This is a genomic window from Planktothricoides sp. SR001, from assembly GCF_001276715.1.
Classification (GTDB): domain Bacteria; phylum Cyanobacteriota; class Cyanobacteriia; order Cyanobacteriales; family Laspinemataceae; genus Planktothricoides; species Planktothricoides raciborskii.
Window position 1 is genome coordinate 221,676 of record NZ_LIUQ01000003.1, and the last position, 49,705, is coordinate 271,380.

General features: G+C 43.2%; 46 protein-coding genes (1 of these 46 running past the window's edge). 20 read left to right on the forward strand and 26 right to left on the reverse strand.

Going from position 1 to position 49,705, the window contains the following annotated elements:
* Both AM228_RS03260 and cas6 read right to left on the reverse strand, forming a co-directional pair.
* On the reverse strand, positions 1-1,179 hold the beginning of the coding sequence (locus AM228_RS03260) for a CRISPR-associated helicase/endonuclease Cas3 (RefSeq protein ID WP_054464652.1). It extends 1,269 nt beyond the left edge of the window; 1,179 of the gene's 2,448 nt are visible here — the first part of the coding sequence; the start codon lies at positions 1,177-1,179; the stop codon falls past the left edge of the window.
* 305 nt (positions 1,180-1,484) lie between these two features.
* On the reverse strand, positions 1,485-2,138 hold the full coding sequence (gene cas6, locus AM228_RS03265; RefSeq protein WP_156331495.1) for a type I-MYXAN CRISPR-associated protein Cas6/Cmx6: 654 nt from the start codon (positions 2,136-2,138) through the stop codon (positions 1,485-1,487).
* A gap of 196 nt (positions 2,139-2,334) precedes the next feature.
* On the opposite strand from cas6, the gene AM228_RS03270 reads away from it, so the two are divergent.
* Positions 2,335-2,766 carry a hypothetical protein gene (locus AM228_RS03270; RefSeq protein ID WP_156331496.1) on the forward strand — a complete coding sequence of 144 codons (432 nt, stop codon included), beginning with the start codon at positions 2,335-2,337 and terminating at the stop codon, positions 2,764-2,766.
* Positions 2,767-2,931: 165 nt separating this feature from the next.
* Here AM228_RS03270 and AM228_RS34845 read toward each other — a convergent pair whose 3' ends face one another.
* Positions 2,932-3,081: a hypothetical protein gene (locus AM228_RS34845; protein ID WP_231636578.1), complete on the reverse strand. Its 150-nt coding sequence runs from the start codon at positions 3,079-3,081 to the stop codon at positions 2,932-2,934.
* On the opposite strand from AM228_RS34845, the gene AM228_RS31715 reads away from it, so the two are divergent.
* Positions 3,074-3,289: a hypothetical protein gene (locus tag AM228_RS31715; protein ID WP_156331497.1), complete on the forward strand. Its 216-nt coding sequence runs from the start codon at positions 3,074-3,076 to the stop codon at positions 3,287-3,289. The two genes, AM228_RS34845 and AM228_RS31715, sit on opposite strands and share 8 nt — an antisense overlap.
* Positions 3,290-3,464: 175 nt before the next feature.
* Positions 3,465-4,850, forward strand: a complete 1,386-nt coding sequence (locus tag AM228_RS03280; RefSeq protein WP_054464655.1) for a sensor histidine kinase — start codon at positions 3,465-3,467, stop codon at positions 4,848-4,850.
* Positions 4,851-5,110: 260 nt separating this feature from the next.
* On the opposite strand, the gene AM228_RS03285 is transcribed toward AM228_RS03280, so the two are convergent.
* Entirely contained in the window at positions 5,111-5,938 is an 828-nt protein-coding gene (locus AM228_RS03285) for a photosystem II manganese-stabilizing polypeptide (RefSeq protein ID WP_054464656.1), read from the reverse strand.
* Positions 5,939-6,762: 824 nt separating this feature from the next.
* On the opposite strand from AM228_RS03285, the gene AM228_RS03290 reads away from it, so the two are divergent.
* Positions 6,763-7,128: a hypothetical protein gene (locus AM228_RS03290; protein WP_054464657.1), complete on the forward strand. Its 366-nt coding sequence runs from the start codon at positions 6,763-6,765 to the stop codon at positions 7,126-7,128.
* A gap of 255 nt (positions 7,129-7,383) precedes the next feature.
* On the opposite strand, the gene AM228_RS03295 is transcribed toward AM228_RS03290, so the two are convergent.
* Complete coding sequence (locus AM228_RS03295) at positions 7,384-8,607, reverse strand: calcium-binding protein (protein WP_054464658.1); 1,224 nt, start codon at positions 8,605-8,607, stop codon at positions 7,384-7,386.
* 297 nt (positions 8,608-8,904) lie between these two features.
* Entirely contained in the window at positions 8,905-9,123 is a 219-nt protein-coding gene (locus tag AM228_RS03300) for a hypothetical protein (RefSeq protein ID WP_156331498.1), read from the reverse strand.
* A gap of 16 nt (positions 9,124-9,139) precedes the next feature.
* On the opposite strand from AM228_RS03300, the gene AM228_RS31720 reads away from it, so the two are divergent.
* Both AM228_RS31720 and AM228_RS03305 read left to right on the forward strand, forming a co-directional pair.
* Positions 9,140-9,367, forward strand: a complete 228-nt coding sequence (locus AM228_RS31720) for a hypothetical protein (RefSeq protein WP_190878346.1) — start codon at positions 9,140-9,142, stop codon at positions 9,365-9,367.
* Between the two features lie 342 nt (positions 9,368-9,709).
* Complete coding sequence (locus tag AM228_RS03305) at positions 9,710-10,897, forward strand: hypothetical protein (protein ID WP_156331500.1); 1,188 nt, start codon at positions 9,710-9,712, stop codon at positions 10,895-10,897.
* Between the two features lie 419 nt (positions 10,898-11,316).
* Here AM228_RS03305 and AM228_RS03310 read toward each other — a convergent pair whose 3' ends face one another.
* From AM228_RS03310 to AM228_RS35940, 3 genes are all read right to left on the reverse strand, one after another.
* The gene (locus AM228_RS03310) at positions 11,317-12,051 is read right to left on the reverse strand and encodes a response regulator transcription factor (RefSeq protein ID WP_054464717.1); all 735 of its coding nucleotides are present in this window, start codon (positions 12,049-12,051) and stop codon (positions 11,317-11,319) included.
* Positions 12,052-12,362: 311 nt separating this feature from the next.
* A complete protein-coding gene (locus tag AM228_RS03315) occupies positions 12,363-13,004 on the reverse strand; it encodes a molybdenum cofactor guanylyltransferase (protein ID WP_054464661.1) in 642 nt (213 codons plus the stop codon).
* Between the two features lie 168 nt (positions 13,005-13,172).
* Entirely contained in the window at positions 13,173-13,298 is a 126-nt protein-coding gene (locus AM228_RS35940; RefSeq protein ID WP_255353137.1) for a hypothetical protein, read from the reverse strand.
* 15 nt (positions 13,299-13,313) lie between these two features.
* Here AM228_RS35940 and AM228_RS03320 point away from each other — a divergent pair, with 15 nt between their 5' ends.
* Positions 13,314-14,150 carry a sulfurtransferase gene (locus tag AM228_RS03320; RefSeq protein WP_054464718.1) on the forward strand — a complete coding sequence of 279 codons (837 nt, stop codon included), beginning with the start codon at positions 13,314-13,316 and terminating at the stop codon, positions 14,148-14,150.
* Positions 14,151-14,329: 179 nt separating this feature from the next.
* Here AM228_RS03320 and AM228_RS03325 read toward each other — a convergent pair whose 3' ends face one another.
* Together AM228_RS03325 and AM228_RS31725 are read right to left on the reverse strand one after the other, a co-directional pair.
* A complete protein-coding gene (locus AM228_RS03325) occupies positions 14,330-14,656 on the reverse strand; it encodes a hypothetical protein (RefSeq protein WP_054464662.1) in 327 nt (108 codons plus the stop codon).
* Between the two features lie 45 nt (positions 14,657-14,701).
* Positions 14,702-14,872, reverse strand: coding sequence for a hypothetical protein (locus AM228_RS31725; protein ID WP_156331501.1), 171 nt, complete (start codon positions 14,870-14,872; stop codon positions 14,702-14,704).
* Positions 14,873-15,295: 423 nt separating this feature from the next.
* On the opposite strand from AM228_RS31725, the gene AM228_RS03330 reads away from it, so the two are divergent.
* Together AM228_RS03330 and AM228_RS03335 are read left to right on the forward strand one after the other, a co-directional pair.
* The gene (locus AM228_RS03330) at positions 15,296-20,338 is read left to right on the forward strand and encodes a PAS domain S-box protein (protein WP_054464663.1); all 5,043 of its coding nucleotides are present in this window, start codon (positions 15,296-15,298) and stop codon (positions 20,336-20,338) included.
* A 709-nt stretch (positions 20,339-21,047) separates the two neighbouring features.
* The gene (locus AM228_RS03335; protein ID WP_054464664.1) at positions 21,048-22,979 is read left to right on the forward strand and encodes an ATP-binding protein; all 1,932 of its coding nucleotides are present in this window, start codon (positions 21,048-21,050) and stop codon (positions 22,977-22,979) included.
* Between the two features lie 415 nt (positions 22,980-23,394).
* Here AM228_RS03335 and AM228_RS03340 read toward each other — a convergent pair whose 3' ends face one another.
* From AM228_RS03340 to AM228_RS03350, 3 genes are all read right to left on the reverse strand, one after another.
* A complete protein-coding gene (locus tag AM228_RS03340; protein WP_054464665.1) occupies positions 23,395-23,628 on the reverse strand; it encodes a hypothetical protein in 234 nt (77 codons plus the stop codon).
* A gap of 12 nt (positions 23,629-23,640) precedes the next feature.
* A complete protein-coding gene (locus AM228_RS03345) occupies positions 23,641-23,850 on the reverse strand; it encodes a hypothetical protein (protein ID WP_054464666.1) in 210 nt (69 codons plus the stop codon).
* Positions 23,851-24,037: 187 nt separating this feature from the next.
* Positions 24,038-24,319, reverse strand: a complete 282-nt coding sequence (locus tag AM228_RS03350; RefSeq protein WP_054464667.1) for a hypothetical protein — start codon at positions 24,317-24,319, stop codon at positions 24,038-24,040.
* Positions 24,320-24,377: 58 nt separating this feature from the next.
* Between AM228_RS03350 and AM228_RS03355 the strand changes: the two genes are divergently transcribed.
* On the forward strand, positions 24,378-24,731 hold the full coding sequence (locus AM228_RS03355) for a DUF433 domain-containing protein (protein ID WP_054464668.1): 354 nt from the start codon (positions 24,378-24,380) through the stop codon (positions 24,729-24,731).
* Entirely contained in the window at positions 24,706-25,071 is a 366-nt protein-coding gene (locus AM228_RS03360) for a DUF5615 family PIN-like protein (RefSeq protein ID WP_054464669.1), read from the forward strand. Before AM228_RS03355 ends, AM228_RS03360 begins: the two co-directional genes overlap by 26 nt.
* A 191-nt stretch (positions 25,072-25,262) precedes the next feature.
* Here the strand turns inward: AM228_RS03360 and AM228_RS03365 are convergent, their stop codons facing one another.
* From AM228_RS03365 to AM228_RS03395, 8 genes are all read right to left on the reverse strand, one after another.
* On the reverse strand, positions 25,263-25,691 hold the full coding sequence (locus tag AM228_RS03365; RefSeq protein ID WP_231636580.1) for a hypothetical protein: 429 nt from the start codon (positions 25,689-25,691) through the stop codon (positions 25,263-25,265).
* 893 nt (positions 25,692-26,584) lie between these two features.
* Positions 26,585-26,737, reverse strand: a complete 153-nt coding sequence (locus AM228_RS31730; protein WP_156331502.1) for a hypothetical protein — start codon at positions 26,735-26,737, stop codon at positions 26,585-26,587.
* 238 nt (positions 26,738-26,975) lie between these two features.
* Positions 26,976-30,779: an NACHT domain-containing protein gene (locus AM228_RS03375; protein WP_054464671.1), complete on the reverse strand. Its 3,804-nt coding sequence runs from the start codon at positions 30,777-30,779 to the stop codon at positions 26,976-26,978.
* A gap of 103 nt (positions 30,780-30,882) precedes the next feature.
* Positions 30,883-31,152 (reverse strand): hypothetical protein, encoded by a 270-nt coding sequence (locus AM228_RS31735; protein WP_156331503.1) that lies wholly within the window; start codon positions 31,150-31,152, stop codon positions 30,883-30,885.
* A gap of 4 nt (positions 31,153-31,156) precedes the next feature.
* On the reverse strand, positions 31,157-31,366 hold the full coding sequence (locus AM228_RS03380) for a CopG family antitoxin (protein ID WP_054464672.1): 210 nt from the start codon (positions 31,364-31,366) through the stop codon (positions 31,157-31,159).
* A 4-nt stretch (positions 31,367-31,370) separates the two neighbouring features.
* Positions 31,371-31,655 (reverse strand): BrnT family toxin, encoded by a 285-nt coding sequence (locus tag AM228_RS03385; protein ID WP_054464673.1) that lies wholly within the window; start codon positions 31,653-31,655, stop codon positions 31,371-31,373.
* A 71-nt stretch (positions 31,656-31,726) separates the two neighbouring features.
* A complete protein-coding gene (locus AM228_RS03390; protein WP_054464674.1) occupies positions 31,727-32,284 on the reverse strand; it encodes a DUF1822 family protein in 558 nt (185 codons plus the stop codon).
* Positions 32,277-32,831, reverse strand: coding sequence for a hypothetical protein (locus AM228_RS03395; RefSeq protein WP_156331504.1), 555 nt, complete (start codon positions 32,829-32,831; stop codon positions 32,277-32,279). Before AM228_RS03395 ends, AM228_RS03390 begins: the two co-directional genes overlap by 8 nt.
* A 371-nt stretch (positions 32,832-33,202) precedes the next feature.
* Between AM228_RS03395 and AM228_RS03400 the strand changes: the two genes are divergently transcribed.
* The 3 genes from AM228_RS03400 (at position 33,203) to AM228_RS03410 (ending at position 35,191) form a co-directional block, all read left to right on the forward strand.
* Positions 33,203-33,757 carry a hypothetical protein gene (locus AM228_RS03400; RefSeq protein WP_054464676.1) on the forward strand — a complete coding sequence of 185 codons (555 nt, stop codon included), beginning with the start codon at positions 33,203-33,205 and terminating at the stop codon, positions 33,755-33,757.
* A gap of 109 nt (positions 33,758-33,866) precedes the next feature.
* Positions 33,867-34,766: a hypothetical protein gene (locus tag AM228_RS03405; protein ID WP_054464677.1), complete on the forward strand. Its 900-nt coding sequence runs from the start codon at positions 33,867-33,869 to the stop codon at positions 34,764-34,766.
* A gap of 65 nt (positions 34,767-34,831) precedes the next feature.
* Entirely contained in the window at positions 34,832-35,191 is a 360-nt protein-coding gene (locus AM228_RS03410; protein WP_054464678.1) for a hypothetical protein, read from the forward strand.
* Between the two features lie 227 nt (positions 35,192-35,418).
* Here the strand turns inward: AM228_RS03410 and AM228_RS03415 are convergent, their stop codons facing one another.
* Positions 35,419-37,152, reverse strand: a complete 1,734-nt coding sequence (locus AM228_RS03415) for an ABC transporter substrate-binding protein (protein WP_082348728.1) — start codon at positions 37,150-37,152, stop codon at positions 35,419-35,421.
* 317 nt (positions 37,153-37,469) lie between these two features.
* Here AM228_RS03415 and AM228_RS03420 point away from each other — a divergent pair, with 317 nt between their 5' ends.
* The gene (locus AM228_RS03420) at positions 37,470-37,946 is read left to right on the forward strand and encodes a ubiquinol-cytochrome c reductase iron-sulfur subunit (RefSeq protein ID WP_054464679.1); all 477 of its coding nucleotides are present in this window, start codon (positions 37,470-37,472) and stop codon (positions 37,944-37,946) included.
* Between the two features lie 450 nt (positions 37,947-38,396).
* On the opposite strand, the gene cobA is transcribed toward AM228_RS03420, so the two are convergent.
* The gene (gene cobA / locus AM228_RS03425) at positions 38,397-39,170 is read right to left on the reverse strand and encodes a uroporphyrinogen-III C-methyltransferase (protein ID WP_054464680.1); all 774 of its coding nucleotides are present in this window, start codon (positions 39,168-39,170) and stop codon (positions 38,397-38,399) included.
* A 393-nt stretch (positions 39,171-39,563) separates the two neighbouring features.
* Between cobA and AM228_RS31740 the strand changes: the two genes are divergently transcribed.
* Complete coding sequence (locus tag AM228_RS31740) at positions 39,564-39,761, forward strand: hypothetical protein (protein ID WP_156331505.1); 198 nt, start codon at positions 39,564-39,566, stop codon at positions 39,759-39,761.
* 247 nt (positions 39,762-40,008) lie between these two features.
* On the opposite strand, the gene AM228_RS03430 is transcribed toward AM228_RS31740, so the two are convergent.
* Positions 40,009-41,724, reverse strand: coding sequence for an ABC-ATPase domain-containing protein (locus AM228_RS03430; RefSeq protein WP_054464681.1), 1,716 nt, complete (start codon positions 41,722-41,724; stop codon positions 40,009-40,011).
* A gap of 199 nt (positions 41,725-41,923) precedes the next feature.
* On the opposite strand from AM228_RS03430, the gene AM228_RS03435 reads away from it, so the two are divergent.
* Positions 41,924-42,838, forward strand: coding sequence for an alpha/beta fold hydrolase (locus AM228_RS03435; RefSeq protein ID WP_054464682.1), 915 nt, complete (start codon positions 41,924-41,926; stop codon positions 42,836-42,838).
* Positions 42,839-43,224: 386 nt separating this feature from the next.
* Here AM228_RS03435 and AM228_RS03440 read toward each other — a convergent pair whose 3' ends face one another.
* Entirely contained in the window at positions 43,225-43,962 is a 738-nt protein-coding gene (locus AM228_RS03440) for a Uma2 family endonuclease (RefSeq protein WP_054464683.1), read from the reverse strand.
* A 283-nt stretch (positions 43,963-44,245) separates the two neighbouring features.
* Here AM228_RS03440 and AM228_RS03445 point away from each other — a divergent pair, with 283 nt between their 5' ends.
* The 3 genes from AM228_RS03445 (at position 44,246) to AM228_RS03455 (ending at position 49,265) form a co-directional block, all read left to right on the forward strand.
* The gene (locus tag AM228_RS03445; RefSeq protein WP_054464684.1) at positions 44,246-45,541 is read left to right on the forward strand and encodes a protein kinase; all 1,296 of its coding nucleotides are present in this window, start codon (positions 44,246-44,248) and stop codon (positions 45,539-45,541) included.
* Between the two features lie 315 nt (positions 45,542-45,856).
* The gene (locus tag AM228_RS03450) at positions 45,857-46,414 is read left to right on the forward strand and encodes a COP23 domain-containing protein (RefSeq protein WP_054464685.1); all 558 of its coding nucleotides are present in this window, start codon (positions 45,857-45,859) and stop codon (positions 46,412-46,414) included.
* Positions 46,415-46,553: 139 nt separating this feature from the next.
* Positions 46,554-49,265 (forward strand): tetratricopeptide repeat protein, encoded by a 2,712-nt coding sequence (locus AM228_RS03455; protein WP_054464686.1) that lies wholly within the window; start codon positions 46,554-46,556, stop codon positions 49,263-49,265.
* Positions 49,266-49,705: the final 440 nt, after the last annotated feature.

Genomic DNA, 49,705 nt, shown 5'->3' on the forward strand with positions numbered 1-49,705 from the left:
TTCTAAATCAATTTCTGCACGAGAATGCATTAACTGGGCTTCGATTTCCGTTTCAGCGGCATAATCTAAATAACCCTGAGATGCGGTGCCCGTGGTGGGATAGCCAAAAAATAATTTTCGCCCTATTGCCCATTTTTTAGCCCAAGCATAAGCTGCCACAGTTTTACCCGTTCCACAGCCAGCTTTGACTAAAGTTACGCGGTTTTTGGTTGTGGCAATTTGTTGTTGAAAAGGACGCAGCATTTGTCCTTTTAGCCGTTGTTCTAATAACTGAGAAATCTCTTTTTCAGATAATACTAAGTCTAAAGCTTGTGCGATCCAGTCTTTAATCTCATATCCCTTGGCAGGTAATGCAGAACCGGCTAAGTCAGCCGCCATCACCGTGGCTTTTACTGCGGCAATAAATTTTTGTCTTTGCCAGTCTTTTTGCTCTTTTATAGATTCTTCAATATCAATAAATTCTCGCTTAAGTCTGGTTAGTTGTTCCTGAATTTGAGATTTTGTCCAAGTTTCCTCTGGCAATTTTGGTAACTCAGCAGGCAACCCTAACTGTTTACCCATTTTTAAAATAGTGCTAAAATCAGAATGGTGAGTATAAATTTCTAATTTTTCTCCTGTTCCCGGAATCAGTTCGGTAATACAGCCGTTTGGTTGCTTATATTTATTCAGACCAATTTTTAAATGATGTCCCATTGCTGCCCAAACCGCTGCAATTAAATCCGTATTGGGCGCTTTTTCTAACCATTGTCTAATGCTGGGAACGCCAAGGGCTAAAATTCCACTAATAATTTCATGGCGAATCATTTGGCGATCGATATGTTCTTTACTTGATTTCTCTATTTTCTTTCTATATTGACGATTTTTTTCATCCAGTAATTTCGGATCGAGAGATTTCAAATAAACCATTTCCTGAAAATGTTGATTGGCTTTGCCCCAGTCATGGAGATAAGCCCCCAACCGGACTGTATTGTGAAAATACTCTCGGTCTATCTCTGGTAAACCTAATTGATTCAGGATGGTTGCGCCTAACTTTTCTAATAATACATCAGCGGAATTCATCACCGCTTGAATATGTCCGGTATAAGTGGCGGCGCCTTTAGCCATTGGATGTAAATCTTCCTCTTTTTTTGATAGAGGCAGAGATTTGGCTAATAGTCTTTTAAAGTCTTTAGATTTCATTAGAGAATAGGGAACAGGGAATGGGGAACGGGGAAGAGGAAAGAGGAAAGAGGAAAGAGGAAAGAGGAAAGAGGAAATAGGAAATAGGAAAGAGGAAAGAGGAAAGAGGAAAGAGGAAATAGGAAAGAGGAAATAGGAAATAGGAAAGAGGAAATAGGAAATAGGAAAGAGGAAAGAGGAAAGAGGAAATAGGAAAGAGGAAAGAGGAAATAGGGAAAGAGGGAAAGAGGAAATAGGGAAAGAGGGAAAGAGGAAATAGGGAAAGAGGGAATATTTCCCATGTAGGGGTCAAAGGCTGTTGACCCCTACATATCAGAAGAGACAAAAATTCCTGCACCCATTTTTCGGCGACCCCCTAAACCGAATTGTTGCAATTTTAAAGAGTCTTCATTGCTTAAATTACTGATTTTGGTGGTAAAACCCACTATCTGATGCCGTTTAATTTTTATGGTTTTTCGACTAAATTTGCCGTCACGTTGTAAAGGGATAGAAACTTGACCGCTAATTTCCAAAGCATCAAGCTGACGTTGTGCAGCGGCTAAAAAAACATCGGGTTCACTATATCCTTTGAGCACCACGATTCGCGCTTTCAGGGTGGAGACGGGTCGCAAGAGGGAAACTGCCGGAATGCCAATGTCTACGGGATGAATGCCAATCCGAATTTTTTTACCTGCGATCGCATATACGAGGGGAATTTGACTCAGGGGGACTCGAATCCGCAAATGAGATTGCTGGGTCAGCAAAATTTTGCCTGCGCGATCGGGAATTCCTGGAATAGTCAGAATTTGAAGCTGTTCTTGTTCGTGAAAAGCCCCGCATTGGTGAACCAAGGCAGCATAGAGTCCATATCCATGATCCGCAGGAAGCGATCGCCCTCTCACCGGGAAACTCAGTTCCACGAAAGGCTCAATTTCGCATATTGCACTATAAAACATCGTATTTTTTGAAAAAAATGCCATATCTATATGTCTCCTAATGTTCATCTCAGCGCCGGACGGCATCAAAGTGGATTAACTCAGAGAAAGAATCAACATCCCAGAGGAGTGTTTAACGCCTGACGGCATCAGAGGTGATTAGGAGCAACCGAGGGCATGGTAAGCCTCAAGGCCGCAAAAACTTAAACTCGCTCCGAGTCTTGGTTATTGCACTTTAAAATTGCTCAACGCTTTGTTACTCAACGCTTTGTTGCTCAACACTTTGGTTTTAAAGCTTGCGGAATTAGAGATTAAAGCATCAGAGGTGATATATGTTCGGGATTATAACACACATTCCGGCAGTTGGCGAAAAAATTTACCGGAGTTGGACTTACCCACGGACTCTAAGGGTAAGGTGGGTAAAAGCCCACCCGCCCTACCTACTAAAAAAAAGGACTTGGCTGTTGCCTTGTCCTTTTTTTTATCAGATTTTTCCCCGCATATATGTATTGACAAGGTTTCTAATTGCCAATACATAGTCAGTAATCTGAGGATGTATTCCCCTATTTTAGCCTCAGAAACCAGAGAAACCGGGTTTCTTCAAGAAACTGGTTTCTTGGGTCTTCCCGTGGGGTGGCGAGAAACCGGGGCAAGAAACCGGGTTTCTCTGTAGGGGCGAATGGCCATTCGCCCCTACTTGGTTGGTGGCAAAGGTAGTCTAAAGAAACCCGGTTTCTGGGTGAGGTGGCAAAGGTTGACGAGAGAAACCCGGTTTCTGGGGTCTCTGGTTTCTTGGGTCTTCCCGTGGGGTGTAGGGGCGAAGCATTCGGGCGACAATTTATGGAATAAACAGAAAACTTTTAATCCGAATGCTTCGCCCTGATTGGTGGCAAAGGCTGACGAGAGAAACCCGGTTTCTGGAGTCTTGCCGTGGGGTGCGAGAAACCGGGGCAAGAAACCGGGTTTCTCTGTAGGGGCGAATGGCCATTCGCCCCTACTTGGTTGGTGGCAAAGGTAGTCTAAAGAAACCCGGTTTCTGGGTGGGGTGGCAAAGGTTGAGGAAAGAAACCCGGTTTCTGGGGTCTTGCCGTGGGGTGGCGCTCTGTCGATCGCGTGTTAAGCTAGATCAGATTTGTGCAAAACCATCCCGATCGCAGTCTCCCAATTCGGCAATTGAAATGCCATCGCCAAATTAGACCAGATTTTTCCCTGTGATTGGTCGTTTGATTGGTCGTTTTTTCCCACAGGGCTTAGGCATGACCTCGCCAAATGTCTGTTCTGAAGCCCTTAAACCTGAATTCCTCAAAAAAACCCTGAATTATTTTTAAGTAGCCTGTCTATGTCAATTTGTCCCCGCATCTGAGTTTTGTTGTGGCTAAAAAATCTGAGTCTGAATTATCACCACCGATTTTAAACGAGTTAGGCGATCGCGACTTAGGGATTGCTTCCATCCTCGGGGATTTGCCTTTATATTCGTTTCAGGTAGAAATCAATACCCTCTGTTATCAAATTACGGAGATATTTGAGAAACATCCCCTCCTGCCCGGAGCGATTTTAGTCGAAAATGGGGATTTTTTTGGCATGATTTCTCGCCAAAGATTATTAGAATATTTAATCCGACCGCGAGCGATCGATCTCTTTTTAAATGCCCCGGTGCAGTTAATCTACAGTTATGCCCGCACTGACTTATTAATTTTGAGCGATACAACCTCTATTTTATCCGCAGCGCGTTTAGCCTTGCGGCGATCGCCTCAACTATTATCAGAACCCATTGTCGTCAAAATGCAATCCGGTGCCTACAAGTTATTAAATATTAGTGAGTTAAATATTGCCTATTGGCAAATTCGCGGCATTGAAACGCAGTTACGGTTTGAAAACTTACAAACCCTTATGATTCAAACGGAGAAAATGGCCAGTTTAGGTCGTTTAGTAGATGGCGTTGCCCATGAAATATTAGATCCCGTAGGTTTTATTTGGGGAAATTTAACTTATGTCACCGACTATACTCAAAGTTTAATTGAGTTGATGGGGGCTTATGAGCAATTCCTGCCCAATGTACCAGAAGAAATTGCCGCCCTCCAGGAAGAAATTGAATTCAATTTTTTAAAGCAGGATTTACCCAGAGCCTTAGATAGTATCAAAAATGGCGCAGAACGTTTAAAAAATATAGCTAGTAGCTTACAAAATTTTTGCCATATGGATGAAGTTTATCCCAAACCGGCTGATTTGCACGCGGCCATTGATAGTGTGCTGTTACTACTGAAAAGTCGGTTAAGTGGAGAAGTAAAAATCGTCAAAAATTATGGTTACATACCTCCAGTTTCTTGCTATATCGGACAACTGAATCAAGTTTTTATCAATATTCTGGGTTATGCCATTGATGGACTGATTAATCAAGAGGTGAATCAGAAATTCGATCAAGAATTTAGCGAAACCGACTATTTAAACCCGGTGCAAACCTTATCCAAGTCTCAGATTTATATTACCACTACTATTATCTCTAGATCGGGGGAAATGCCGGATCGACTTGACGATCGCTGGGTGTCGATTAAAATTAAAGATAATGGAGCGGGGATGTCTTCCGAGAAGTTGGCGCAACTCTATGCTTCGTTTTCTGGCAATCATCGCCGCGTGGAAAAAGAAACCAGTTTATCCGTCTCTTATTGGATTATCACCGCCAAACATGGCGGGGAATTTCTGATGCGATCGCAGCCAGGAGAAGGCACGGAATTTGAAATTTTATTACGGGTTTATTAATTTCCTGTGGTTAATCCGTTCAAATTCGCCAATGTTTAGCCAATTTAATGACAATTGCAGGGAAGCTACAGATGCGATCGAAGGTCTCCAGGCATTTCTCGTTTTTCCATTCCGAGAAATACGCGGCCCCCATACATCCACAGCCCCCCTGCAATCTATAACAATGCCAATTGAATGGCAGTAAATTAGAAAAACATTTGATGCAGCAGGAAAGACAACCTATCTCCGGGTTTTTATCCCAGAAAGGTAGCCAAACTCAATTAAGCGTTGGGTTCAACCCGACCGTAAAACTGACCAATAATCTTCACTTTCACAGCATCTTTAGCGCCTAAGTCCGTATCAGAATCTTGTTCGCTGATAAAGATACCGGCAATTTCACCAGTGCGACCATCAACCTTGGCGATTTTCAAAGAAATTTCCCCACTACCACCCAGGGCACGCTTGATATTGCTGCGGGCAATTTCTTCTTTATCTGCGGCTGCCGGAATTGCGACTGCATTATCGTAGCCGGTAGCTTCACCGCGACCCTTGGGATCCAAAAAGGCCGAAGAGCGATAAGAAGGAACAGAGAATTTGCCTTCAAAGTCGGTAGAAGTGTTAATAGTGTCTATTCCAGGCTGGCTGGTGGCCACGAGTTTTTTAATCGTGAACAGGAAAGGAACTTCCTCACCGCCGGGAAGCACCACCGTGGTTGGCTGGAAATCGATCCCATCCTCTTCATAGAAGGTGAGGCTGCGATCTTCGTTGATGCTCAACGGGCCGCTGATTTGGGTCAGACTGGTGGTGTAGCGAGTCAACAATTTACTGGGGACAAATTCAGACTCTTGTTTGCGCTTATTCGTTTCTTCCTCAACGAAGAATTCTTTGGGCTGTAAACACAAATCGGTGAGGATATATGACTGGTTAGGATCAAGAAAAATGGAACCGCGAGCGGTTTCTGGTAACTCAGGACAATTATTGGCAAGTCCAGTATTGACAATATCTTCATAAGTCAGTTGATCCTTACTGACGGTCGGACCTTCACTACAAGCAGTTAACACACCTAAACACAGTGCTAGAAGTGCAGCAATTACAGCGCGATACCTCATGTTCAACCTCAATCTCAAAAATATAACAATCTTAACGGCACCCAGAAGGGCTTTTCAGAGAATTTTCCAGCTAAATGAACGCCCGCGAGCTATCCACAACCCTAGCGCCAGACAGAGAGCGCAGAGCCTTCCCGAATGGATGAATCATCGGCCACCTTGTAGGGACAATTGTCACCAGAAAAGATGTCCTGATTTTTCTCGGAGCAGCGATCCCAGTTGAAAAGCTGCCCGGTTGCCCAGAGTGACTTAACTTTTATCGCTTTCAAGATTCCCTACAGCATTTTACCGAAAAACCGGCAACATTCTATCTGATGGAGTATCTTGTCTATTTTGATTGTCTCAATTTACCACCGATCGTGAAAGTGATGAAATTTTAGAGACTGGGCAGTTTTCTCAAAGGCGATCGCGATTCCATTAATGCGCCGACGGCGATATACCCCGCTTAAGCTGTGTTATATTTGTTTGTGCTTTGTCTGATATATGTCACGACAATCGTAGGCATCTAGGAATCTAGGCATTTTTTTCCGGGATCAACCCGGATTGTGACGGAAAATTTTGTTGAAGCAGGGTTTTTCAGGCGATCGCAGCCTGACCTGGGGACAACGAAAATCCATCATCGGACTTTGAGGATAATGGCTCACCGAACCTAAATAGAACCTAAATATATTTGGAGAGAATATTTGTAGAAAATATTTGTAGAGATATTTTTACCAGATTTTTCTGTGACTTTACGGTTCATGTGAACTGATTGAAATTAGCTATTTAAAACTTAGTGGTAATAGCTGAATTTGACAAAAAAATCAAGCTATAGGAGGATTTATATTATGACTGATATGGAGAAACTGCACTGGGAAAAGTTTAACCATAAGTGGGATAAAGTGGCCACAAGAATCAGAAAATTAGCAAAAGAAAATGCCGGAGATATTGAAGCAATATTATCTCTTTTGCGCCTACTGGAAAATCTGCACAAAGAAATTAGAGATGGGGTTTTTCAAGAATGTTTACCGGAGAATCGTCAAGCTCTTTATAACTTATTAAGAGACATAGAGAATGCCGGTGGATGGCCATATATATATCGAGGCAGCTTACAATCTCTGCTGGCTAAATTCTCAAAAGAAGAAGCCAATGAATTATTATTGGAAGCTGGCCAAACGCCCTCTAATTTATTGGACAATAATGCGGAGAAATAGTATTTGAATTTTCTTAGAACTGGGGTGGTTTATCCTCCCGAACCTACCGATGATTATTACACCATCATGTTCTGAAAAAATTCAGTCTAATTTTCAGTCAATTAGAGACGTTCAGATTGAACGTCTCTAATTGAAAATGCCAATGGCTAACAATCAAAGGTAAATCTTAGGTCAATATTTAGGTAAATATTATTTACCCGATTATTTCCCGGTAATTTATCCGCTAATTAAATTGGGAAAATTGGGAGATATATTCTAAACCGTCAAAGTCAAATCATAAGTTGTATCCCCTTCGACTCGTAAAACTCGGACATAGTAAACTCCCGCTGTTAAAGGATCTTCAACTCTTTCGGCAAGGGTGCCAGTGTTCTCAGAAGATTTGCGAATATCAGCCTCTTCAATTATGCCATTACCGTCGTCTTGAATTAGTTGAATATCCGCATTGGCACTTAAGTTATTCATCACCGCTCTAAAAGTGGCATCGGATTCAAGTCTAAATCGATAGATATCGGCGATATTAGAATCACTCAGAGAACCATTGTCAATGGTTAGAGTTCCGTTGAGAGTCCCCAAATCCTCAGCTTCAGTTAAATCGTTGATATCTTCTTGCTGATTAGTATTCCCGGTGTTCGTTGGGGTTTGAGTGTTATTCGTGCCACTACCACTGCTGGTCACGGGTTGACCATTAATGGTGAGAAAATCATTAACATCAATTACCCTGGAGGAAACTCCTTCGAGGATGGCAATGACTTTTCCGGTGCTTTTTAAGGAGAAAACGGTACTTTCAACCAAGCTGTTATCTCGACTAATGGTGGTGGCAGATGCCCATGTGAGATCGTCAAAACTAATATCGTTTTCATCAATCACCAGAAAATCTTCGGTATCGTCGTAGTCTGTGATTAAGGTTCGTCCCAGTGATTGCAAGACAAAGCGATCGCTCCCAGTCCCCCCGGTTAAAGTATCGTTCCCTCTGTCCCCCCAAAGAAAGTCATCACCAAATCCACCAATCAAGATGTCATCCCCTTGACCTCCGCGCAAAGTATCTGAACCATCACCCCCAAGAATTTCATCATTCCCTTGGTTGCCATTGACAAAATCATCGCCAATATCCCCATATAGGGTGTCATCTCCTTCTCCCCCGGATAGATTATCACTGCCATTGCCACCCCGGAGGATGTCATCACCATCTAGACCAAACAGAAAATCGTCTCCCGCATTCCCTTGGAGTAAATCATTTCCTAAATCACCAAACAAGGTGTCATTTCCGTCGTCCCCAAATAAGGTGTCATCGTCTCTACCCCCGTAGAGGAGATCGTTTCCTTCGCCCCCAAACAGCAAATCATTGCCTCGGTTGCCATTAAGCAGATCATCCCCTAAGAGTCCTCTGAGGGTATCATTTCCATCCAGGCCCTGAATCGTATTCGCTAGGTTCGTGCCGATAATTTCGTTAGGGTCGAGATTACCAAGAATCGTTGTCATAGATCAAAAATTTCTCCAAATACTAATAATGACTTTTAGGTGACAGACTCAACCACAATCCTCCAGATCGGGTGAGTCTCGGTGTTTCACTCATCTTCTTACTCATCCTAGACCAAGATTCACAATCATTTATTTTTTGCCAGACTGAGGCATAATCCCCATATTTAGTGTCAAATTCAGGCTGATAGAATAAATAACCTGACAAATGGAGTGCCGGGAGTCATTCCTCAGTGCGGGGGTATAATTGATAAATTATAAAACGCCACTTGAAACAGCAGTGGCGTTTTATGGTTAATCCTAATCAGACAATTCCTTCAGCAATTCCGAGTAAATCATCGCAGCCACCTTTCGCATAGTTGCACCACGAGCGGCATAAAGTGCTTTTCCGTTGAGTTTTTGCAAGGATCCATCAGGCAGTAGCAGGTAAGCACGGTTCAGCCAATACTCAAGAATTCGGTGAACGGTTGGTGTTTCAACAAACTTTTTGTTGAATTTGCCATTCTCTTTGAGTGACATTTCAAACTTGTTATTGATGTACAGCCACATTATCGATCGCGCCATTCCTGACCCTTTTGCCTTGGACTTTGAATTGACAGTAGCGCCTCTTAGAAAATATTTAGAAAATATTTATGCTTTTGTTACTCCAAGTTTAAAAGTCCATCCCGTTGGTTCACGAGGAAACAAGGAATTGCGAATGACTCCGAATCCTGAAATGATTGAGCACGCAAATGCACTGGGAATTAGATACTTTGTTAGATAATTAATTGTCAGTAAACCAGAAAATAAGGGTTTTATGGGCGGACTTATAACACCCAATGAAATTGAATCAAATCTTTCCTCTAATCGTTTATACCATAATTATTTTACTGCTTCTACTGTACCTAAAAATTCTGATAAAAGATGGCAATTTAAAATCCCTAGAAAAATAATAGGGTGTCGGGGATTTGTTTTTTTAGTTGGATGTTCTATTAATTCCGCCCCAAACCATTGGCGTCTTGGTTGTACGGTCCAGTATGCCTCTTACTCAAGTCCAGACTCCACGAAAATTTTAGACCCTGATGCAATTAATTTAATTAGGGTTGAAGAGCGAAAACAATGCATATTGAATTCATACACCCTCTGTATTTGGCCAGACTTAAATGCTCAACAAACTTGTCTAATTATTGATTTTACTCATTGGTTGATGGACGCGACAATTGAGATTTTCTGGTACAACGTAGAGTATGAGACAAATTTTTTTAGCAAGCTCCGAGAATCCTTAACCGGAATTTTCGGAGATGCAGCCTACCTTGATAACAATTTGGGTGAATACATTAACTCAAGAGTTCAAATAAGCCTTGCAGATCATGTTGTCAACGAAAATGCCCACAATCAATATTTAAAGTCTGACGACGCATCGCAAATTTACTTAAAACTTTCAGACTTTGACGTGGCGATCGCTGACTCAAACGCTTTAAGCATTGCGCTAGACCCTTATTTGCTGAAATCTCAAGCTAACTTAACGTTTGTCCCGAAAGAGACTTTCGAGCAAGAAAGGACATTTACCGATGAGGCAGTTCAGGAAGCAAAAGACATAGCTGCCGCTGACCTTGCATCTCACGTGGCGGCAAGCAATCCCCATAATATTTCCCCAGAAGCGATCAGGGCTCTCGAAGAAGGGTTTAGAAGTCATAACCACGAGGAAAGGTACGCAGCCATAGAACACTCACACGATGAAATTAATCCGCAAGGGAATTTACAGGTCAATTCTCTAACTCTTAGTCAGCCTTTGGGGATTTTAGGTGGCGGCACTGGGGCGAGTACCGCTGCCGCCGCATCGCATACTCACACGGGCGCTCAAATTTCTGGGAATATCCCTGGAAATGCTGCCAATATTACTGGGATAGCTGCGATCGCGAATGGCGGCACCGGGGCAAGTACCGTATCAGCGGCACGAACTAATTTACAAGTAGGAATAAGTGAAATTTCTGTTACTTTTAATACAGGATGGGATAATTATAGTTCATCCTGGTTTTTACAAGTTAATAAGTTTTCGAGTTTAGTTGTTATAAGAGGATTAGTAATTAGAACTTCTGGAACTAATAATACTATTTTAGTATTACCCTCAAGTTGTCGTCCCAGCAGTAATATAATGTCAATGTGTTGGGGGTATTACGATTACACTTATTATCCCTGTCGAGTAGATTTTTACCCTAATGGCAATGTAGCCTTGATATATGCCACCGGAACAATTCCCTCATTAATTACCTGGATTCAAATTAACGCTACTTTTGTCACAGCTAATCCTTAAACCAAATGGATCCTATTTTTGTTGGTTAGGGATTCCTATCCCATTAAGGTTCCTTGCAATTTGGCGGCGGCCATTTCCGCTTGGCAAAGCGCTGCCCAACAGTTTGAGCCAGAGGGCGATATGCTGGTCGGGCGGCACTAAGTTTTCACTATATGTCCTTGGGGTATCAAGAACTAGGACAGCCGGATTCTACCGTTAAAGCCACAGGACTGTAACCACCGTCTCCTTGGCGATTAACCCAGGCGATTAACCCAGGCGATTAAACGATCAAGACAGCCCGGGCAACAAAACCCTTAGCTGTCTTGATGATTAACTGTATGGGTACTGCAAAATTTTTAGCTGACTGTTGAATTTTGATTAACCCGCAGTGGTCTGTTGAATCACTATCGATCTTCCTCGCTTGGAATTCTCGGATGCCCCTATCCAACTTGTGCATTTGGAGTCGCTGGATTGCTATTGGGTAGTTCCAAACAATAGCCAGCGCCGTACACAGTCTTAATATAGCGAGGATGGCGAGGATCTTTCTCCAGCTTGGTTCTCAAATGGCGGACATGAACCCGGATGGTTTCAATATCATCATCGGGGTCGTAGCCCCACACTTCTTTGAGAATTTCACTGGGAGAGACGGTTTGACCATGCCGTTGTAAGAGGCAATGTAGCAGTTCAAACTCCAAGTGAGTCAGCTTAACGGTTTTGCTAAACCAGATAGCTTCAAATCTTTCGGGAACTAAGGTTAATGGGCCGTAACTCAGGATTTCAGCGTGTTTGGCTGCTTCTGGGATGCGATCGGTTCTTCGCAACAGTGCCCGAACCCTGGCCAACAGTTCTTCTACTTCAAAGGGTTTAGTTAAGTAGTCATCAGCACCCGCATTGAAGCCTTCCACTTTATCCTGAGTTTGACCTAAAGCCGTCAACATTAACACGGGAATATTTCCTGTACGTTCATCTCGGCGGAGACGTTGACATACAGTAAATCCATCGACCCTAGGTAGCATCAGATCGAGAACGATCAAGTCTGGCATAATCTGGAGAGCTAACGCTTGTCCCTTGATGCCATCTTCCGCTTGATCGACTTCATATCCTGCCATCTCTAGGTTGACAGCCACTAATTCTGAGATTGCCTGGTCATCGTCGATGACAAGTATCCGAGCCATGATTAAACGGTTTTCACTCTTGTGTTTGTATTGGTTCATTAAGAACCTGTTGCAGAACCTAAAGATTCCTGTACAAATTATAAGCACGAATCCTTAAATGTTTCCAAAATTCTTGTCATGGATATTGTGATGGACTGCCTTTGTGTTGCTAAGTCCTGGAGTGATTTAGGTGGAGATTTTTTCCTTGTGTCTTGTCTTGGACAGAGAAATACTTGCGATTTTAGGATGGTTGGATGATTTATGTTCGCTGCCCTCTGCCGAAGCAATCCCGAATGGCTTCGGGGCGATCGCAATTCCATTAATTCAAGAAATCATAACTTTTGCCCGATGTTGTGGCGGAAATTTTCCGCGATATCGGTCTGGTCTTTGGCCAAGTCTTCCGGTTTATTACAATTTTTTAACATAAGGCGGGCGGCTCGATCTACGGGAATTGAACTGACGGGAATTTGTTTGAGCCAACCTTGAAGCGATCGCCCCCCAGCTTGAATAAATACCTCTAAGGCTTTCTCCGCTTCTTTGCGGTAAAATCCACACATCGGTTCCCATCTTTCTGCCGACTGGGGAACCAAAGCTAAAATTTCCGGCGGTAGAGTCGATAGTTTTTGACTCCACTGGTGCAGGATACCACTGTCTAATTGGGGCATATCGCAAGCCAGCAGCAAAATCCACTCCGCCTCGATTTGAGCAAATCCTTGGGATAAGGCAATTAACGGGCCATTGCCCGGACTAGATTCTAGCAGCCATTGAACATCTCCGGTAATTGAGCCTTGATAGAGATCGGGCCTGGGAGTGAGGATATAAACCGATGACAGTAAAGGCAACTGGCGAATCGCCCCGACAACCCGTTGTAACATTGGTTGACCATCCCACAGGATTAAGGCTTTGTCTCGTCCCATGCGAGAACTCTTGCCCCCAGCGAGGACAAGGGCGACCAGAAAAGGAGTAGTTGTCATTTTTTTGTTTCAGGAACAGTACACAGAAACCCGGTTTCTGATTCCCTCAAGTTAATTGCCAGCCTAACACACCCTACACCCTCAGTTTACTATTACGATGTATTTAAACTTAATTACTATTACGATGTATTTAAAACCAATAACTAATTAGCAATTGCCGAGCGATCGCTATCCAAAAATAAAATAACCCCCAATCCGTTGCCAAGCCCCATCCGTTGCCAATCCGTTGCCAAGCCCCATCCGTTGCCAATCCGTTGCCAAGCGCTCCTGGGATAAAATAAATGTTTGAATCAACCAAAGAATCATCTAATAATGGACAATAGTTTTATTGTTTCGGCGCAATGGCTTTCGGAGCATTTGGCAGATAGTGCCAAAGAAAATATTGAACTCGCGATCGCCGACTGTCGGTTTTCTCTGGCAGATCCCAACCTGGGGGAGCAACAATACCAAGCGGGTCATATTCCCGGCGCTCATTATCTCAGCCTCGATCGCGACTTAGCCTCAGCGGTACAGCAACATGGGGGACGGCATCCTCTACCCAATCCGGATCAACTCGCAGCCAAACTATCCAGCATAGGGGTGACATCCCAAAAAACCCTGGTAGTGGCCTATGATGATTCGCGATTTGCCTTTGCCTCTCGTTTGTGGTGGCTGTTGCGCTACATGGGACATGACCGGGTGGTGGTATTAGACGGCGGCTGGAAAGGCTGGCAAGCAGGGGGCTATCCCGTCAGTCAAGCAGTTCCGACAGTGACACCGGGCAACTTTATTCCCCAGCTAAAGCCGGAAATGGTGGTGGATATCGACACCGTAAAAGCCCGCAAAGATTTACCAGAAGTCGCCTTGGTGGATTCCCGGGAGCGCGATCGCTATCTAGGCAAAGTCGAACCCATCGATCCCATTGCCGGACATATTCCTGGTGCGGTCAACTACTGCTGGCAAGATGTCACCGACCCTGAAGCCAAAGCCAAACCCGCCTCGGAACAACGGCAACGCTGGACTGAAATCGAAGCCGCCAAAGAAATCATCGTCTACTGTGGTTCTGGGGTAACGGCTTGCGTCAACCTTTTATCTTTAGAAATGGCTGGCATTGCCGACGCTAAACTCTACGTCGGTAGCTGGAGTGATTGGTGCTCTTATTTATAGTCACTTGATAGTCACTTGATAGTCACTTGATAGTCACTTGATAGTCACTTGATAGTCACTTGATAGTCACTTGATAGTCACGACTTAAAACCCGTGGCTATCAGAAGTAAACCCGCGTAAATGCGGGTTTTTTAGCTCCCCTGCCTCCCACAAGAATACGAGAAGCCCCCCAAACCCCTCTAATTCTCCTGACTCGGATATTCACTCAGGAGACTGGCTAACAATTGGGTACTTTTATATTCACTGAGAAAAGATTGGGGAAAATTAGGAATTGCTCGGCGACACCGTTGAATAATTTGAGTAACCACCGTGCGATCGCCATTCCACTCTAACTTAGCTTTTGCGGCTAAAATATGCTTAATATCTGAAAATACTCTAACCAAACTAAAATAATCCTGACCCACCAAGACCGCAGGGTAACGTTCATCAGACCCAGGCAAACGAATATGGCAGGTTTGATACTTATTTCTAGATAATAAAATTTGGCTATTTTGAAATCTAGCCATCTCTGTATTTTTAGGAAACTGACCTGCCTCTGATAGAATTCGTGATTATGTACCCAAGGACTCAGAATAACCAGGAGAGAAATGGTTTGCTGTCACATTTTTTCCGGTTTTGTCTGATTGTTGTTTAGCTTGTTGTTCGAGTTGCTGGGCGATCCTTAATATTTCTCTCGCTTTTTGTCTGAGTTGTCGGGCTAAGTCAACGGAGTTGTCATACATCCCATTTGCGTTCCTTCTGGTTTATACCGTGAAAAAGAGGATTATTGTTAATTTTTGTAAAAAAATCAGCAATTGACTGAGAAAGTCTCAGGATAATATTGTAGGCCAAATTTTGCCAATCATCGGTTAATCGGCAAATACGGCATTCATTGGCTATTACCTAGGGTTTCCGGAGTTGAACCGATCTATTGTAGGATGAGGCGATCGCCAAAGCAATTTTTTGGCCGGACAACCACCGAGATTCAAACAACTTAACCACAAAATTTTCTGGAAATTGGTTGTTAACCAGATATTATAGATAATGAGTTCGGATTAACTCGTAGTCGCTGTTGATAGATTTCTTAAATCTACAATTTCAACTGCTGTTGAACATTTATTGAACCTTTGTTGAACCTTAAATAGTTTCTTATCGGTAAGCATATTATGGCTAATGACCAGAGCAACTATAAATATAAATCCGCGAAAAATCAGCCAAAAAAAGCGCATATGGGGAAAGAAATGGCCAACTTAGCCGCCTTAACAGCCGAATTTAATCAGCGATACGATCATCTGCCTTTTCCTTGCTTTCTCTTGGATCGATTTGGCAATATTATTGCCGTGAATTCGGCGGAAATTTATCAACTAGGCTACACGGTTGAAGAGTTAAAGCAGACGGATATTTTTTCTTTAACATATTGGCCTAACTTTTCTAAAAAAAATCAGTTAATTAATTGGCTAAATTATAATAAAAAACAACATAATATACAAGATATAATAGCAAAAAATTATGAATTAAACCAGTACGTAAAGCCAGATTGCTTAGGTCAAATTTGCTCAAAAAATAACCAGTGCTTCTGGTTTAAAATAATTCCCGTTGTTATCCAGTTGGGAGACAATGAATCTGAGAAAGAATCTTACAAATGTTTGATTTGCCAAGATGTGACTAACTTTCATCTAGAGCATCAATCTCATGCGATTTTTTTGGATGAATTGATGCAAATGACTCAAGATGTAATTTTATATTTGGATGCCGAAGGCAAGATTCGCCGATTTAGTCAGACATTTCTGGAATTATCCGGCTATGAAGCGAAGGATTTACAGGAAAAAAGTATCTTAACGGTCTTAGACACCGGGAATAATTTTCAGGAATTAGGGGATTGGCAATGGTATCAAAGTCTTTTTACCAAAGAGGAAACATTAGTTAATGGCACCACGGAGCATTCCACCGCTAAGTTTATTCACTCGATTATCTGTAAAAATGGCTCAAAAGTCGAGATATTTTGGACGATTCATGGTGTAAAAAATTCCGCTACAGTTCCTTGGGAGTGGATTTGGTTTGGTCAAACAGTTTTTAACTATATTCCAGAAGTATCCGCTACTCTCACCCAAGCCGATCAAAAAATATCAGTAAAACCTAGTTTAGAAAATTTCGCCGATGCGGTGGCGGTATTTGATAAAAACTACCGATATATTTATATCAACTCAGCGATGAAAGAAGCGCTAAATTTAGAGAATAAACAAGTAATCGGCAAAACCAATAAAGAGCTAAATATCCCCGAAAAATTGAAGAAGTTCTGGGAAGACAACTTAGCGGCAGTTGTGCAAACGGGGAAAACCGTTGAAGATAAATTCTTGTTTCCCCTGGAACAACCTAAGTCAGGAGAAGCTAGAAAATTACAGAAAAATAAATCACAGAAAAATAAATTTGTGCATCAATGGTATGAAGTTTGCTGGTTGCCTTTATGGGGTTCTACTAACTCAGTGGATTGGATTTTTACCATTGCTCGGAAAATTAGCCATCCGCTTGCCGATCGCCCGGTGGGGGAATTGGCGGAAAATTCCTTATCTGAATATGCTCAGAAAACCATTGAGTCACATATTCAGATATACTTTGAAAATCTCGATTGGTTAATCAGAAACGCCGAAGATGTGAATCTAGATATTTCCAAGAAAAATTTAATTATTTATTGGGAAATTTTAAATAAAGAAATCAAAAAAGAGGTGGCTAATAAACACCGCCTAGAGAAAGCATTGCAAGAGAACCAAGAACGATTAAATTTGATAATTAATACGAATGCTGATGGATTGATGATTTTAGATAAAGTGGGTAATATATTGTTTATTAATACAGCAGGAGCGGCGATTTTTGGGCGGCCTAAAAAAGATTTAATCGGCAAATGGTTAGGGCGACCAATCATTACCCATGAAATCACGGAGTTAGAAATTTTATTGCCGAATCTGCAAGTGGCGATCGCCCAAATGCAGGTGGTAGAAATTCCCTGGACTCAGGTGGAAACTTATACTCAAAATTGTTTAATCGAACCCATGACTGGGGAGGAAAAAAGTAGCTTAAAAGTTGGCCAAGAGCAAGACAAAAGAGATAGTATTGCCTATTTAAGTTCTTTGCGAGATGTCACCGAGCAAAAACAAGCATTCGATCGCCTATTGTGGATGCAACAAGCGATTGAAAGTGCTTCGGATGCGATCGCGATCGCGAACCGAACCGGAGAAGTGGTGTATCAAAATCCTGCCTTTGGTCAGCTATTTGAATATAAAGATTGCCAGGAAATTAATCAGTTAAATCCATCGCCAGATATTGAGGTATTTACCTCAAGCAATTATCCTAAATTTTTATCAAATCTTTTACGGCACAGTCCCTTAATTTCTCCCCTTTTTACTGACAAAAAGCTGGCGGAAGAAGTGCTGAAATGCGTGAGAAATGGTCAGTCTTGGCAAGGGGAAGTGACAATGCAGTCGCAGACCGGGAAAGTGATGCAGATTGCCCTGAAAGCGGATACTATTGAAAATTACCCCGGTCATATTATTGGCTTAATTTGTACTTATACGAATGTCACCGAACGCCGCAAAGCAGAAGAGATGTTGCGAATATCCTGGGCGCAAAATCAAGCGATGTTCGAGACTATTCCAGATATGTTATGTCGCATGAGTAAAGATGGAACTTATCTGGAATGTAGCGAAAATAGCGCCACGAAGTTTTATCATAATTTATCGGATTATATTGGCAAAAATTGCCAGGAAATTCTGCCTTATTTTTTAGCGAAAGAACAAATGGCAGCGATCGCTAAAGCCTTGGAAACTAAAAAAGTTCAAGTGTTTGAATATCAGCTAGTTTTGCCGGGAGAAAATGGCGAAAACCGTCTCTATGATTATGAATCTAGAGTGGCGGCAATTGACGACCATGAAGTCTTAACAATGGTAAGGGATGTCAGCGACAAAGCGGAAGTCCAGCGATCGCTCAAAGAGTCGGAAGAACGCTATCGCACTCTCACGGAAACATCCCAAGATATGATTTTTATTTTTAATCGGGATACATCGATTAATTATGTGAATACCTTTGCCGCTCATAAATTAGGCAGCGATCCAGAAAAATTAATCGGCAAATCGGTGCAAGAAATTTTTCCCCGTCCTTTAGCGGCGGAACTTGCCAATAAAATTTACCAAGTTTTGCGATCAAAAACCCAGATTACCTTAGAAGAAAAACTGGATCTTAAATGTCAACCCATATGGCTGCATTTTTCTTTAGTTCCCCTACGCAATGAGGCGGGAATTCTCACCGCAGTTTTGGCGGTGGCTCGCAATATTACAGAACGGATCCAAGGAGAAGCCGCCCTCAAAGAAAGCCAGGAAAAATTGCGCCAAAGCGAACAACAATTGATTCGGACTTTAGCCACAGCCCCCATTGGTATTGCCACCTGCGATCTCAATGGCGACTTTAAGAGCGTGAATCCGGCGTTATGTGAGATGTTGGGCTATTTTGCTTTGGATTTAAGAAAAATGTCGTTGGGGGATCTGGTTCCCGAGTGCGATCGCTCCCGGTTTCAAACTTGGATCAACATATTCTCAGAAAGCAATCTGTCTCAGTCGCAAAAAGAATATACTTTGATTCGCAAAGATGGCAGCGAAATCATCGCCACGATTCGAGTTGCCCTAGTTAGAGATCCACAGGAGAAAGCCCTTCAGTTGGTGGCGACTATTGAAGATATTACCGAACGCAAGCGATCGCAGGAACAGTTACTCCTTTTAAGTAAAGCGGTGGAAAGTGCCTCAGATGCGATCGCGATTACGGACTGTCATGGGCGATCCACTTATCACAATCCAGCATTTATCCAATTATTTGGCTTCTCTGCTGCGGAACTAGCCACCGTCGGTGGGCTGCCCATCCTCTATCGAGATCCGGATATCGCCCTGGAAGTCTTTAGTACCATCTTCCAAGAAGGTTCTTGGCAAGGGGAAGTAGAAATGTTGAGCTATCGGGGGATTGTCCGACAAATTTTTCTCCGCACCGATGCCATTCAAGATGCTACGGGAGAAATCATCGCCTTTTTGGGGATTTACCGGGATATCACCGATCGCAAACAGGCGATTGATGCTTTAGCGGAAAGCGAGGAACGCTTCCGCACTCTGGCGGATACTGCCCCGGTCTTGATTTGGTTAGCCGACCCTTATGGCAACTATACCTTTTTTAATCAGACTTGGTTGCAGTTCACCGGACGCACCCTCGAACAAGAACAAGGTCAAGGTTGGATGAACCAGATGCATCCAGAGGATTTTGACCATTGTTTACAGGAATATCTCAGGGCGATCGAGCAGGAGGAGGCCTTTCGACTCTTGTATCGCTTGCGCCGAAGTGATGGGGAATACCGATGGCTGCTGAATACGGGAGTGGCCCGGAAAACTCCCGCTGGAAATTTGGCCGGTTATATTGGTTGCTGCATTGATATCAGCGATCGCAAAGAATTAGAAGAAAAATTAGCCGAACGAGCGAAACAGCTAGAACAGTCCAACGCGGAACTCGAACAGTTTGCTTATGTCGCCTCTCACGATTTACAGGAACCCTTGCGGACGATCGCCAGCTATACTCAACTCTTGGCCAAACGCTATGAAGGAAAGTTAGACGAAAAAGCTGACAAGTATATTCATTATGTGGTTGATGGCGCTCAACGAATGCAGACTTTAATCGATGATTTGCTAAAATATTCGCGAGTCAGTACCCGGCGCCAAGAATTTCAGCCCGTCAACTGCCAAGAAATTTTTGAACAGGCGATCGCACATCTGAAAGTCGCTATTCGGCAAGCCTCGGCGGAAATATTTATCGACCCTAGCTGTCCATGTTTGCCCACAGTCTTAGGGGATGAAACCCAACTCATCCAACTATTTCAGAACTTAATCAGCAACGCCATTAAATACCGACAACCAGAAGTTAGACCCATAATTAAAATTGCGGCAAAGCCTTGGCAAAATCATTGGTTATTTGCGATCGAAGATAATGGAATTGGCATTGATCCCCAAAACAATGAGCGGATATTCTTAATTTTTCAGCGCTTACATACTCGCAATGAATATCCCGGAACTGGGATTGGTCTGGCGGTTTGTCACAAGATTGTGGAACGGCACCAAGGTCGCATTTGGGTTGAATCCCAACTCGGTCAAGGTTCCACATTTTATTTTACATTGCCTCAAATCTAGTCATTAGTCATTAAAATGATATAAATAAAGCTCCACTGATTTCCCAAGCTTAACCCAGGAAAATCTAACTTAATTTAATCTGGTTTACGCTCGGTTTTGCCATCTCTTGAACCCGATGATGGCTGATGCTGATATCCTTGAGTAATGTGATTGGCATAATATGATTGACAATTACATCAGTAGAAAAAACATGATTAATGGCAATCCACCAATCCAAAAAACTGTGGCGCCAAAGCCGCAAATTCTTAATAATATTTTAATTATTAGAGCGGCAGAAATTCCTCAAGAGTTATTTATTTGCCTGATAAATACTAAATGTCATGGTTTTTTGTCAAAAGTTAGTGGCTAGAATGAACATACCATAATGGGGTGGCGATCGCCACACTCTCCTTCATCGCTGATTAAAAGGGTCAGCCAAATCTTCGGTGACAACTAAAAAAATATTGGATATAATAAAATTATTCAAGTTATTCAAGTAAAATTGGCGAATACCAGGTGCTTCCAGTCTTTTTACTCAATTGGAGGATTTATAGAAAAATAACTTTTTATATAAATGGTCTAGATAAACATAGCTTATGATTTGATTGGAGATTCAAGCAACTGACAAAAATGTCTATTCATCCTTAATTAATTCAACAATAATTAGGAAATTGTCCAATAAGAAAAATCAAACCACTAAAAAAATTGAAAAATATTCATAAAATTGGCCATGAACAAAAAAATTATCAAAATTATCAATCTTTTATTAGTCGAAGATAACTTAGCGGATGCGGATCTGATTGAAGAACTCTTGGCAGATGCCCAGTTATCCAGATATAAAATTACCGCCGTTGAACGCTTATCTGAGGCGATCGCTCACCTAAAATCAGAACCGTTTGATGTCATTTTATTAGACTTATCATTACCGGATAGTCACGGTCTGGAAACCTTAGAAAAGGTCGTGTTAGCGGCGAAATCTTTGCCCGTGTTAGTGCTGACCGGATTAACCGATCGCGAACTAGCCGTACAAGCGGTGCGTGAAGGGGCACAAGATTATTTAGTTAAGGGTAAATTTGACTGTGATTTGCTGTCGCGAGCGATTAGCTATGCAGTAGAACGTAAGCAAACATTAGAAGAACTGCGTCGCAGTGAAGAACGCTATCATAAGTTGGCTTCTGAACTGGATTTGCAAGTGCAAGAACGTACCGCGCAATTGCAAAAATCCCTAGAAGTTGAAGCTATGCTAAAACGCATTACCGATAAAGTGCGGGATAGCTTAGATCCCAATCAAATTATCGAAACAGCGGTGCGAGAATTAGCCCAGGTGATTGGGGTAAACCTGACTCAAGTATCTCTTTATGATCCTAAAAGTCAAACTTTTAAGATTTCCTATCAGGCAACGGGTCAAGCCAGCGGAAAAAATCAAAATTTTTCGGCATATGTACCAGAAAAAGCCGAGTTATATCGTCAGTTTTTTCCCTTGAATTTCCAGTCTATGCCTCAACTTTACCAACAATTAATGAAGGGAGAATCTTTCCAATTTTCCGAGATCACCGAATATCCTAACCAAGAATCAGAAACGATTCTGGCTTGTCCCCTGCAAAATGTATTGACCAACCAAAAAAATTCTGAAAAGCGGGAAAATCAACCCAATATTTCCACAAAAAACTCTTTAAATCAACAGGATGAGAGAGTAATTTTAGGTTATCTTTGGTTAAGAAATGATGCGGATTATGAATTTAAGGATCTTGAGGTGAGACTGGTGCAGCAAGTGGCGGCACAATGCGCGATCGCCCTGCGGCAAGCCCAACTTTATCAAGCATCCCTAACCCAGGTGAAAGAACTGGAAAGATTGCATCAGCTTAAAGACGATTTTTTGAGTACGGTGTGTCACGAACTACGCACGCCAATGGCTAATATTAAAATGGCTTTGGATATGCTGGATATGTTCACTTCACAGCAAAATTCTTTGGCATTGTCTGGCAGCATTACGGGAAATTCTCTGAATAGGGAAGAGCGATCTTCCACCTTAACCAATATCAACACCGCCTCAGCATCAGAAAAAATTACCGCTTATTTACAAATGGCACAAGTAGAGTGCGATCGCGAAATCAAACTGATTAACGATCTATTAGATTTACAGCGTCTAGATGCAGAAATAGACACCCTCGATGGCATCCCCATTCAACTGCAAAATTGGCTGCCCCATGTTATTGAAGTATTTCAATACCGCATTGCGAAATCTGAACATATTCTAGAAGTCGCGATCGATCCAGAGTTACCCCCGTTAGTGACCGATCCCACTGCCTTGGGACGGATCATTTCCGAAATGCTAAATAATGCCTGCAAATACACTCCGGCAAATCCCGGTGAAGTGATTCGCCTCAGTGCCACTTGTAGGCAAAATAATCAGCAAAATAAATTTTATCTATCCGTCAGTAATTCCGGCGTAGAAATACCCGAATCAGAACTGGTGCATATCTTTGAAAAATTTTATCGAATTCCTTCTCCCGATCCTTGGAAACAAGGGGGAACGGGTTTAGGTTTAGCCCTAGTGAAAAAGCTAGTCTCTTATCTGGGCGGTTCAATTTCCGTCCATAGTGGCAATGGTCAAACCACCTTTACCCTAGAATTTTCACAGCATGATCAATGCGGGGAATAATAAAGAAATTTTTACAGTTTTTCTTAAATCAGAAACCGGGTTTCTTTTTTGCATCCCACAGATAACTCCTGATATTCACAAAAGAAACCCGGTTTCTTTGCCCCAACAGCAGAAACCGGGTTTCTTTCTCGCATTTCACAGATAACTCTTGATATTCACAACAGAAACCCGGTTTCTTTCTCCCAACAGCAAAAACCCCGTTTTTTTGCCCTGGTTTTTTTTATTTAAACGGATTAATAATCGTGAGTTGCCCAGAAACAATTAACCCATCCTGCATATCTTCAGAATACAGAGTATCTGCACCACCCGATAAAGCACTAGCAATAATCAGACTATCCCAAAACGAGAGATTATATTGCGTAAATCAGAAGCGGATTCCAGGATTTTTAAGTCAAATTCTACAACTTGACAGCGATTAGCGATTATAGAGAGATTGAATCACAGCTTTAATTTGAGGTTCATAAAACTGAGCTTTTTTGATTAAATTGACCGAAATTTCATTGATTACCTGGGTACTGATAAGTAGATTTGATTGATTTGTAATCAAAATAGCGATATTTCGCTTTTTTTCTCTTTCTTTGGGTTCTATGCGTTCGTCATCAAACAAGCGATAGAGCCAAATATTAGTGTCAATAAAGCTAAGTTGCATTTGACCTCATTATTAACCTTCATAAATCTCTTCGCGGGTGAGATAACCATTGACTTTAATCGGCTTTTCTGTTAAAGTATCAATGATATCTGGGGCTTTTGTGTTGACTTGAGAACTAGCTAAATTATCGAGTTCGTTTTTAGCTTGAAACGCTTCGATAATGGCTTGGATTTGGTTAATCTGTTCTGGTTTTAATCCACTGATCTTAATAGTTTTGCTCATAATTGATGGAGATGAATGGGATATGATAATTTTAACACATTTCCTCTAATCAAGCATCGCCCCTAACAAATTATCCTGACTGGGGGGAAACCCGCGCAGTAGGGGCGAAGCATGACCGCAGAAAATATAAGAGTAAAACCAATAACCTATATACGGTCATGCTTCGCCCTCTTTAAAGGAAGCATGACTAGAAACCGGGTTTCTTTTTCGCATCCCACAGATAACTCCTGATACCCACAGAAGAAACCCGGTTTCTTTGCCCCACCAGCCACCCCCAGGACCCCAGAAACCGGGTTTCTTTCTCGCTGCCACAGATAACTCCTGATACCCACCCCAGAAACCCGGTTTCTTTGCCCCAACAGCCACCCCCAGAACCCCAGAAAGCGGGTTTCTTTCTCGCTTCCCACAGATAACTCCGGATACCAACAGCAGAAACCCGGTTTCTTTGCCCCAACAATTCTTTTTCCATGATATAATATCAATTACCCAGTCAACTTACACCAACTTTAAAATAGGAGTATTCACCGATGCAACTGGAAGACTATTTTGATTTTCAGCGATCGGATGATATTCGGGTCAAAGGAACGCGAATCGGCATAGAAACTATCCTATATGATTTCATTCATCGCGCTCGCACTCCCGAACAAATTGCCCAAACTTATCCATCTCTAAACTTGGAACAAGTTTATGCTACTATCCTTTATTATCTGCATAATAAAGAAGCCGTTAGTAACTACATTGCTGACTGGTTAGAGTGGAGTCATCAGCAACTTAAAGCCCAACAACTTAATCCTCCACCTGGTATTGCTAGACTGCAAAAATTGAGAGCGGAACAAAAAGCTAAACAAATCAAAAATGAGTCTGAATTATCTGTTGGATGAAAATGTCGATCCTAGCTATAAAGCTGAAATGCTGACAAGCAATCCCGATTTGATAATTTGGTGCGTGGGCGAACCCGAAGCACCGAGTCGGGGAACTTTAGATCCAGAAATTCTTAAATGGTGTGAGGAATATAACTTTATCTTGGTGACGAATAATCGTAAATCGATGCCCTTGCATTTGGCAGATCATTTAGCCGAAGGTCGTCATATACCAGGGATTTTTCTCCTCAATGCCAAATTAAGTATCGGACAAAATATTCGGCAATTAATTTTTATTGCTGAGGCATCTTTTGATGATGAATATCAGGATCAAATAGTTCATTTGCGAGAGATTGTTTGAAACCCCCAGAACCCCAGAAACCGGTTTTTTTTTTCGCTGCCACAGATAACTCCTGATACCCACCCCAGAAACCCGGTTTCTTTCATACTTGGGTGGGAAAGTGGATCGCCCCTTAAGTTAGCCAATAATAGACCTCTTGCAAAATTCCTAAAAGCCCCCCTTAAAAAGGGGGGTTGGGGGGGTCGAAATATTTATTTTGCAAGAGGTCTAATCAAAGGAGAATCCATATTAATCTGCCAATTTTCATCCATAAATTGCAGATTCTCATCATAAATAATCGTCAGTTCACCGAAATCTTTTATGGCATTATCATTCAACGAATCTTCAGCCGCGCTGCCTTCAGCTTTCAGAGCGAATTTCAGTTTAATCCAGCGTTTTTTACCAGTAACACCAATGGAACTGCTAACTAACTCAGGAGACAGGGAACGAGGTAAAGTAATTTCCTCATAAAATTTATCTTGTTCATCCCAGTATCCAGATATTTTATACTCGCATAATTCCAAATGTTCTGTCACCAGTGCGTTAGCATCTAGATTTGCTAATACCTCTGTTAAATCTTGCCAAACTGGGTGAGTTTTTAATTGTAGTGTCATGGTTGGTTGCTGATTGGTAATTTTCATTCTAAACCAATTCCTCTAACCAACTTTGCATCGCCCCTAACAAATTATCCTGACTGGGGAAAAACCCGCGCTGTAGGGGCGAAGCATGACCGCAGAAAATATAAGAGTAAAACCAATAACCTATATACGGTCATGCTTCGCCCTCTTTAAAGGAAGCATGACTAGAAACCGGGTTTCTTTCTCGCATTTCACAGATATAGTCATTTCAATTGTGATTGATACAATGCTTTGGGGGCGCAAGCATTGCGCCCCTACAATATATATTGAGTTCCTGTAGGGGCGCAATGCTTGCGGTTAGGGGTCGATGGGGAAATCGCTCTCCCCACCTCCCATTCAGAACCGGACGTGCGACTTTCACCGCATCCGGCTCCTGGCGGCGCTTGCTTTTAACTTGCTCCTAATCAGGCGACTCACGTCATCCTTTTTGGCATAGTCTCACTGCCTTTTCGTCTCCTTGGTGACTTGCACTTATCCTATACCTAACCTTAAAGGTTGGCTCATGGCGTATTAGGAAACTACTAATCGCACTAACTTCGCCGCATCACCTCTAGTCTGCATATGCTGGGCATTACCCCAGCCGTTGGCTTCCAGAGGCATCCCTTCCCCATATAGGCATCCGCTTACACTTATTGCTACTCATTCCTGAGAGCCAGTATGGGGTTACTTCGTTCCGTGGATTTGGGGTTATTAGCTTTAGGCACTGTCCTCTCCCCCTGGGTAATACATGGGATTTCTGTAACGCATAAGTCGGGGAACTCTGCGTCTTTTCCCCTTGCTCTTTTGAGCGCAGCGCATCAACCAGATTTCGCTACTTAACTATAAAGAGGGTTCAAGTCGGACATTCATCTCACGATTGACCGTTGCTAATTGGCTCGAAGGGATTCCCATTCTGGTTATGTGTTACCTCCTTGAAAGCCCGCTTCACCCAGTGAATAGTGAGTCTCTAGGTGGGGCTGATGCCTAACTGCCTCTAGGGGGTTAGCCCTAGGAAATCCAGGCAATTGACCTCCTTGATAGTCAACAAATCCACAGTTATAATGGTTCATAGTTCTGAACCATTACCACGCGCACGCTTCAGGCATTGCCATCCACTTTCCGCGTGAACGAATCGCACCCCCGGTATAATTTTAGCAATCTTAATTGAAATAACTATAAATCCTGATACCCACCCCAGAAACCCGGTTTCTTTGCCCCAACAGCCACCCCAGAACCCCAGAAACCGGGTTTCTTTATCGCTTCCCACAGATAACTCCTGATACCCACCCCAGAAACCCGGTTTCTTCCCTAAAATTCCGAAATCCAACTTTGCATCGCCCCTAACAAATTATCCTGACTGGGGGGAAACCCGCGCAAAGGTGCTTCCAGGGGTTCATCGGTTATCCAGAGAATGTGTAAACCCAGGTTAGTATCGGCGATTTTGCGACAGCAGGTGAGGAGTGGGGGATGAGGTTTACAGTTATGGAGAATTAGGGCTAGGTGGCGTTTTTGCAGTTGTTTTTTTACAGTGAGAATCTGTTGTTTGAGTTGGGCAAAGTTGCTGACAGTGGGGATGTCTGTATCGGGGAGTGCGAGGAAGTAAATTAGGGTGCAAAGTTCTTGACAAATAGCGTTGGTGTCTGTTTCTTCGGCTAGGGATTGAATGTCGAGAGGTAGGGGGTAAGATTGAGCAGTGGGTTTGAGTTGGGAGAGGATAACTGGGATGGTTTTGGAGACTTCTGGATGAGTGCCTGTTAATTGCTGATGCCATGCTGTATAAAATTCTGGGTAGGTGAGGTTTTGGGCACATTGCCATAGAATATTGAAAAAAGCTAAATACTTATAATAACTTATTTCTTTAAAGTAGAATTCATCAGTAAAATATTTTTTCAAGGTAGATACAATAGTTAAATAATCATTAAAGTTTAGATAATTTGTTTCTGATAAACTAGGAAATAAATTGTAAATATAATTTTCATTATTATGATTTTCATCGTAATGGAAATGCAAAAATATCTTGAGTTTTTTTAAAAAATCAACTAAATCAACAGCTTTATCGATGGGATTAAATAGTTGCAAGTGATTTTGTTCGGATTCTGTTGTTGGAACATTCTGAGTTAGTTTATTCATAGCTTCTTGAGCAGCATTTATAATTATCTTACCTTCTAAAAATTTTTCTGGATAATTTGTAACTTTTACTATGAGTGCTTCTAAAGCATAAACTACATTTTTATTTCCTTGCCCAATCTCACCCAGACGATCTGCAATCATCCAAGGTAGATCATCATCATTAGTGGTTTTTAAAAGTTCAAGCAATGCCAGAATTAATCTCTGTTTGTTTGTCTCTTGAAAAGCTCTTTTAGATATTTCAAAAATTGGGTCTTTTTCTGTATGCAACCAAAAACGATTAAATTCCCAATCAATAATTTGAGCAATGATTTCATTGGCTTTTAAACATTGATTAAATTCAGCAATTCCGGCAGATGCTAAAATAAATGCCTGATATTTGTAACACCCTCTATTTTTTTCTTTTTCTAGAACATTCCAATCGCCACAACCATCATCAAAATTCACCAACTTTTCAATAAACGCCTCTTTCTTCTCCTTCTCCAGATTCTCCCGCCCAAACCACAGCAAAATCACCTCTTTCCACTGCTTCTCAAAAATCCGATAAGTTCCCAAACTCGGATTATCCGGTACATGATGCAAAAAATAACCCCAATCATCCACCGCCAACGCCGCAAAATACTCCTGAAACGTCGGATGATAAAACGCATAAACCGGCTCATCGGGATTTTCCACCGCCACCCCTACCAAATTCAACCAACCCAAATCTAAAGCCAACTGACACAAGGGCTCATCAGTTTCTCCCAAAACCTCCGTTACCAAACCTTCCCTTAACCGAAACCGAGACTCAGATTGCTCCATCCCCCGCAACGCCAACCTGCCCAAAGCGGCATTCAACTCCTTTCGCTGCTGGGAATTGGTGGGAAATTTCTCCTTCTTCCACTCATACAGCGCCTTCTCAAACTGCTTATATAGCCCCGCCTTGGTTTCCGGTAAACTCCCCTCGTGAATTTCCCAAGCGCAACACAACAGCGCCAACCGCAGGGGATTTCGCACCGTATCCCGAATCCGCTCTTTTCCATCTTGGGCTAATTCTGCCAGCAACCGCTCCCCTAACTCTGGGTGACGCACAAACCAGCGCCCAATAAATTGCCCCACCCCCTCCGGGTACTCAAAATCGAGATTGCGATAAACATCAAACCCTTCCAGGGCATTTTTCCCCGCATCCCAAACATTCTGGCGACAAGTCACCACCACTCGCGCCGAAGCAACCCAACCGCTAATCTGATTCGCCACCGTCGCTAGGGGGTTGCTACTCCCCATTTCATCCACCCCATCCAGCAACAGCCACACTCGCCCACTCTTAAACAGCAACGCCAGCGCATCTTCCATTTCCGGTGTTACCCGCACACGCAGAGCATCCTTGAGCCACTTTTGCAGTAGGTAATCCTCAACATTTCGCCCCTGCAAATCTGCCAAAGACACCCAAATTGCCACATCCCGCTCTGTCTCTGCGGCTACCCATTGGGCTATTTTCTGTAATAGGGTGGTTTTCCCCGCCCCCGGTTCCCCCGTCACCGCTAACCTGCGCCCTTGACTTTTGGGACTTTGCCCCTGTTTCAGCACTTGGGCGAAAAACTCATCATTTTTATAAGTGCGGGTGACTTCTTCTGGCTGATAAAATTGGGAACCTTCCTCTGGCGAAACCTCCCCAGGCCGTTTTTCTTTCTTTACCTTTTCCACCAATCCCAGAGGCACATAAATATCATCAAAAGTAAACTCTACCCCGTCGCCCGTAGTGAGGGAATTAGTAGTAAGTCGCTGTCTTTCTGCTAAGGCGTTTTGAGAGACTTCGCGCCAGTTAATCCCCGACTCGACACCGCGTAAATCATTCCACGTTGGGGGTAAATGGGCAGGATTTTGACAAATCACGGGCAACCAACTCGCACAGGGAAACTCGTCCTTGATTGTGGGAAATTCTAACCTATTTCTAGTCGCTCTCAGCGCCGAATATAAAGAAATCCCCTGAATAAACTCCTCAAAGAAGTATTGTAAAAATATCGGGGCTAAAGGCATAGGTAAACGGTCTCGCATCACCATAATCTGCGGTAAATATAGCTGCTGACCCTCTCCTAATTGATGAGCCAAACCCAACCCATCACAAGAGTTAAAGATTGCCAACTTTAACCCCTGGTCAATAGCTTTATTAAGATGGTTTCTAATATCACTAATACTTAACCATTGGCCTGAACTCAACTGAAATTTTCCTTCTGTCCCCTTCTCAGAAGTGCCACTATGACCATTAAAAACAATAATATCCCAGGCTTCATTCCATAAAGGCTCATCTAATTCAGCTAACGTAGTTACAACTTTTATCTCAATATTAGCTGTAGCTAACTGCTGAATTTCCTCCTGAATATTGGCATCCTGCCCCAAAATCACTAAAACTCTTGCCCGTTCTTTGGGTTTAATTGGCACATATCGTTTCTTAAAGTTAGGCGAACTCAGCCCAACTTCTGACAAAGAGAATAACTTCAATAAATCCCATTTTTGCCAAGGCATCTTTTGAAAATCTTTATCATTGCTTTCAATTAAAATGCGATTAGCCTTATCTTTCGACTGCAATAAATATGCTTTTAATGTATCTTTAACTTCACCAAAATCCGCCGAATTTAACCACTCATGGAATCGCTTTAATAATGCTTTTTCAGCTTCGGTGCAAGCATGATAAGCCTGCTGCTTTTGATTTTCCCATCCCTGATAATCACCAGAAACATTAGTGTCAACAGCGCGGCTTTTAAACTTTGCTAAAGCTGGTGGTTCATTATTATCATCATTAGGATTATATGCCCTTATTTCTAAATAATTGCCATAAGCAATTTGCCACTTTTGATAAAGTACGGGTAAATCGGGGGCAGGGGGCAATTCTCCACTGACTCCATCCTCCATAGCATCTAGGGAGGGTAAATCACCACTATAATTTTTTAAACTAACGATAAAGCCCTGGCCAAAATTACCCTTGCCATCCAGTATAAATAAACCCATAACTTTTACGGTTATAAGAATTTTTAGCGATTATACCATAGATTTGGCCAAGGCAAAAATCAGTCACAAATATTTACAGCGGTTTTCAGATTACTAACCCACGCTAGGACGATGCCGTAGTAGGGGCGAAGCATTCCGGTAGATAGCTTATTGCTGAAAATATTGTAGGGGCGAATGGCCATTCGCCCCTACTGCCGGAATGCTTCGCCCTCACAATGCTGAAAATATTAAATGGACTGCCGGAATGCTTCGCCCTTACAATGCTGAAAATATTGTAGGGGCGAATGGCCATTCGCCCTTGTACGGGCGATTCGCGAATCGCCCCTACGGAATGCTTCGCCCATAATGGATGAATTTTTGTAAATGGTATCATTAGGCTAATTGACAGATAATTTGCGCCCAGAAGTAACACAATCTTGCAAATAAAGATTAATTAGCTCTTGATAAGATATCCCTTTTTCTTGAGCCATCATCTCAAAATATTCTATCACATCAATCCCCACGGAAAGCGTGACTTGTTTTTTCAACTGTTTAGCAAAAGGATTTGGTCTTTTTTTCATTTTTGACAGGTCGTATTCCGGTTCCATTGGTTTATCTCCTATATTCTTTACTTTCGTTTTTAGTAGCTTTTCTGGCTGATATGATTCTAATGATAGAATCTTCTTCTCTAAAACAATGCACTATCAGTAATATTCTCATTTTAGAGCTTAAGCCTAAAAGCAAAAAACGTTCTTCATCTTGCGAATGTGCTTCATCCCAAAATTGAACCGCATAATCATCAAAGAAAACCGATTCAGCTTCTTCAAAAGAAATGCCATGCTTTTCTTGATTAATTTTGTTTTTTTGCTGATCCCACTGAAAGGTTATTTTATTCATGCTGAAAAAACACCACTAACTCCCGATCCTCATATTGATTCCGATTTTAACCCCCTAATAATTACATCTGTTTACACCACAAAATCTTCAGTGATTTCCGCATCACCCAAAGCCAATTTTACCCCAAACTCACCCCCCGGTTCCGCATCAAACTCACACTGAATCAATTGATCCGCAGTGTCGCTGGTCACTTCTTTAAAGATTTCCCCTTCTGCTAAAATAATTAATTTGAGATTGGCAGGTAAATTAGGACTGGTTGTGGGAAAAACTTTCAGATTAACGATAACGTTATCCGCATTTTCACGGTTTAAGCTGACAACGAGATTCACCATATCAGTGATTAAATCGATGCTTTTAGCCCGTTGGATTGATTGACCAAAATGAGCAGGTGCTAACTGTCGAGTAGTCAGCAATTCTCCCACCGATTGCCAACCGATTGCAAAAATATTGTCAAACCATTGGGTTAAATGATTAACTTGAGTTAAGGGTGGTTGCGCGGTTTGAACCTCAAAAACCGTATCAATTCCTAAAACAGGAACTCCTAATATTTCCTCTAATTCTCCTGATGCAAATAAAGCCCTAATCTGAGCTAAGGCGTTTTCATTGCCCTCTAAAATTAACTTAGTCATTTTGTTCATCTCCTTTAATTTCAAAAACTATGGATATATTGGGATTGTTTAGCTTTAAGATTCGCAATAGCTCAACAATAGCTGAATCGCTCGGTTGACCACCCAAACTAATTGTTATTCTTTTCTTGCTTTCTCCAGACAAATCAATCATTGTGTAGCCGTTCTGCTTTAAAAAATACATGAGCCCTGACCAAGACGGCATCTCTATGACACCCATCAAATTCTTAACATAGCTATTGATAGTTGTTGACAGATAAGGTCTAATATTTTGACTGGCCTTCTTTTGGAGTTCTTTTTTAACGGCTGCTTCCAGTTCTTCGGCGGTTAAATTAGGATGATTTCGTTGTAAATCATAACGACACCTATCGTAATAATCTAGTTTAGCTATGTCCATAGGCGTATTTCCTAAAAGTGACAAGCATAAGTAGCGCTGTTCTTGGTCGGAAAGGTTGTCACCACCCTTTTGATTGCCTAACTCTTTGATTAGGCGTTCTATATCTATATCTAAAATCTTTTGAACCTCCACACAATCAGAACAAAGGGTCATTTTTTTCATCCTCCTTATGAGTGACACAAATTTTTCAGTTAGTCAACCAACGAGCGTTGGTACAACTTCCATAAATAACCCCAACGAACGTTGGATGCACGTTTAAAGAATAGGAATTTTAATGGAGTTATAGAGAGTTAAAAACACTCTATTACTAGCAAGTTCTCTAAACAACACCAACGAAAGTTGATTCAGTTTAAAGAATAGACTTGATAGGCTAGTTCCAGAGTAGAAAACACTCTCTTACTAGCAGCCTCCATAAACAACACCAACGAAAGTTGATTCAGTTTAAAGAGTAGTAACAGTAAGCTATTTCCAGAGTAGAAAACACTCTATCGAACCTTGAAAATTACATAATTCGGAGGTCAAATATGGACTTTGATTCTATCAGAATCAATGAACCTTGGCTACTGGTACTCAAGGGTGTCACAGGTGATGCTACGGAGACCATGTATTCACCTGGTTTAGCAAAAGCTTGGCAACAAAAGCTAGTTCACCCCCAAACCGCCATTGTCGGTGTAGCACCCCAGGAATGGAAAGGGAAGAAGTGGACAGAAGCCGACGTTAAAGCCCATATCCGTAAAGGAACGGGGATTAAGTCCGATGAAGAATGGGCGGCTTTAGGTTTAGAAGAGTCGATTTTCTTCAAACCGGGAGACGTTAACGATTCTAGCAGTTATCCAGACCTCAAAGCGTTTCTGCAAAAACTCGATGAGGAACGGCAAACCGAAGGGCGACGGCTTTTCATACTGTCACTCCCCCCCCAGCTATTAAAAACAGTCATTCTCAATTTAGCTGAAAACGGGATGCTTGATGACCCAGATAAAAACATTGTTTTTATCGACAAGCCGTTCGGGGCAAGCTATCAGGGGGCGCTGGAACTCAAGGAACTCCTTGAAAGTGAATTGATTCCCGCTGTTGCCTAGTTTTAACAGTTAGCCAGGGCGAACCATGACCGGATTAAATTTCTATTTTAACCAAGAAATATCTGCGGTCATGCTTCGCCCCTACAAATCTCAAAAATAAGAGGGTTCTATGAAACTGAAATCTCAACAGGTTTATGTGGCTGACCACTCATTAGCAAAGATGATGAGCCGTCTCCTGTTGACCCTGCACCTCAACCCATTTTTCCGGGCTATTCTCAGCCGAGATTGGGTTGCCAGTATCCAAATTATCTATACCGAAACAGTCGGTTTTGAAGGCCGAGAATACTTCCTCAGCGTCGGAAGCCATCAGGACATGGCCCAGCACGTCGCGAATTGGTTGAGTTTGGTATTAATGGATGCTCCTTCGCCTAATAACCTGACCAAAGAAGCCATTACCGAACGTCAAGTTGAAGCCCTATCAAAATGCCAAATTGCTTCCGCAGTTCGCGCCCAATATGGTAAGGGTTTTATCGCCGGTCAGCCGGTTCCTGGTTTCTTAGAAGAGGCAGGAGAGCAATACCGGACAGAGACGTTTTTCGCGGCCAAGGTATTCTCAAATACCGAAAAATGGTTTGGTGTTCCTATCTACCTAATGTCCGGTAAACGGGTAGGTCAAACCAAGCAAACCAAGGTAGTCATCGAGTTCCACTCTTTGAGTCCATTGGGGTCTACCAAAATCACTTTTGATGTGGTGAAAAATAAGGTGGAAATGCCCTTTATTCTCAAGACTCCTGGTGCGGGCTTTGAGCTTGAATCGGTCTTAGGCGGGATTAATTTAGAGCCTAGCGTCGATGGACACACTCGTTTGTTGCTTGATGCTATGCGCGGCGATAAGTCTTTGGCTTCTTCGCCTGATTTTGGGGTAGAAACGTGGCGGCTGATTACCCCCATTGTTGAGGCTTGGAAACGGGACACTTTTAGCCCTATTTCCCAGTATGAAGCTGGCGGGGAATTGCCCGCAGAGGCTCTTGCTCTAATTCGTAACGACGGGCGCGAGTGGTTCATTTAAGTAAGTAAAATGCCAAGATTTTTCTTGGCATTTTCTTATTATTTTTTACGAGTATAACAGAACAAATGAATATTTTATCTAACCCAGAAAATGCCTCATTAAAAGATTTTTCCAATCAATTGCTAATTCGCTTTAATGCAACTAGCAATGAAACTCGTATCTGGCTAATCCAGCTATATCAATCATACCTGGAAAGTCCCCAACCATTCACTATTTTATGTATTGATAATTGTTCAATAAGTCAGGGCGCTTACCGGGCGGATATTGGGGCTGATTTGAGGGATGAATTGCCCGATCGCCTCCTAGACCAATTCCTGCAAAATATCTTTTATTGCAATAGCAATTGTAGCAATATTGAGGAGGTCAATCAAGAACTGAAATGTATTATCCAACAATTAAAACAAGAAAGAAATTTACTGACTTAGAAACCGGGTTTCTTTTTTGCATCCCACAGATAACTCCTGATATTCACAAAAGAAACCCGGTTTCTTTCTCCCAACAGCCACCCCAGAACCCCAGAAACCGGGTTTCTTTCTCGCATTTCACAGATAACTCTTGATATTCACAACAGAAACCCGGTTTCTTTGATGCTTGGGAAAAAGCGATCGCCCCAAACCCCCGTAAAAAGGGGGGATTTTTAGAATTTTGCCATTTATTGTTTACTAATTGTCCAAAATGGGGTTCTTTGGGTGGGTTCTAGGATGACATTTTGGAGATTTTTTTGGGCAAAGATATATGCTTTTCCTTGCCAAAGTGGGATAAATGGGATGTCTTGGGCGAGGATTTGTTGGATTTCGCTGAAGATTTGTTGCCGTTTTTCGGGGTTTTGTTCTTGACGTTGTTGGGCAATGAGTTCATTGACCCGATCGCTGTAATAAAACGAGCCCCAAAGTTGACTTTCTCCCGATTCACAGCCGGTGGTGGCTGACCCTTTGCTGCAAGATAAAAAGGGTTGAATGTAGTTATCTGGATCTAAAAAGTCTGGACTCCAATCGAGGATGAACATCGGATATACTCCTTTGTCCAAATTGTTGTAAGCGGTAGCAGATTCTACGCTTTTCAGTTCAATGGCGATCGCGCCACCTAATTCCTGTTCGGCAAAAGCTTTGATCGTCATTGCCACATCGCCATTACTTTTCAGATTTGACCGATACCAAATTTCTAATTTCAGAGGATTTTGGGCAGAATATCCCGCTTTTTCTAAGGCTGCTTTTACTTTGGCAATGTCCCCATCCCCATATTTTTCTTGAAAAACCGGCTGATAAAATTCCGTTAGGGTGGTGGGAATTAAGCTGTAAAGCGGTTCGATTTGGCCGCGAAATACTCGATTTTGAAATAGTGGCCGGTTAATTAAAGAAGCGATCGCTTGTCTGACTTCTAGTTTAGCTAATGACGCATTTTTCTGATTCATGGTTAACACATAAATCCCATTGCTGCGACCAGAAATTACCTGCCAACCTTTACTCGCGGCTTGGGATTCTAAGTTAGCAATTTGATCTAAGTCTAAAGTGCCGTAAGTCAGGTCGATCGCCCCGGTAAGAAAAGCGTTGTAAACATTGGCTGTACTAGAAAACTGCTGAATATCAACCCCTTGATTAACGGGTTTTTCGCCCCAATAATCTGGATTAGCTTCTAATTTAATTGAATCGGTTCCATAGCTGGCTAATTTATAGGGTCCAGTGCCAATAAAACTGTCTGATTTAAATTTACCTTGGCCAATTTCATAAGCCTGGGGCGATACCGCACAAAGTCCGGGAAATGTTAACAAAGCAGTAAAGGCCGCAAAGGGTTTTTTCAAGGTAATCGTAAGCTCATTTTCCCCCGTGGCTGCAACGGATTCCATGATTCCTGATAATAAAGAACTGGGCGATCCGCCATTTTCCGCAAAGCGTCGCAGGGAAAAGGCCATTGCTTCAGCGTTGAAGGCTGTACCGTCGTGGAATTTGACCCCTTGGCGAATGGGAATGGTGTAAGTTTTCCCGTCTGGGCTAATTTTCGGCAGTTCGGTGGCTAGTTGGGGGATAATTTCTGTGGTGCCGGTTTTGTAGGTGTAAAGCCGATCGCCCATATTATATAGGAAGGTTCCAGAGGCAATTTCATAGGCATCTGCTGGATCTATGGTGCGAAGTTTCTCCGTGGTGCCGATGGTAATGCGATTGGGGTCAGTGGTGCGGCTTTGTGGTTGGGGTTGACCGCAGCTAACCACCAGGAAACAGCAGATCGAGAATAGTCCGATAAATTTTAGCCACTTTAGCCACTTTAGCCCCTTTAGCCCCTTTAGCCAAAAGTGCGATTCGCTTTCGCGTCCGCCCTTGCGGAATCGCAGCGCCCCCCGTAAGGCTTTTCGGGGAATTTCGATTAAGGGAAATAGTATTTTTTGGTACATAAGGTTTCGAGTTAAGCAACCCGGATTTTTGGGCTCAAACAACATTTTGGTTTGTGCTAAGTTTAATTCTAAAGTCGAAATCTTACGATATTGCCTAAGTTGTTGGCTTATGGCTAATTGGTAATATCCTGGGGCAGAGGGGCCGCCAATCGAGCAGAGGAGCTTCTGGAGCAGAGGCGAAAAAGAACACCCCTGCACCCCTGCACCCCTTCCGGTTCTCCGTTCCCTGTTCCCTGTTCCCTGTTCCCTGTTCCCTGTTCCCCAACCAACAACCAAAGAATCCCTACCCAACAACCAACAAACAACAAACAACAATTATGAAACGTCGTTCTTTTTTAGGCTGGATGGGAGTAGGTGCGATCGCGAGTTCTTTGCCGGTAGCGATCGCCGCTTGTTCACAAACTTCTGAGTCCGGATCCACGGACAATACATCTGCTGGCAACGCCGCTGCACCTCCAGCCCCAGAAACCGTGGCCACCGCTGATGAGTTTGTGGCAGTGGGGTCAGTGGCGGAATTGGATCAAAAAGGTTTCTTATTGAATAAGGTTGCGGACACCGAGGTGATTGTGGTCCGTAACCCACAAAGCACCGAAACTTTAGTCGCCCTGAATGCTTCATGCACTCACAATGGCTGCAAAGTGGAATGGAAAGGTGAGGCTTCTGAGTTTTCCTGTCCTTGCCACGGGGCTAAATTTGCTTTAGATGGCAAAGCGACTAATGCGCCTGCGACTGAAGCATTAGCCAGTTATTCAGCCAAAATTGAAGGGACTCAGGTTTTGGTTAGCGTTGGGTAATTTTGGGTAATTTTGGCTAATTTTGGGTATGAATTGCCCGCCTGTGGTGCGTTACGGCTGGAATAGAGGTTGATTGTTTTTTCTCAAGTTACTTGCCAGCCTAACACACCCTACACCCTACACCCTGGGGAGAAGTGAAAAGTCGTAGGGGCGAATGGCCATTCGCCCGTACAAGTGAAAAGCTATGCCTAAATATCACTATTCACTATTCACTATTCACTATTCACTATTCACTATTCACTCTTCCCTACACCCTACACCCTACACCCTCCGTATGGTGCGTTACGGCTGGAATAGAGGTTAATTGTTTATGTCAAAGTTAATCGCCAGCCTAACACACCCTACACCCTACACCCTACACCCTCCGTATGGTGCGTTACGGCTGGAATAGAGGTTAATTGTTTATGTCAAAGTTAATCGCCAGCCTAACACACCCTACATTTTGCTACTTCAACCAAACACCACTGGACGACATTGGCTTAATGTTTCATGCAAGTTGACTACATGACCGATAACCACGATCGCTGGGGAAGTAAACCCGGTAGCTTCGACTTGCTGCGCGATCGCCCCTAATGTGCCGATCAGTTCTTCTTGTTCGGGACGGGTGCCCCAACGAACCAGGGCCACGGGAGTTTCTGGACTTAAACCCGCTGCGGTTAATTCACTGACGATATAGGGCAGGTTGTGAACTCCCATATAAACGACAATGGTTTCCGAACCGTGGGCGATCGCCTGCCAATTCACTTCCGGGCGATATTTCCCTGCTGCCTCGTGACCCGTGACAAAAGTAACAGAAGAACTATAATCTCGATGAGTTAAAGGAATGCCCGCATAAGCTGGGGCGGCAATTCCTGCGGTGACTCCGGGGACGACTTCCACCGAAACACCTGCTGCTAACAAATCTTGCATTTCTTCGCCCCCACGACCAAACACAAAAGGATCGCCGCCTTTGAGTCGAACCACAATGGCGTGTTCATGGGCTTTTTCTATCAGCAATTGCGTAATTTCTTGCTGATCCATTGTATGAAATCCCCGCCGTTTGCCTGCATGAATTTGTTCGGCATTGGGATTAATCATGGCCAAAATTTGCGGGCTAACCAGGGCATCATAAACCACCACATCCGCACATTCTAAAAGGGTTTTCCCTTTGATTGTGAATAAGCCCGGATCTCCGGGACCTGCGCCCACTAAGTGTACTTTACCCAAGCATTGATTCTCATTCATAGTATTTCTGAGGTTATTCTGGATTCCTTGATGACGTTGTATGCAGTATTTTAAGGGTCAATAATGCTTAGAGATAATTGCATTTATTATCGGTATTTTTATCTAATTCAGGACTTAGGCAGCTAATCTATATGTAGGGTGGGCATTGCCCACCATATATATAGTGATTAAATTCTAGATTTGCGTAATTCCTATAATTTTAACCAATAAAAAACAATAGTTAAGCATAAGTATTGACTGGCAATTAGATTAATGTGACCTAAGTTAACGTGAGGATTACTATCATTAAACATTCAAATTTATAGGGATATGTTAGATTAAAATAAGAAGTAAAAATAAAAATAATCGCTGGAAAATTTGAAGATTATAAAATAATTAGGTGAACATAATTAATTGCACTTTTCGTTCCCCACCGTAAATCCTTGGATTCCCGCCTTCGCGGGAATGACAGCTTTTCTTCTCATGGGGTCTGTGGTGCATTTATTTCTGCCCGTAAACTTATTAGCTAAAGTAGTAGCTAAAAGATTACAATTAAAGCCAATTAATAATGCTTTAGTTTACGGCATTGCTCTAGTAATTTCGTATATTTAGTTACACTCGATCAGAAAACATGATTATAATGCATTGATTTTATTCTATGTTTGCATAAAAGTGCAGCATTATACTTGACAAAATCACTTTTTTTGTGCTTTTGATGACTTTTTGGGCAAAGAGTCATCAAAGGCGCCCTTGAGCAGCGCCTTTGAACGAAAGGTTTTTTCGGTGCGTTACGCTTCGCTAACGCACCCTACAATTTGTCCGGTTTTTTCGGTGCTACGAATCAAGTTTTTTCGGTGCGTTACGGCGTTTGCCTAACTACAACTTGTAAGGTTCGCAGACGATTGAGGGCAGCGGCTAATTCCAGGGGGCGAAATAGGGCTAAGTCCCCTTGGGGGTTGGGGGCTAAAATATCTAAGCCTTGGGTCTGAATATCGACCATGACCGCATTGAGGATTTCTGGGAGGGTTTTTTTGCCATTGATATAGTGCTGTTTGGCGTAAACCATTGCTAAGGCGATCGCCCGCAGTTGATCTCTGCTGACAATTTGTTCCACTGCCCCTAGGTCAATATCTTCGGTGCCAAAAGCTACCTCATCGATATCCCGGACTTTTAACCGGACATCCCGCTTACCCCGACTGGGATCGAGACTATTTGGGATAGGAATGCGGGGGGTAATTTGGCCAAACTGTTTGCCCCCTTCCGACTGACGACCTGTGGCGATTTCTTGGGCGACCAGTCGGGCTTTTTCCGTGACATCATCGCTTATGTAATTATCCATTGCCACTACGGTATCCGCTACATCAAAATAGTCGCCACTGCCCCCCATGACCAGAATGGTGGAAACTCCATGACCTTTGAGGAGTTGCTGGACTTTATCGATAAATGGGGTAATCGGTTCTTTGTCTTTGCTGATTAACGACTGCATCCGGCGATCGCGAATCATAAAGTTTGTGGCGGAGGTATCTTCATCGAGGAGTAATAGTTTTGTCCCCGCTTCCAGGGCTTCCATAATATTGGCCGCTTGGGAGGTACTGCCCGATGCATTGGTGGTGGAAAATTCTTTGGTGGATTGCCCTTGGGGTAGTTGATTAATAAAGGGGGAAATGTCCACACCGCATACTCCCCGACCATCTTCTGCCCGGATTTTCACGGCGGTGCGATCGGTGACGATTAATTCCCGACCATCCCCAGGGAGATGGTTATAAACCCCTAGTTCGATCGCCCGTAATAAGGTTGACTTGCCATGATATCCCCCACCAACAATTAAGGTGACACCTTGGGGAATACCCATTCCGGTGACTTTGCCCCGGTTGGGACAGTTAAACTCTACCCGCAACGTGGGGGGCGTTTTAAAGGGGATGGCATCCGGTAAAGGGCGATCGTCTACGCCACTGCGTCGGGCAAGGCAAGCCCCATCAGGGATAAAGGCAACTAAGCCCCGGCTAGATAATTGCGATCGCAGCCAGTCCGCATCTTCGACGGTTTCTACTTGTTCTCGGATGGTTTCCGCATTCAATTTTGCATAAATTAAGGCGTTTTGCACGATATGAGGGATATCCTCACAGAGAATTTCTGCCGCTTGACGCCCCAAAATGGTTCTACCTCTGGCGGGCAGTCCCACCACAAACCGCAGTTCTATCCATTCAGGGGAGATTAAACAGGAGGTGCGATCGAGCACTTCTTGCCCCAACCGGGCTAGGGAAATTTGGCCACTTTTACCACTGCCGCGATGCATTGACATTTTTTGGGCCCAACGAGCAAATTCGCGGGTCAGGTAATCTCGCAGGGCAACTTCTCGACTCTTACTTTGATACAGTTCGGGGGGAAAACCAGCGATATCCTGACTCACCTGTACCCGTAACTTACTGGGCGCCGCAAACGGATCTCCCTGAACATAATCTATATGTAGAGTAAAATCGGGAAACTCATATCGACCTTGAATATCTTTGTAAGCTTTATAGTTGCGATTATCAAGTTTAAGTAATTGCTGGTAGAGGCTTTGATAGTTGTCCATTTTCCAAGACTGAAAAAATCACTGCTGTCTATTCTATGAGAGCATATTCGTTTTGCAGAGAAAAGAACCAACAACAAAGAACCAACAACCAACAACAAAGAACAAAATTGCCGATTTTGTTACAAAATGTTAAGGATACTAGGCTCAACCTAGTGCAAATTACAATTGTTTTCCTTTTCAAAATTACCTTTTACCGCTAATGACCGTCACTGCTGAGACTGAAATTAATCTTTTAAACTTACCGGCGAAAACCTGGACTTGGCGCGGTTGGGATATTTGCTATCAACAGATGGGGTCGTCCGGCCCTGGGGTAGTCTTAGTCCACGGATTCGGCGCCTCCTGGGGACATTGGCGGAAAAATATCCCCGCCCTGGCAAGTCACTGCCGAGTGTATGCCATTGATTTGATTGGTTTTGGGGGTTCGGCTAAACCCACTCCAGGAGTGGAAATTGCTTATACCTTTGAAACTTGGGCCGATCAAATTGCGGATTTTTGCCGGGAAGTCGTTGGTGGTTCGGCCTTTCTGGTGGGGAATTCTATCGGTTGTGTGGCCGTAATGCAAGCGGCAGTATCCCATCCCGAAATTGCCCGGAAAGTGGCTTTACTCAATTGTTCCTTGCGGTTACTCCATGACCGAAAACGGGCGGAAATGCCTTGGTATCGCCGCGTTGGGGCTCCCATTGCCCAAAAAATTCTCAATGTTAAATGGGTGGCGCAGTTATTTTTTCGGCAGCTTGCGACCAGGGAAACAGTGCGAAAAGTTCTCCGGCAGGCTTATAAGCGATCGGAAGCTGTCACCGATGAACTGATCGATCTGTTGATGAAACCTGCGGCTGACCCTGGGGCGGTGGATGTGTTTGTGGCTTTTACTAGCTATTCCCAAGGCCCATTACCAGAAGATTTATTGCCAATTTTGCCTTGTCCCGCGTTGGTAATTTGGGGGATTGATGACCCTTGGGAACCGATCGCATTAGGAAAGCAGTTTGTTAAGTTCCGTACCGTAGAAAAGTTTATTGCCTTGGCAGGGGTAGGTCATTGTCCTCAAGATGAGGCCCCGGAATTGGTTAATCCCATTTTGCAAGAATGGATTTTACATAGTTCTCTTAGTCAGTAGATTGATTGTAGACATTCAGAATAGACAGCACTTGTCAGAGTTATGAAGTACAAAAAAACCCTGTCATTCCCGCGCAGGCGGGAATCCAGAAAACCTCTGTAGTTATGAAGTACAAAAAAACCCTGTCATTCCCGCGCAGGCGGGAATCCACAAAACCTCTGTAATCCCGATAATAACCGCTATATTCTTTTTCAACCGATCGCGTTTTATCTGCGATCGGTTTTTTTGATTCATGGAAATTTAAATTATACCAAGTAGTCAGGTAGGGTGCGTTAGGCGGTCAGAAACCAATTGATAATCAACAAGAATTATAGGTATTTGACCGCCGTAACGCACCTGATTATTTACGTCAAAGAGGAATGAGGAATATAGAACAAATAGACAAACTAAGCGGGAGAATTACTATCAGGATCGATTCCGGCTTCTCGGAGTAGCTGTCCTAACCGTTTAGCCCGTTCGATCGCCATCTCCTTTTCCTGACGTTCTTGTTGCAGTTGTTCCTCAGCAATAGCTGCCCGATTTTCGGCGGCAACTAACTGTTGTTGAACTTGGATATAATCCGCAAAAGGTTGACCATCTGGACGATATAATATTAATGTATCTGATGTAAGTTCAAAGCGAATTCCCAGACGCGGGGAAACCCAGCCATTAATTTCATCAATCACATCCAGCCATTCTTCAGAACGCAGCCATCCAGTTAAATGGTTGCTGTCTGGGTCATAGAGATAATATTCTTCTACCCCATAGCGGTTGTAAAAGAATAATTTGCGGTTCATTTCTTTGGCCGTATTGCCCGGAGACAAAATTTCAAATACCACTTGAGGGCTGATATTATTGTCTTTCCACTGCTGATAAGAACCACGGTCTTTTTTCTCTACTCCAAAAACTATCATTACATCGGGGGCTTGGCGTAGTTTATTATTCCCTTCTACCGGATACCAAAGTAAGTCTCCGGCCACAAAAACATCAGGGCGATCGGCAAATAACCAGGCTAAATTATACTGAATTACTGTCAGCCAACGAAATTGAATGGTATTATCGGCGATCGGTTGTCCGTCACTATCAGGATAAATGATTTCCGCATCGGTTTGGGTATCGGTTTGGGGCTGTAATTGTGTGACCATATTATTACCTACCAAATTTTCACCATAAATTATTTTTTACCATATATTAATCATTTTAGCTATTTTTTTATTTTTTTGTTAAAATTTATTAAAAGTTTAGATTAACAATAAGATTTGTTTTAATGTAACATAAAAACAAAAAATGTAAAAAAATCACCGCATAAACCTAGATACACGGTGATATTTCATCATTTTTATTTTACGCCGGATATTTATAGTACACAGATAACTGTGTAATGTTATAATGTAATGTTAACTAAACCAAGTATTTTTTAGATTACCCATGATTGGACACTTATTAGATGATCGCTATCAAATCACCCAAGAATTAGCCCAAGGTGGTTTTGGCAAAACCTATCTTGCCCAAGATACTAAGCTACCGGGACATCCTAATTGTTTGGTTAAGCAACTTTATCCCCAAAAAGGAGATCCAGCGTCTTTACAAAAGGCTTTTGAATTGTTTGAAAGGGAGGCAAAAGCTTTACAAAATTTGGGGCAAAAGTGCGATTGCATTCCTAGGTTATTAGCGTATTTACAGGAAAATGGGGAATTTTATCTGGTTCAAGACTATATTCAGGGACATACTTTGTTACATAAACTATTGCCTGGTCAGCCTTGGCAGGAAGACAAAGTAATTCAACTGTTAATCGATATTCTGGAACCCCTGGAAGTTGTGCATCAACACAAGGTAATTCATCGGGATATTAACCCCAATAATATTATGCTCCGAACGGTAGATAGTCGCTTATTTTTGATTGACTTTGGGGCTGTTAAAGAAGTGGTGACTCAGGGGAGTAATCCCACGAGTGTCATTTATACTCCTGGTTATGCCCCACCGGAACAATTAATCGGAAAACCAGAGTTAAGCAGTGATATTTATGCGGTGGGAATTATTGCTATTCAAGCTTTAACGGGGATTAGTTACTCAGAATTAAAGCAATTACCAACCGATAGCAATAATGAATTAGTCTGGCAAAATCAGGCAAAATTCAGCCCAGCTTTGGGTTATATTTTAGAGAAGATGGTGCGGTTTAATCATCAAGAACGCTATGCCACAGCCAAGGAAGCATTAACCGCAGTCAAAGGTTTGTTAGAACCAGCAATAACAACGCAACCATCACCACTGCCCCCACCCCCACCAAAACGCCCTTGGGGATTAATTTTATTGGGGATATTGGGCATATCAGTAGGAGTTGGGGCAGGGTTATTTTTAATTATGAATAAATCCGGGCAAAAATTACCGTTAAATGGGGTAGCAATTGAGGGCATTTTGGCTGAAGGCGATCGCACTTACATGGACTTAGCCCAAAACATCAATACCTATGCAGACTATTACTTGATTGCCGGGAAACAAGGGCAAACCGTCACCATTGAAATGACCAGCAATCAAATCGACCCTTATCTGGTATTGCGCGATCGCCAGGGCAAAGAATTAGCCTTCAATGATGATATTTCTACCCAAGATTCTAACGCCAAAATTGAGATAACTTTACCGGAAGATGGGAACTATACGGTAATTGCGCGATCGGCTGAATCCGGCGAATCTGGAAATTACCGGATCTCGGCTGTAGGTGACTAATAGCTGCGGATAACACCAACTGTCATTCCCGCGAACGACATCATCCGCTTTATCCGTTGTGTGTGGTGCGTCTAGGCTGGAATAAAGGTTATTTGTTTTTGCCTTAAGCTTCCGCGAACGACACCCTACGTCTACGTCATTCTCTGTCATTCCCGCGAATGCGGGAATCCACTTTTTTTTACCACAGAGACACAGAGGACACAAAGACAGTTGTTAGCTTATCCGTTATGTGTGGTGCGTCTAGGCTTAAGTTGCCGCGAACAACACCCTAGGTCTGAACTGATAAAGTAATACAAGGATTTAGCAGGTCTTACTATGAAAATTAAACCTCTGGTGGCAGTATCGATCGCCTGTTTGTTAACTGCCTCTTGTAGCCAACAGGCATTCTCTAATAAATCCACCGCCCAAAAGACATATCCTAGTGCTAATGTACGGTTTACCTGTCTCGAAGGCTATGACAAAGAGGCGGACAAGCGGTTGCCCACCACTTATGCCTTTACCGGAGGGCAAAAACGGGCAATTATTCGCTGGTCAACGGAATACTTTAGCGGGTCAGATTGGGATCCAAAATCTCGTTGCGAGGAAGTTTCTCCTCGTTTCCAGATGGCTTACGACAATAAAAACCTGAATTTCATCACCAACGGAACGATGAACAATCAGCCCGTGATTTGTACGGCATTGGAAGATGGTGGGCCATGCGCCGATTTACTGATTACTTTGCGACCCACAGACAATGGGTTGGAACTTGCCACAGAACTGGGGCAAGTTTTGAACGGTCGGTCTACGGGGCCAATGCGTCATAGTTCGGGAAATTCGCAAGTTTATATCCAGGTTGATATTGACGAGTTTATCCGCAATGCCCCGGTTGAGTAAACGGTTCTGTCATTCCCGCGTTTTTCTCTGTCATTCCCGCGAATGCGGGAATCCACTTTTTTTACCACAGAGACACAGAGGACACGAAGGAAGTCATCAACCCATCCGCTACCAACATACACATATATATATACAGATCATGCATCGCCATTCTTTATCCCTAATTACATCCCTAACTAGCTTGGGCTTATGGCTAATTCCCGCATCAGCCCTATATCTCGGTGGTTGTTCCTCCCCAACCGCAACAGTGACTAATCAGGTTTATACCCCGGAACAGCTACAACAAATCGCCCGTTCCATCGCCGTGAAGGTGTTGAGTGGCGATAACCGAGGGTCGGGAACCTTGATTAGTCGCCGAGGAGATGGCCAAAATCAGGTCTATACGGTGTTGACCAATAGCCATGTAGTCACCCCCGGACAGCCCTACCGCATTGAAACCCCGGATGGGCAAGTTTATCCGGCAGAGTTGAAGGGTGGGGCGTTGGTGGAGAATTTTGCCGGGAAAGATGCGGCTTTGTTGGAGTTTCGCAGTAGCAACGACTACCCGGTGGCAACTCAGACCGGGAATAGTCCCACGGTGGGGGATAAGGTGTTGGCGGCTGGGTTTCCTTATGATGGGGATGGGCTGGTTTTTGCCCCAGGGATCGTGGAGTTATTGTCGGATCCGGCTTTGCAGGGGGGATATCAAGTTGGCTATAGCAGCGAAATTCAGCAGGGGATGAGTGGTGGCCCGGTGTTGAGTAGTCAAGGTGAGTTGGTGGCAATTAATGGCATGGCTGCTTTTCCCATTTTGCAGCAGGCATATACTTATATGGACGGTTCCCGGCCCGATGATGGCTTGCGGCAACAGATGAATCGCTTGAGTTGGGGGGTTCCGGTGGCTGCCCTAATTCCTCCTAGTCCCAATACGGAACAAAAACCCCCTCTGACTGGGTTAGCGGCAGAGGTGGATGAGATAGCAGCTAAAATTACCGTCCGCATTGAAGCGGAAACAGGCAATGGGTCGGGAGTGATTATTGCCCAAAATGGCACTACCTATTATGTCGCTACTGCTACCCATGTGGTGCCACAAAAAGCCAAGTATCAGGTAGTCACCCCCGACGGCAAACGCTACCCGGTGAACTATAGCAATGTCACCTTATTTCCGGGAGTAGACTTGGCAGTGTTGCAGTTTAGCAGCCAGCAAACCTATCCCGTCGCAACTCTGGCTGAGTATAAGTTAGAAGTAGATGAACAGCAGTGGGTGTTTCTCTCAGGATGGCCCGGAGTGCAACCGGGCAACCCCTTTCAGCGAGAATTTACTGCGGGACTGGCTTTTAGTGAGTTTGCAGGGTCGGTTGTTGTTCAAAATTCTTCTTCCTTAGCCAATGGTTATGAGTTGGTGTACACCAATTTGAGTAAAAAAGGTATGAGTGGTGGACCGGTATTGGATACCCAGGGGCGAGTGATTGGGATTCACACTGCGGCTGAGGGAGATGACTTATACGAGGTAGAGTTGGGCTATAGTTTGGGAGTACCCATTAGAACTTTGATCGGTTTGGCGTCTCAGGCAGGGATTGAATCAGAATGGTTGAAAGTAGAAACTGTTCCGCCACGGAAATTAACTGAACAAGAAGAGAAAGATTCTTTGATTGCCACCGTATTGACTTTGGAAAAACCTTCTGCAACTGGTAGTTATGAAAATTGGGTAAACTATGGCAACCAGTTGTGGCGGGTGAGTTTCAATGAACTAGCGGTTAAAGCTTTTGACCAAGCGATTAAGATTAAGCCGAAGTCATATCCCGCTTGGTATGGAAAAGGGTTAGCCCTGAAAGAGGAGGAAAGATACCGAGAAGCTATTGCCGCTTTCGATCAAGTTATTCAAATTCAATCTAATATCTCCGAAGCATGGCGAGAACGGGGAGAAGCTTTTGCCCGGTTAAAGGACTATCCTCAAGCCCTGGCATCTATTGATGCAGCCATTAAGCATAGTCGGCAACCGGATTTTAAGCTTTCTGGGCTGCGCGGCGATTGGCTGAGTGAATTAAAACGCTATCCAGAAGCAGTTGATGCCTACAGTGAAGCGATAAAAATTAAACCTCATTTGTTTGCCTACTACAACCGGGGAAATGCCTGGAGTAACCGAGAAAACTATGAAAAAGCGATCGCTGACTACACCCAAGCCATCAACCTTGACCCTGAACTTGCCGCAGCCTACAGCAACCGGGGACTTGCCTGGAGTAACCTCAAAGACTATCAAAAAGCGATCACCGACTATACCCAAGCCATCAACCTTGACCCAAAACTTGCCGCAGCCTACAGCAACCGAGGAATTGCCTGGGCTGACCTAAAAGATTATGAAAAAGCGATCGCTGACTACAACCAAGCCATCAACCTTGACCCTAAATATGCCGCAGCCTACAACAACCGGGGAAATGCCTGGTACGAACTGAAAGAGTATGAAAAAGCGATCGCTGACTACACCCAAGCGATCAACCTTGACCCTAAAGATGCCCTAGCCTACAACAACCGGGGAATTGCCTGGGCTAACCTAAAAGAGTATGAAAAAGCGATCGCTGACTACACCCAAGCGATCAACCTTGACCCTAAAGATGCCCTAGCCTACAACAACCGGGGAATTGCCTGGAGAAATCGAAAAGAGTATGAAAAAGCGATCGCTGACTTCACTCAAGCGATCAACCTTGACCCTAAAGATGCCGCAGCCTACGGCAACCGGGGAATTGCCTATATTTATTTAGGAGATAAAGAAACAGCGATTGAAGATATGAAAAAAGCTGAACAACTATTTTGTCAGCAAGGCGATCCTAAATGTGAATTAGCGCGAGATGCTCTCAAACTGCTTGACAAGTAGTTTGGGGTGAACCTTTGTGTTCTTTGTGTCTTTGTGGTTCAATTCTCTATTTTTTTTACCACAGAACTCTGTCGGACATGGGGATAAATAGGTGAACATAATTAATTGCACTTTTCGTTCTCCACCGATAGGCTTTGGATTCCCGCCTTCGCGGGAATGACAGTTTTTCTAATGAACCTTTGTGTTCTTTATGTCTTTGTGGTTCAATTCTCTATTTTTTTTACCACAAAGGCACAGAGGACACGAAGGAAGAAATAGGTGAACATAATTAATTGCACTTTTCGTTCTCCACCGATAGGCTTTGGATTCCCGCCTTCGCGGGAATGACAGTTTTTCTAATGAACCTTTGTGTTCTTTGTGTCTTTGTGGTTCAATTCTCTATTTTTGTTTACCACAGAACTCTGTCGGACATGGGGATAAATAGGTGAACATAATTAATT

Coding starts and splice junctions, on each gene's coding strand:
- cas6 (WP_156331495.1), bottom strand. CDS start 2,138: ATGGCATTTTTTTCAAAAAATACGATGTTTTATAGTGCAATATGCGAA.
- AM228_RS31715 (WP_156331497.1), top strand. CDS start 3,074: ATGGCCATTCGCCCCTACTTGGTTGGTGGCAAAGGTAGTCTAAAGAAA.
- AM228_RS34845 (WP_231636578.1), bottom strand. CDS start 3,081: ATGGCCATTCGCCCCTACAGAGAAACCCGGTTTCTTGCCCCGGTTTCT.
- AM228_RS03285 (WP_054464656.1), bottom strand. CDS start 5,938: ATGAGGTATCGCGCTGTAATTGCTGCACTTCTAGCACTGTGTTTAGGT.
- AM228_RS03290 (WP_054464657.1), top strand. CDS start 6,763: ATGACTGATATGGAGAAACTGCACTGGGAAAAGTTTAACCATAAGTGG.
- AM228_RS03295 (WP_054464658.1), bottom strand. CDS start 8,607: ATGACAACGATTCTTGGTAATCTCGACCCTAACGAAATTATCGGCACG.
- AM228_RS03300 (WP_156331498.1), bottom strand. CDS start 9,123: ATGTCACTCAAAGAGAATGGCAAATTCAACAAAAAGTTTGTTGAAACA.
- AM228_RS31720 (WP_190878346.1), top strand. CDS start 9,140: ATGTACAGCCACATTATCGATCGCGCCATTCCTGACCCTTTTGCCTTG.
- AM228_RS03310 (WP_054464717.1), bottom strand. CDS start 12,051: ATGGCTCGGATACTTGTCATCGACGATGACCAGGCAATCTCAGAATTA.
- AM228_RS03315 (WP_054464661.1), bottom strand. CDS start 13,004: ATGACAACTACTCCTTTTCTGGTCGCCCTTGTCCTCGCTGGGGGCAAG.
- AM228_RS03325 (WP_054464662.1), bottom strand. CDS start 14,656: ATGGCTAGATTTCAAAATAGCCAAATTTTATTATCTAGAAATAAGTAT.
- AM228_RS31725 (WP_156331501.1), bottom strand. CDS start 14,872: ATGTATGACAACTCCGTTGACTTAGCCCGACAACTCAGACAAAAAGCG.
- AM228_RS03330 (WP_054464663.1), top strand. CDS start 15,296: ATGGCTAATGACCAGAGCAACTATAAATATAAATCCGCGAAAAATCAG.
- AM228_RS03335 (WP_054464664.1), top strand. CDS start 21,048: ATGAACAAAAAAATTATCAAAATTATCAATCTTTTATTAGTCGAAGAT.
- AM228_RS03340 (WP_054464665.1), bottom strand. CDS start 23,628: ATGCAACTTAGCTTTATTGACACTAATATTTGGCTCTATCGCTTGTTT.
- AM228_RS03345 (WP_054464666.1), bottom strand. CDS start 23,850: ATGAGCAAAACTATTAAGATCAGTGGATTAAAACCAGAACAGATTAAC.
- AM228_RS03350 (WP_054464667.1), bottom strand. CDS start 24,319: ATGGAAAAAGAATTGTTGGGGCAAAGAAACCGGGTTTCTGCTGTTGGT.
- AM228_RS03355 (WP_054464668.1), top strand. CDS start 24,378: ATGCAACTGGAAGACTATTTTGATTTTCAGCGATCGGATGATATTCGG.
- AM228_RS03360 (WP_054464669.1), top strand. CDS start 24,706: ATGAGTCTGAATTATCTGTTGGATGAAAATGTCGATCCTAGCTATAAA.
- AM228_RS03365 (WP_231636580.1), bottom strand. CDS start 25,691: ATGAAAATTACCAATCAGCAACCAACCATGACACTACAATTAAAAACT.
- AM228_RS31730 (WP_156331502.1), bottom strand. CDS start 26,737: ATGAACCATTATAACTGTGGATTTGTTGACTATCAAGGAGGTCAATTG.
- AM228_RS03375 (WP_054464671.1), bottom strand. CDS start 30,779: ATGGGTTTATTTATACTGGATGGCAAGGGTAATTTTGGCCAGGGCTTT.
- AM228_RS31735 (WP_156331503.1), bottom strand. CDS start 31,152: ATGATACCATTTACAAAAATTCATCCATTATGGGCGAAGCATTCCGTA.
- AM228_RS03380 (WP_054464672.1), bottom strand. CDS start 31,366: ATGGAACCGGAATACGACCTGTCAAAAATGAAAAAAAGACCAAATCCT.
- AM228_RS03385 (WP_054464673.1), bottom strand. CDS start 31,655: ATGAATAAAATAACCTTTCAGTGGGATCAGCAAAAAAACAAAATTAAT.
- AM228_RS03390 (WP_054464674.1), bottom strand. CDS start 32,284: ATGACTAAGTTAATTTTAGAGGGCAATGAAAACGCCTTAGCTCAGATT.
- AM228_RS03395 (WP_156331504.1), bottom strand. CDS start 32,831: ATGACCCTTTGTTCTGATTGTGTGGAGGTTCAAAAGATTTTAGATATA.
- AM228_RS03400 (WP_054464676.1), top strand. CDS start 33,203: ATGGACTTTGATTCTATCAGAATCAATGAACCTTGGCTACTGGTACTC.
- AM228_RS03405 (WP_054464677.1), top strand. CDS start 33,867: ATGAAACTGAAATCTCAACAGGTTTATGTGGCTGACCACTCATTAGCA.
- AM228_RS03410 (WP_054464678.1), top strand. CDS start 34,832: ATGAATATTTTATCTAACCCAGAAAATGCCTCATTAAAAGATTTTTCC.
- AM228_RS03415 (WP_082348728.1), bottom strand. CDS start 37,152: ATGTACCAAAAAATACTATTTCCCTTAATCGAAATTCCCCGAAAAGCC.
- AM228_RS03420 (WP_054464679.1), top strand. CDS start 37,470: ATGAAACGTCGTTCTTTTTTAGGCTGGATGGGAGTAGGTGCGATCGCG.
- cobA (WP_054464680.1), bottom strand. CDS start 39,170: ATGAATGAGAATCAATGCTTGGGTAAAGTACACTTAGTGGGCGCAGGT.
- AM228_RS03430 (WP_054464681.1), bottom strand. CDS start 41,724: ATGGACAACTATCAAAGCCTCTACCAGCAATTACTTAAACTTGATAAT.
- AM228_RS03435 (WP_054464682.1), top strand. CDS start 41,924: ATGACCGTCACTGCTGAGACTGAAATTAATCTTTTAAACTTACCGGCG.
- AM228_RS03440 (WP_054464683.1), bottom strand. CDS start 43,962: ATGGTCACACAATTACAGCCCCAAACCGATACCCAAACCGATGCGGAA.
- AM228_RS03445 (WP_054464684.1), top strand. CDS start 44,246: ATGATTGGACACTTATTAGATGATCGCTATCAAATCACCCAAGAATTA.
- AM228_RS03450 (WP_054464685.1), top strand. CDS start 45,857: ATGAAAATTAAACCTCTGGTGGCAGTATCGATCGCCTGTTTGTTAACT.
- AM228_RS03455 (WP_054464686.1), top strand. CDS start 46,554: ATGCATCGCCATTCTTTATCCCTAATTACATCCCTAACTAGCTTGGGC.